Origin of the sequence: uncultured Stenotrophomonas sp. (assembly GCF_963519125.1) — a bacterium.
GTDB lineage: Bacteria > Pseudomonadota > Gammaproteobacteria > Xanthomonadales > Xanthomonadaceae > Stenotrophomonas.
Window position 1 is genome coordinate 1 of sequence record NZ_CAUQLJ010000021.1, and the last position, 56,188, is coordinate 56,188.

Sequence of the window (56,188 nt, forward strand, 5' to 3'; positions counted from 1 at the left end):
GCGCAGCCGTGCCTGGAACTGCCAGCGCGCACCGGCCTGCACGGCCAGGCGCGGTGCGGGCGCGCGCGAGGGCGTGGCGTCGTACCACGCCAGCGCCAGCTCGCGGCCGCGCAGCTGTGCCGGCTGGGCCGGGTCGTCATCCACGCGGAACCGGAACCGGGTGCTCCGTGGCCCCTGTCGCGGCAGATCCACCACCCTGCCCTGCACCGTGTACTCGCGGGATGTTGCATGGGCCGGCAGCTGCATTTCCAGTCCTGCATGCCCCTGCACCGTGGTCCAGCCGATGCCCACCAGCAGCGCGCCGCACCAGCGTGCACGCGGCCAAGCGCACCACAACAGCACACCGGCACACACTGCGCACCACGCCAGAACCGCTGGCATCAGGACCGGTGCGAACACCACCCCGCAGGCGCCGCACAGCAGCGCCGCTGCGGCCGCTTTGCCGAACATCGGCAAAGGTGCTGCGAAGATTCGTGAGGACCGCTGCGACACGCGCGTCATCCAGCTCACCCGCTGCGATGGAACGCACAGCGTGGGCATGCGGCGTTGCCCATGCCATCGGCCGGGTGCGAAAGAAGATGTCGGGAAGTTCCGCTGGCGCAGAATGCAGAAAGCAAAAAAGCCGACCTGATGGCCGGCTTTTCTGTTGTTCCACCGCAGTCGCTGGGACTGGAGTGGTGGGCGGTACAGGGTTCGAACCTGTGACCCCTACCATGTCAAGGTAGTGCTCTACCGCTGAGCTAACCGCCCGTTTTTGCTTCTGAACGTCCGCGATTGCGTCGGTGCAGGCCGCGTATATTACGGATGCCGGCCGTGAAGCGCAACACTTTTGTGAAGAAGATGCTGCACTGCCGCGTTCAGCCCAGACTCGCTTCCTTCAGCTGCCGGATCTGGTCACGCACGCGGGCGGCATCCTCGAATTCCAGGTCCTTGGCGTGCTGGTACATCTGCTGTTCCAGTGCCTTGAGACGGGACGCCAGCTGGGCCGGGCTGAGCGATCGATAGTCACTCCCCTCCTCGGCAACGCCGGGCCTGCCTTTGCCCTTGCCCTTCTTTGCTTCCTTCTCGGCGGCGTCCGAACGCGCCCCTTCCAGCACGTCGACGATCGGGCGCGCCACCGAGCGCGGCACGATGCCGTGCTCCTCGTTGTACTCGACCTGTTTGGCGCGACGACGGTCGGTCTCATCGATCGCGGCCTGCATCGAACGGGTGATCTTGTCCGCATACAGGATCGCCTTGCCGCGCACGTTGCGCGCGGCACGGCCGATGGTCTGGATCAGCGAACCGGTCGAGCGCAGGAAGCCCTCCTTGTCGGCATCCAGGATCGCCACCAGCGACACTTCCGGCATGTCCAGGCCTTCGCGCAGCAGATTGATGCCCACCAGCACGTCGAACTTGCCCAGGCGCAGGTCGCGGATGATCTCCACGCGCTCGACCGTATCCACATCCGAGTGCAGGTAGCGCACGCGGATGCCGTGCTCGGTCAGGTACTCGGTGAGGTTCTCGGCCATGCGCTTGGTCAGCGTCGTGACCAGCACCCGGTCACCGGCCTTGATGCGCGCGTTGGCCTCGCTCATCAGGTCATCGACCTGGGTACCGACCGGACGGATCTCCACCACCGGATCGATCAGGCCGGTCGGGCGCACCACCAGTTCGGTGATCTCGTCACCCGCCTCGCGGTACTCGTACGGGCCTGGCGTAGCGGACACGTAGATGCTGCGCGGGCAGCGCTCTTCCCACTCCTCGAAGCGCAGCGGCCGGTTGTCCAGCGCCGAGGGCAGCCGGAACCCGAATTCGACCAGCGTCTCCTTGCGCGAACGGTCGCCCTTGAACATGGCACCGATCTGCGGAATGGTCACGTGCGATTCGTCGATCACCAGCAGCGCGTCGGCCGGCAGGTAGTCGAACAGGGTCGGCGGCGGCTCGCCGGCGTTCTTGCCGGTCAGGTGCCGGGAATAGTTCTCGATGCCGTTGCAGAAGCCGACCTCGGCCATCATTTCCAGGTCGAACTGGGTGCGCTGCGCCAGGCGCTGCGCTTCGACCAGCTTGTTCTGCGCGTACAGCTGCTCCAGCCGCTCCTTCAACTCGACCTTGATCGTCTCGATCGCTGCCAGCACACGCTCGCGCGTGGTGGCGTAGTGGGTCTTCGGGTAGACCGTGAAGCGCTGCATGTTGCGCAGCGTCTCGCCGGTGAGCGGGTCGAACAGGGTGATCTTCTCGACCTCGCCATCAAACAGTTCCAGGCGCAGGGCTTCGCTGTCCGACTCCGCCGGGAACACGTCGATCACTTCACCTCGCACGCGGAACGTACCGCGCTGCAGCTCATACTCATTGCGCGTGTACTGCAGCTGGGTGAGGTGGTTGATCAGGTCGCGCTGGTCGATGCGCTCGCCCTTGGACAGGATCAGGCGCAACGACAGGTAGTCTTCCGGCGCGCCCAGGCCGTAGATCGCCGATACCGTCGCCACCACGATCGCGTCCGGGCGCGACAGCAGGGTCTTGGTCGCCGCCAGTCGCATCTGCTCGATGTGCTCGTTGATCGAACTGTCCTTCTCGATGAACGTGTCCGACGACGGCACGTAGGCTTCCGGCTGGTAGTAGTCGTAATAGCTGACGAAATACTCCACCGCGTTGTGCGGGAAGAACGCCTTGAACTCGCCATACAGCTGCGCCGCCAGCGTCTTGTTCGGCGCCATGATCAGCGTCGGCTTCTGCACGTTCTGGATGACGTTGGCGATGGTGTAGGTCTTGCCCGAGCCGGTGACGCCCAGCAGGGTCTGCTTGGCGATGCCCGCTTCGAAGTTGCTGGTCAGCTTTGCGATGGCATCAGGCTGGTCGCCCGCCGGCGAATACGGCGAGACGAGTTCAAAACGGTCGCTCATGGTGTTGCCAGTTCCCGGGAAGGGTGAGTATACGGGGCAAGCGGTGACGGCCGGCTGAGGGGTTTCCGGGCAGGCAGCCGCGGCGTTGGCCGATGGTGAATGCGCGAGCACGGAACGAGGCTGGAGGCATGTCCCTTCATCTTCGCCCTGCCCGGCTCCACCGCGGCCTCCATCTGATCGAGCTGCTGATCGCCGTCATGGTGCTGTCGGTCCTGCTGGCGTTGGCGTGGGGCCCCTGGCAACGCACGCTGCGGCACTTCCAGGCGGAAACGCTGCGCGCCGAACTGGTCGCCAGCCTGTCGATGGCACGCAACGCCGCCATCACCGAACGCCGCCGCGTGACGGTCTGCGGTTCGTCGGATGGCCTGAGGTGTGACCAGGCATGGAGCCAGGGCTGGCGGGTGCAGGTCGAACCGGCCAACAGCGCGACCGGCGCCGCAAGGGAACTCCGCGTGCACAGGGCACGGCAGCGTCATGTCGACCTGCGCACCAGCGATCATCGGCCCGACATACGGTTCCGGCCCGACGGCCGCAATGCCGGCACCAACCAGTCCATCGTGCTGTGCGTGAATGGACAGGAGCACAGTCGCGTGATCATCAGCGTCCCCGGGCGGGTCAGGAGCCAGCGCCCGCGCAGGCCCATCCCCTGCTGAAAACTGAAATGTCATCGCGGAAACGAAAAAAGCCGCGATTTCTCGCGGCTTTTTCGAATCTGGCGCCCGAAGTTGGACTCGAACCAACGACCCCCTGATTAACAGTCAAGTGCTCTAACCGGCTGAGCTATTCGGGCGGGGACGCGAATTCTAGACGTTCATCGAGTGCGTTGCAAGGTCCTCATGCGCTTACCAGCATTCCTGCGCGCTGGTGTTGGCAGGGGACTTCACCCCCGCCTGGTTCACCGACATCGTCGCGCAGGGATCCTTGGCCTGGTCGCCCTGTGGAGCCGCGGTGATCGTGAAGGTATTGGCAGTGGGTGCGTTGAAGGTCACCTGGTAGATCGCCTTGCTGCCATCACGCGGCGAGGCGATCGTGGTTGCGCCGCTCTCGGCGAACGTGAAGCTGGAGTAGCTGTTGTTGAGCGTGTGATGGCGCTCGGCACGCTGCGCGTACTCAACCAGTTCGGCCTTGGCCGCGGCGCGCTTGGACTTGCGCACCTGGCTGGTATAGGAGGGGTACGCGATGGCGGCCAAGATCGCGACCACGGCGACGGTGACCATCAGTTCGATCAGGGTAAAGCCGACGACCTTGTACGGACGGCGTCCCTGCGGGAAGGAAGTCTTGCTCACTGGATCTGCCTCCACGATTGGCGACCGCACGGATAAGGGACGTAGACAATGTCAGGACCATTGGGGTAGCCCATGTAGCAGCCGGGGCCGCCCGGCGGGGAGGGAGCCGGCCCAGCGCCACCACCACTACCACCACCGCCACCGCCACTCAGCGACGCCACCGGCACGCGCGGAAGCGCGAACGGGGTGTTGTTGAGCACGGGCGCACTGCCCGTACTCCGGTTCTTGAGGCCGGCGGTGCCGACTGCGAAGCCCGTACCGCCCGGCGAGTTCAGGGTGGCACGACCCAGCGCGCCCTCACCGGTCAACGGGGTCAGCGCAAAGAACCAGTTGATGCCCGTTGCGGCACAGCCACCCGACGTGGACGGTTGCGGCGCGTAGGTGGAGAGGCTGACGATACCGTTGGCCAGCGTCGGATTGCTGACTACGCGTTCGCTGAGCCCGTCCTTGAGCGAACTGACCGGCAGGTCGATGTACCACCCGCGCGCGTTTGCGGGGGCGCCCGCAATGGCGGTGAGCGTCCGCGAGTCGCCGGAGGTATTGACGGTCCGCCCCATCAGATTGGCGCGGGTCACGGTGCTGCTGGTCGGGCCAGCGTCGGTATCGTTCACGCCGTAGATAGTCTGCTTCGAGTTGTCGCGCACGTCTTCATTGAACGAGAAGCTGCCGGTACCGAAGTAGAGCATCAGGCCGCCATTGGGGCCGGTGCCGGTGGTGATGCCGCCGGTGATCGGCTGGCGCACGGTCAGGCCCTTGTCGGTGGACGGCAGGCTGGTGAACAGCGGCCGGTCGGGCTTCGCCATGTCGCGCAGGTCGAACTTCCACACCGCGCCCTTCTGGTCGGTGCCGTACACGGTGTCGGAAATGCCGTCGCGTGAGCGCACCTTCTGGTCAGTGCCGCCCCAACGGTCGATCACCACGATGCTGCCCAGGCCGTTGGTGCCGGACGGGACGCCCGTGCCGGTCTCGACCGCGTCGATCATGGTTGCGCTGCCGTCGGCGACATCCACCACGAACAGCACCGCCTTGCCATTGGCGCTGTTGAAGCCGTTGCCGAAGATGGCCTTCCACTTGATATCGGTCCCTACCTTGACCGGCACGATTACCGGCTTGGCCAGGACGAAGCCGATGTTGTTCCGCACATCGACCGGCAGGTTGGTGTCGAGGTCGCTGATCTCCCACTTCTTCGACGTCGCTGCGAACGTGGTGCCCGGGGTCACGTCCAGGCCGAACACGCCGCGACCACCGGCACCGGAGGCGCCAACCAGGGTGGTCCGCCAGGCATTGCCATAGTAGGTGTCACCGACGGCAATCTGGCCGTCCACGAAGTAGCGGTGCTGGAACTTCTGCGAGGTCTTCTTTTCCGGCTCCGCGCGGAACAGCAGATTGGCCATGTTGCCGAGCGCGGTGTTGGGAATATAGGCAAACGCTTCGGTACCGCCACCGGCAACCGTGTCGCCCTTGGCATCCATGCCGCCGTTGAACGCGTGCAGCATGCCGTCGTTGGCGCCCACGTAGATCATGTAGTTGGCGGTGTCTGCCTTCTTCTTCAGGTACTCCGCGTAAGCCTTGCTCATCGTCGTGTCCGCCAGGCGGCGATACCCGTAGTCGTCCTTGGGCGAGCTGATGAACGGCGTGGACGTGACGATGTCGCCGATCCGGGTGGTGCGGTCGCGCAGGATGCCGCCATTGCGCACTTCGCGGGTTGTGTCGCCCCGCAGGTAGCTCACGGCCATGGCGATGTCGATCTTGCGATCGATCAACTCCTGGGTGGTGTTGCAGATCGACATGTCGGGATACTGCGTGGGCTTGTTGCAGATGTCGCCCAGGCTCACGTTGCCGGAAGTGAACTCCTGGGTCGCGCCATTCTTGGTGAAGAAGATCTTGCGGGACGCGGCGCTCTGCAGCTTCTCACTGGCTTCCCAGAACGGCGTCTGCACGATCGAACGCGTGGTCGGATCCACCGACAGCTTGGTGGCCGTCAACTTGCCGAACCAGTCGGTGCCCTCGTTGGTGTACTCGTAGTACGGCGCGACCGTCAGCGAACCCGCGCCGATGCGCGCACCGCTGAAGCCGGTGCCGCCCGACGGCGAGGAGCCGGCCGTCACCGCCGACAGCACGCGGCGCATGGCGTCGGTGATTTCCGCCGGCGTGCGGGCATTGATGTACTCGCCGCGGGTATTGACCGCAGCGTGCCAGATGTCATCGACCGTACTGCGCGCGTCATTCTCCCACTGCGGCCAGTTGTTGTAGATCGCGGGGGTGGTGTAGGCGTTCTGCGGGTTGTCCGGATTGAACAGATTGCCACGCGCACCCAGGGTAACGCCGTAGAAGTTCAGGTGGAGATTGGTCTGGCAATCCTGGTGCTTGTCGGGATTTCCGCTCTTGCACGCCGCCGGCACCGGCACCTGGCCCGCGGTCAGGTCGGGACGCAGCGGCGGCAGGCCGTTGATGTTGTTGTAGTACTTGCTGACGATGTCGGCCATGGTGTCGAAGTAGCTGTCCGAAAACGGCGCCCCCATGGTCTGGTCGTTATTGCCCACGGTCTTGGTGCCGCCATTGCTGAAGCCGTCGGTAAACAGCATCACCGCATTCTTCTGGCAGACCTCCAGCACCGGCGCTGCATCATCGGTGCGGGTGAACTGCTGGGTGGCCGAATACACCGCCTGGCGGTTGGGCGTACCGCCGCTGGCCGGCAGCGCAAGCATCTCGTCGAACAGCGCCTTGCGATCGGTGTCCACGCTCATCTTGCGCATCGGCAGGCGCTTGGCGGCCGTGTCGTAGCTGCCGTTCTGGTTGATCCGGAAGTAGCCGACGCGCAGGTTGGCGACGTTCGACAGCGAACGCGTCATGCCGGCGATCATCGCGCGGTTGCGGTTGCCATAGTACGTAAACCAGTTGGCGAAGTTCTTTGAACCAGCGTCGCTGTCGCTGGCCGGGAGCGTGTACTTCCACATCGCACACCCGGTGCCGCACGCATCGCTCACCTGCACACGGGTCGCGCCGGCATAGGCGTTGGCCTCGCCTGGCAGCTGCGGGTACGGGTCACTGGTGCCGTTTATCACTTTGACGAAGAAGGTCGCCGGCCAGTACTCGACCCGCGTGTCTGAAATGTTGTTGTTCCAGGTGCCAGCGTTGCGGTACGAGGTTCCGTTGATGTACGCACCCGCCTGGTACGTCATGCCACGCTGGATACGGAAGGTTTCGGTACCGTAATAATTGCTGGTCAGGTTGACGGTAGTGGTGGCCGCAGTCGGCTTGGGATCGATCCGCGCCTTCGACGGGATGGAGGGGGCGAAGGACACGTCCTTGTCATCCTTCCACGGTTCATACCTCACCGTCGGATTGAAATACGTAGGGTTGTACTGGGACGAGCGCGCGAAACCAAGCGAGTCGAACGGCGGCAGGCCGTAGTAGCTGCCGCTGATGCGGGGCCCCGGCATCAGATAGAAGTAATCGCAGTTGCCCGATGTGTTCACCACGCCATTGGCGTCAAAGAAGCTCAGCCGACTGGTACTCCAGCAGCCCTCGCCGTCCTGGCCGGGGAACTGGGTCTGGAAGGTCATCGAGCCGGAGTCATCCACCGCCATGATGAAGGCCGGCGTGGTGTCGGCCGGAATGTTCAGCGGCTTCTGGGCAAGAATGCCCTGCCCCTGCGCGGCAATAAGGTTGTAGCCGACGAATGCCAGGCCGATCACTGCCACCGCCGAGCCGGCGGCCGTCCACTTGAATCTGCGCGAAGCCATGGCCGCGGTCCTCAGAGCTTGAAAATGGTGTCGATGACGGAGCGCGACGTCGGATTTGCCGGGTCGTCGGCCGCATACGCGGTAATCTGGAAGGTGGCCGTAGCCTGGTCGATCGGCAGGCCCTGGTCCTGCGAATTGCTGCCCGGGCCACCGCACTGGTCGATCTGGCGCACCCGTACCTTGGGCGCGGCTTCATTGTTCTTCGCCAGATCCCTGCCCCACTGGACCGGGTCGAACCCGTCTTCGCAGTTCTGGGTGATGCTGGTGATGTCGACAAGGCTGCCGTCGACAGGCGCATTCCGGTTGGTGATCGCTTCCACGGCGTCCTCCGCGTTGCGCACCGCGCCTTCAGTGTTCTGGAAGGAACGGCTGGCGGCGCGGTAATTGGACGCCATCTTTTCCTGCATGCCGGCGACCTGGATGCCCGCGATCCCGATCAGGGCGAGCAGCAGCAGCATGATCAGCGCGACGTACAGCACGGCGCCCCGCTGGTGGCGGACGGACGGGAAGGCACGGGGATGCGGCGAGCGGATCATGGTCAGTTCCCGAACAGGCGATTGCGCAGGGCGATGCTCACTTCATAGGCGGTGCGGTAACGCCCATCGGTAACGGCATCCTGGTTGTAGGTCATGCCCAACACGCCGAGCCGGGCGGCGGCATCCGTCGGTTTGGCATTGCCGGTACGGTCCGAGCTGCGCGCGACCAGGCCAACCTGGACCAGGCCCACCCGCCGCCATGCGCCAGCACCGGTGGCATTGGTGTCGACCGACACCCCGGAGGCCACCTTCTGCGAGGTGATGTTGCCGACCGGGGGGGTCGCGCCGGTAATGTCGAGCGTGTTATCCAGCCCGTACATCAGCTGCAGGTTCTCGATGCCTTCGACCAGCTCTTCGTTGATCGTATACAGGCCGGCCGAATTGGCGCGCGCACGGCGCAGGCCGGGGCCGTTGGTACCGTCACCGATGTAGTAGACCATCGACTCCGCGCGGTAGACCACGGTCGGCTCGGGCTGCGGTGCATAGCGCGTGAGGTCCACGGTGCCGGCGGTGAGCTTGTTGGCGGCCAGCGTCCCTGCGAACACATCCACGTATTCGCAGTTGGCGATGCCGAACATGGTCGGCGTCGCGATTCCGTTTTCCGTGAGGCGCTTCCAGCGATCGTTGTCCGCAGCGAGCGTCAGCTCCTGGGCATTGATGGCCGTCACCGGGACGCCTTCCGGTGCCAGGAAACGCAGCACCAGGACGTCGCTGCCCGCCACCGGCTTCGGGTTGAGGTTGCTGATCCACGCGGGCAGCCCCGTCGGCAGGCTGCCGCCGCCCACGTTGAGCGTATCGGTTGGCGCGGTACCGGGCGCTTCATAGCCCTGGATGGCGACGCTGAAGTCCAGCGGACTGCCAGCGCCGGTGGCAGCGACGAAGTTGTTGCGGGGCAGGCCCGTTTCCTTGATGAAGTGCGCCTGGTCATTCACGCACCCCATGTGCCCGGCCATGCGGATGTCGCGCTCGAGGAAATCCAGCGCGAAACGGCCGTTCTCCTGCGCGCGGGCCACGCCTTCGGAAAGCCGCGATGCCTGGCTGGAGGCAAGGAAGACCTGGGTGACGCCCAGCATCAGGATCAGGCCGATGACCAGGGAAACCATCAGTTCGATGAGGGACAGGCCGGCCTGGCGGCTGCGGATCATGAGCGGACCTTTCATAGCTGGGTCACGATTTCGAAGGTGGTCGCTGCATCCGGCGCGGTCCTGCTCCAGCGCTCGTCGGCCCAGCTGACCCGGACCGTCGCCACGCCTGCGGCCACGGTCACATTCGCCGAGGCGTTATTGCCCAGGGCCTTGACCACCTGGCATTGCCAGCGGGCGATGTTCTGCTCCACCGTGACGTTGTTGATCGGGCGCGCGCACACCCCGGCGGCGGTCTTGGTCCCCGCCGCGAAGGTGGCATTGCTGTACCACTCCGACGCATGCCGGTTGCTGCGCATCTGTTCGGTCAGGTCGTAGGCGAGGTTGGTGGCCTGTGTGCGGTAGTTGGCACTCTGGACATAGCGGACGTTCATGGTCTGCAGCAGCGCGAAGCCGAGCAGGCCGAACGCCAGCACCACCACGGCGACCAGCACTTCAAGCAGGCTGAAGCCGCGCTGGCGGCCCCGCGGACGATAGGGGTTACGGATCATTTGCAGGCTCCCTTCACGGTCGTGACCTGGCCGGAGGCGTTGATGGTCATCGTGCTCTGCAGCGGCTGGTTGTCGCATTTCTGCGGACGCAGGGTCACTTCCTGATCGGTTCCGTTGCGGCGACGCCCCCGGCCGTCGAAGGCGATCAGGGCGTTGGTAGGACCCGCGACGATCAGCGCACTGTTGACGGCGCTGTAGCGAAGCACGGTTTCGGCGTTGCTGAAGGCGCCGTCACCATTGCTATCACTGAAAGCGAGCATGCCCTTATCCCATTTGCCGTCACAGCTGGTGCCGGTGCTGCTGCCGCAGACCGCCCCACCCTGGTTGTTGCGGATCGCGTCGCTGCGGGCGAGGTTCACCAGGCCGATCACCTGGTTATGGGTGGTGGCGAGTCGGTTCGAACGGATCAGGCTCTGGAAGTTCGGAAAGGCGATCGCAGCGAGGATGGCCACCACCGAGACGGTGACGATCAGTTCGATGAGTGTGAAGCCCTTGGACCGGCGTAAAGACATGGGACGCTCCCCAGCGTGATGGCAGGACAATGAACGGCCCGCCGTCCGGCCGCAAGGAGCGGCAGGACGAACGGTCGCTCGCAGGCGACGGGCGTCAAACCGTTGACACCCGTACGGTGAGAAGTGGCCCCTTCAGCTCAGGCCAGCACCCGGTAACAGGGCTGGTACTCCCCGGAGATCTTCATCCGGCGCTGCTCGACGAAGGCGCGCAGCAGTTCGTCCAGGGCCTGCATCATGTCGGCGTCGCCGTGGATCTCGAACGGGCCGAATTCCTCGATGCGGCGCATGCCGTCTTCCTTCACGTTGCCGGCCACGATGCCGGAGAACGCGCGGCGCAGGTCGGCCGCCAGGGCATGCGGCGGGCGCCCATGGTGCAGGTCCAGACCGGCCATGGCTTCATGGGTCGGCACGAACGGCTGCTGGTACTCCCACGGAATCTCGATGGACCAGTTGAAGAAGAACGAGTCCTTCTGTGCCAGGCGGTGTTCGCGCACGCGCTTGATGCCGGCCGACATCTGCCGGGCCACGGCCACCGGGTCGCCGATGATGATCTGGTAGCGCTCGGCGGCGGCATCGCCCAGGGTCAGGCGGATGAAGCGGTCGATCTGCTCGAAGTACGGCGCGGCCACGGTCGGGCCGGTCAGGATCAGCGGGAACGGCAGGTCCTTGTTTTCCTCACGCAGCAGGATGCCGAGCAGGTACAGGATTTCTTCGGCGGTGCCGACACCGCCGGCGAACACGATGATGCCGTGGCCGATGCGCACGAACGCTTCGAGACGCTTCTCGATGTCCGGCATGATCACCAGGTGGTTCACGATCGGGTTCGGCGACTCGGCGGCGATGATGCCCGGCTCGGTCAGGCCGATGTAGCGCGTGGTGTGCTTGCGCTGCTTGGCATGGGCGATCGTGGCGCCCTTCATCGGGCCCTTCATCGCACCCGGGCCGCAGCCGGTGCAGATGTCCAGCCCGCGCAGGCCCAGCTCGTAGCCGACCTGCTTGGTGTACAGGTACTCGTCGCGGCCGATCGAGTGGCCGCCCCAGCAGACCACCAGGTTCGGGTCGCCGGGGTTGAGGATGCGCGCATTGCGCAGCAGCCCGAACACCGCATTGGTGATGCCCTCGGACGACTCCAGCTCGGCCGCGTAGGCCGGGCCCATTTCAATGGCCATGTAGGCCAGGTCGCGGACCACGGCGAACAGCAGCTCGGCCACGCCGCGGATGATCTCGCCGTCCACGAAGGCCATGGCCGGCGCGTTGACCAGGTCGATGCGGACGCCGCGGTCCTGCTGGGCGACCTGGATGTCGAAGTCGGGGTACAGATCGCGCGCCGCGCGCGGATCGTCCGAGGCACTGCCGCTGGTCAGCACGGCCAGCGCACAGCGCCGCAGCAGCTCGTGCATGCCGCCGCCGGAGGCGTCGCGCAGGCGCGCCACTTCGGCGCGCGAGAGCACGTCCAGCCCACCGCGCGGGTAGATCCGCGCGTCCTGCACCGGCAGCGCGCGTGCCGGCTTTTCAATGATGGTCATTTCCATACTTTTCGCTTCCTCTAAGGTTGCCAACTTTACTGCTGCCCCCTTTAAAAGCAAAACGGCCGGGTTTCCCCGGCCGTTCATTTACTGCTTCAACCGCTCAGTTCATCAGAACTGGTAGCGGAAGCCCAGCTGGACCGACCACTGCGACACACCGACGTCGAAGCCGTCTGCGTCGTTGTTGGCCACGGCCGGGGTGTCCGCGCCGGTGAAGTTGTACACGTACTTGCCGTCCTTGATGCCCTGCAGGGCAGCCACGCGCGCATCGGCAAAGAAGCCGTAGTCGTAGATGTTGCCCCAGTCCTTGTTGAGCATGTTGCCGATGTTCTGGACGTCGATCCAGATCTCCGACTTGTGGCCCTTCATGAAGCCCGGCAGTTCCTGGCTGACGCGCAGGTCGAAGGTGTTGATCCAACCGGTGCGGAACTGGTTGGCCGGGGCGTAGCTGCCCGCGTACTTGGCCAGCTGCGGGTTGTTGGCCAGCCATTCGTAGAACGACTTCTCCATGTTCGGATCGGCCACGAAGTTGCTGCCGGTCAAGGTGCCGAACAGCACGTCGCCCGGGTTCGGCACGTAGAACAGGTCGTTCGCGGAACGGCTGTCGCCGTTGGCGTCGTTGGTGTACACGTAGCTGTACGGACGGCCGCTGCGGCCTTCGTAGACCAGGCCAACGCGGGTTTCGTAGTCACCGAAGAACTTGTGCTTCCAGTTCAGCGCACCCGACAGGCGGTCACGGATCTGGTAGCGCGAAGTGTTTTCGGTCTCGTCGTTGGCATTGAAGGCGTACTGGTAGCCCCAGCCCGAGCTGGCGGTGGAGCTGGTCAGGGTGCCGACTTCGGTGGCATCGGTGTAGGTGTAGCCGATGTTCCAGGACCAGTCACTGTCCGGCGCCCACGGCTTGGCCAGCGAGACGGTGAACTGCGAAGTGCGACCCTTGTCGGTGTTGGCGATTTCGTACACGGAGTCGTAGGCAGTGTTGCGTCCGGCGCGGGCATCGTTGTTGCTCCACGCGTTACCGTTGCGCGACTGGGCGTAGTACATCTGACGGCCGTCCGGACCCAGGAACTGCACCGGACCCAGGTTCAGGTTCTTGTAGTACAGGGCGTCCTTGACCTTGGTCACCAGCAGTTCGGCCGAGGCCACCACGCCGTACCACGGCAGTTCGTGGTCGAAGGCCAGGTTGGCCTTGTACACCGACGGCATGTTGAAGTCGCTGCCGACGAAGTTCACGTTCTGGCGGTTCAGACCCGGGGTGGTCGGGACCGGCTGGCTGTCCTTGCTCGGGTTGAACGGCAGCGCCGGGTTGTAGGCGTTGAAGGTGTAGACCGAGTTGTTGAAGCCGGTCGCCGAGTAGCTGTTGCTCAGCCACACCTGCGGGGCATCACCCTGGAACAGGCCCACGCCGCCGCGCAGCTGGGTCTGGCGGTCGGTGTCGAAGGTGTAGTTGAAGCCCGCACGCGGCTGGATCAGGAACTTGTTGCTCAGCACTTCGCTGTTGTCCAGGCCGAAGAACTGCGAGGCCGGGGCGTTGTAGGCCGGCGCCGGGCTGGTGTCGGCACGGTCGGCACGCACGCCCAGGGTCAGGGTCAGGTTGTTGTTGACGTACCAGGTGTCCTGCACGAACAGGGCCAGGTTGCTGAACTTGTAGTCCGCCGGAATCGAGCCCGGGCTGCGCTCCGGGTTGTAGTTGTAGCTGCTCCAGCGGCCGGCAGCGAAGTTGTCCAGGCCATAGAAGGTGTAGGCACCCCACGAGGTGGCGCCGAAGTAGTTGTAGATGTCGTTGGTGTCGTACGAGGCACCGAACTTGACGTCGTGGTCACCCAGGGTCCAGGTGCCGGCAGCGTAGTAGTTCCACGCCTTGGTCTCCAGGATGTTGTTCTGCGAGTTGACTTCGGTACCGAGGTACAGCGAGTCGCCGGTGGGCGCAGCCTGGGTGCCGCGGAAGAAGATGCGGATGCTGGGTGCGTCGGTGGAGACGTTGCGGATCGCCGAGTACTCGCGGTACGAGGCCTTCAGCTCGGTCGAGAAGTTCGGGCTCCAGTCGCTGAACAGCTGGGCGACGTAGCTTTCGTTGGTCTTGTCGTGCTGGTACCAGTACGAGCTCAGCGAGGCCGTGCTGGTGCTCATGCCGTTGATGCGCAGCTTGCTCTGGTCGATCTTGCTGTAACGGATGTTGGCACGGTGGTCGTCGCTGATGTTCCAGTCCAGCTTCAGCGCGTACTCTTCCATCTCGGTGTCGCCGTTGCTTTCCAGGCCACCGGCGGCAATGCCGTAGCCTTCAGCGATCTGCTGCGCGCGGGTCACGTCGGCCAGGCTGAACTGCGGGTTGGCCTTGCCCAGCGCGGTGCCGCTCAGGTCGGCGCCCGGGGCGGCCTGCTTGAACTTTTCGTAGTTGGCGAAGAAGAACAGCTTGTCCTTCACGATCGGGCCGCCCACGGTCATGCCGTAGGTTTCTTCCTTGGTGAAGCCCTTGAACGGCTGGCCTTCCGGGTTGTCGCCGAACCAGTCGCCGTCACGGTAGGTGCCGTAGACCGAGCCGTGGAATTCGTTGGTACCGGACTTGGTCACCGCATTGACGGTGGCACCGGCGGCGGCAGCGATGCTGACGTCGTAGTTGGACAGGTTGATGTCCAGCGCTTCGATGGCTTCCATGGCGACCGGCTGGCGGCGGGTCGGCATGTTGTTGCCTTCCAGGCCGAAGGTGTCGCTGGCGGACACGCCGTCGATGTTGATCGAGTTGAAGCGCGGGTTCTGGCCGCCGGCCGAGATCGAGCCCGAGGCGCGGTCGATGAAGGTCACGCGCGGGTCAAGACGCATCAGGTCCTGGATGTTGCCGCCGATCGACGGGGCTGCCTCGATCTGCTGCTGGCTGATGTTGGTGCCCGAGCCCATCTTGGTGGAGCTGAACACTTCCGAGCCACCGGCCACGGCCACGACCTGCACGGCTTCCAGGTTGGTGGCAGCGACGTCGCCGGTCAGGGCGGCGTTGACGGTGCCGGTCTGGTTCACGCCCAGATACACGCCGTCTTCGGTCTTGGTGCCTTCACCGGACTTGGTGATGGTGATGGTGTACGGACCACCCACGCGCAGGCCGCGCGCGTTGTAACGACCCGCGGCATCGGTCACGGCGCGGCTGACCGTGCCCGACTCGACGTGCGTGATGGTGACTTCGGCGCCAGCGACAGGCTGGCCAGCGGCGGACATGACCTGGCCGCCGACACCGGCAGAGGTGCTCTGGGCGAAGGCGGGGGCGGCAGCAAGTACAGCCATGAGGCCAAGGGTGAGCTTGGACATCCGGAGACAGCGTGGGTCGATCATTGGGAGTAGCCTCGATGCGAGTTGGCGATGACGGAAAAAAAAGCGCGCCCAAGCAGCAGCCGTTCAGGCAGCTGCATGGACTTTTATCTGGGTTCCCTTGCCGCAGGCTGGTTTCAGCCGCAACGGTTAACACTAGATTAACACGATAAGCCCGCTGTATGACGGTTTGGCGACAAAACACACGCCATCACAACGCGATCGTGACGCCTTCTTCACATTTGGCTGAATTGGACCAAATGCGGCAGTTTCCGCCGTTCAGGTGCAGTAGGGAACCGGAGTTCCTGGGGACACCCCGGCAGGGTGCCAAGCCGGTGTTTCCGGCTGGTTACGACAAGGCCAGGATCTGGCCGCGATGCACCACCCCGGCGGCGGACAGCAGTTCCACGGCGGCGGCGGCGTGAACGGCCGGTTCGCGGGCGACACCGTCCTCGTCCAGCGAGAAGGCGCGGGCCCGCAGCGCGGTGCGCATCGGGCCGGGCTGCAGGCCACTGACCCGCACCGGGCTGCGCGCCAGTTCGTCATGCAACGCAGCGATCAGGCCGCGCAGGCCGTGCTGGGCGGCACCATAGCCGCCCCAGTAGGCCCGCCCTACCCGCTCGGGATCGTCGACGGTAAAGACCAGCGCGGCATCGTCGCGCTGGCGCAGCAGCGGCAGGCAGGCCTGGGCCAGCCAGGCCGGGGCGGTCAGGTTGACGTGCACCGCCCGCGCGAACGCGGCCGGGTCGGCGTGTTCGAACGGCGTCAGACCGGGAAAGTCGGCCGCGCAGTACAGCACGCCGTCCAGCCGGCCCAGTTCGGACTGCAGGCGTTCGGCCAGGGTCGCGTAGTCGTCCGGGGTGGCCCCTTCCAGGTCCAGCGGGTACAGCAGCGGCTCGGGCCCTGCGGCCTCGACCGCCGCATAGACGCGGTCGAGCCGGCGCGGTTTACGCCCGAGCAGGACCACGGTGGCCCCGGCTTCGGCGCAGGCCACCGCAGCGGCGCTGCCGAACCCGCCGCCGGCCCCGGCAATGAGAATGACGCGATCGGCCAAGGCCCCGGTCCCGACCCCGACGGACGGGACCGCGCTCATGGCTGCGAGGCCTCTTCGACGATGCGCTTGAGCTCGCCGGATTCGAACAGTTCCAGCACGATGTCGCAGCCGCCGATCAACTCGCCATTGATGAACAGCTGCGGGAAGGTGGGCAGGTTGGAGAAGCGCGGCAGGTTGGCGCGGATCTCGGGTTCCTCAAGCACGTTGACGGTGCGCAGCGCGACCGCGCCGGCCGCCATCAGGGCCTGCACGGCACGGCTGGAAAAACCGCACATGGGATACTGCGGGGTGCCCTTCATGAACAACACGAGGGGATACTTCTCCACTTCGGCCTGGATCTGCTGCATCACCGCCACCACGACTCTCCCTGCGCAACGGGGCACCCCACCTCGGCGGTCGGATAGACTCCCTGTAACGATCATTGTAATCCTACTGGCCCTGCCGCGACCCATGCCCTTCGACCTGCCCCGCCTGCCCTACGACCGTACCGCCCTGCAGCCGCACCTGTCGGCCACCAGCCTGGACCTGCACCACGGACAGCACCACCGGGCGTATGTGGAGGCATTGAACGCACGCATCGAAGGCACCGAACTGGCGGAACTGTCGCTGGAGGAAATCGTGCGGCAGAGCCAGGGCAGCCTGTTCGACGCGGCTTCGCAGGCGTGGAACCACGCGTTCTACTGGCAATGCCTGGGGCCGCGCGCCGGTGGCGATCCACAGGGGCGACTGGGCGAACTGGTGAGCCGCCATTTCGGCGATGCCCGGCGCCTGCGCGAGGAGTTCGACCGGGTCGCGCTGGGCGTGTTCGGCGCCGGGTGGGTGTGGCTGGTGCAGCACCCGTCCGGTGCGCTGGCCATCCAGGCGACGCGCAATGCCGGTACGCCGTTGACCGGGCAAAGCACGCCGCTGCTGGCCTGTGATGTGTGGGAACACGCGTACTACACCGACTACCAGAACGACCGCGCCCGTTACCTTGAGGCGTTCTGGAAGCTGGTCAACTGGAATTTCGTGGGGTCGAACCTGCGCGATTGATCGCCTGTCATCCGCGCAGCGTTTCGACGGCCGGGGCAACCTGGTCGGCGCGGTCGAGCGCCGCCCCCACCGCCTCAAGCGCTTCGGCCAATAGCGCTGCACTGTCATCGCGCAGCGTCGCATGGCCCACCTTGCGCCCGTCGCGCGGCTGCTTCCCGTAGTCGTGCCAGTGGCCACTCGGCTGGGCAAGCACCGCGTCGGCATCGGGCATCTCGCCGATCCAGTTCAGCATGCAGGCATGGCCGAGCATGCGGGTGTCGCCCAGCGGCATGCCCAGCACAGCGCGCAGGTGGTTTTCGAACTGCGAGGTTTCACTGCCTTCGATGGTCCAGTGCCCGGAATTGTGCACGCGCGGCGCCATTTCGTTGGCCAGCAGCTCCTCGCCGCGGCAGAACAGCTCGAGGGCGAACACACCCACGTAGTCCAGCTGTTCGGCCAGGGTGCGGGCGTACCCGATGGCGACGTCATGCTGCGCCGGCGCCAGCTGGGCGGGCGCCACGCTGGCCGAGAGCACGCCGTTGACATGCCAGTTGCCGGTGACCGGCCAGGCCCGGAACTCGCCGTCCAGTCCACGCACCGCGACTACGCTGACTTCGCGCTCGAAGGCGACGAACCCTTCGAGGATCAGACCGGTGCGCTCCACCTGCCCGCCCAGTTCCGCCCAGGCGGCGTCGATGTCGGCCGCACTGCGCAGGCGGAACTGGCCCTTGCCGTCGTAGCCGAAGCGACGCGTCTTGAGGATGCACGGCAGTCCAAACTCACCGACCCTGGCGGCCAGTTCATCGCGGCTGCGGATGTCGGCGAACGGCGGCAGCGGAATGCCCAGTTCGCGGAACAGGGTCTTTTCGCTCAGGCGATCCTGGGCGACAGCCAGCGCGTCCGGATTGGGATACACCGGGACCCGGTCGGCCAGGAACTGCGCGCTGCGCGCCGGCACGTTCTCGAAGTCGAAGGTGACCACGTCGACACGCTCGGCGAACGCGGCCAGCGCGGCCTCGTCTTCGAACGCGGCCACCTGCAGCGGCGCGAGCTGCCCGCCGCACGCGTCGGCGGCCGGGTCGAACAGTTCAAAGCGCAGGCCCATCGGAGCGCCGGCCAGGACCATCATGCGGGCGAGCTGGCCGCCGCCGAGGATGCCAACAGTCTTCACGGTCATTGGCGCGGGTCGTCGTGGGCCATGACGTCCTCGGTCTGGCGGGCGCGGAAGGCATCCAGCGCCTGGCCGATGGCGGCCTGTTCCGGCGCCAGCATGGCCGCGGCAAACAGTGCGGCGTTGGAGGCACCGGCGTTGCCGATCGCGAAGGTGGCGACCGGAATGCCGGCCGGCATCTGCACGATCGACAGCAGCGAGTCCATGCCGTTCAGGGCCTTGGACTGCACCGGCACGCCCAGCACCGGCACGGCGGTTTTCGCTGCGATCATGCCCGGCAGATGCGCGGCGCCACCGGCACCGGCGATGATCGCGCGCAGGCCGCGCGGGCCGGCCTGTTCGGCGTAGGTGAACAGCACGTCCGGGGTCCGGTGCGCGGACACCACTTTGACTTCGTAGGGAACACCGAGCGCGTCGAGCTTCTGCGCCGCATGCTGCATGGTCTCCCAATCGGAGCGGGAACCCATGACGATGCCGACGAGCGGCGCGGATTGGTTGGGGGTCATTGGCCGTCACCTGCCTTAAAGACGTATTCTAGCCGCCTTCCACGCATTACGAAGACCCCCATGGACCGCAAAGTCATCGATCGGCTGTGCTCGCCGACCACCCGCCAGCCCCTGTCCCTGCTTGACGCCACCGCCCTGAAGGCGGTGAACCAGGCCATCGCGGCCAATACGGTGAGCAAGGCCGACGGCGCACCGCGGACCCAGCCGCTGGGCGCAGCGCTGGTGACCCGTGATCGCAAGGAGCTGTTCCCGGTGGACGACGGCATCCCGGTGCTGCTGGCCGAGGAGGCCATCGACACCGCGCAGATCGCCGACTTCCCGGAAAAATGAGCCCGGCCCCGCTGACGCCTCCGGCCCCGGCACAGGTCCAGGCCGACGTGGCCCGTGCCCTGGCCGAGGATATCGGCAGCGGCGATGTCACCGCCGCCCTGCTCCCGGACTGCGCAGACAGCGCCTACCTGCTGTGCAAGCAGGATGCGGTGATCGCCGGCCGGCCCTGGTTCGACGCCACCCACCAGGCACTGGACCCGCAGGTGCGGATCGAATGGCACGTCGCCGAAGGCGATGCGGTCGCCGCCGGGACGGTGCTGGCCATTCTGCACGGGCGCAACCGCAGCCTGGTCAGCGCCGAACGCACCTCGCTGAATTTCCTGCAGACGCTGTCGGGAACCGCCACCACCACGGCCCATTACGTGGCCGCCGTGGCCGGCACCGGCACGCGTATCCTGGACACGCGCAAGACCCTGCCAGGCCTGCGCGTGGCGCAGAAGTACGCGGTGCGCTGCGGTGGCGGCGACAACCACCGCCAGGGCCTGTTCGACACGGTGATGCTCAAGGAAAACCACATCCGCGCCGCCGGTTCGCTGACCGCTGCGGTGCAGGCCGCGCGCGCGCAGTGGCCGCTGCTGCCCCTGGTGGTGGAAGTGGAGGACCTGGACCAGCTGCGTGAGGCGCTGGCCATAGGCTGCGATCGGATCCTGATCGACGACTTCGACGCCGCCACCCGCCGCGAAGCGGTGCGCGTTGCCGCCGGGCGGATTCCGCTGGAGGTGTCGGGCAGCGTGGACCTGGTCGGGCTGCGCGCGATTGCGGAAGACGGGGTGGACTGCATCTCGATTGGTGGGTTGACCAAGCATGTGCAGGCGATCGATCTGTCGTTGAAACTGGGTGAGCCGCCGCGGTAATCGCGCGGAGGGGCGTTGCGTGGAGCCGGGCAGAGCCCGGCTCTACTTCACGGCGTGCCCAGACCTTGTCTGCGACGCTGTGGCTGCCCCCACCTGGAGAGCGCGTATGCGCCCCCTGCTCCTGCTTGCCTGCCTCTCGCCTGCGGCGCTGCTGCTGCCGGGCACCGCTGCCGCCGCCGAGGTCTGCGATATCCCACCGCGCTATGGATTGAGCCCGCTGGCCGTCAGCATCGTGCGCACCGCCTGCAATGAGCACCGCCTGTGGTACCGGCCCTTCATCGACGCTGAAGGTCGCGCCGCCAACCTCGGCGTCAGCGAGGCCGAGCGCCTGTACCTCTCCGACGACGGCATGCCTGCGTGGCAGCGCGTGGTCGCCTACTGGCGCGACAGCGGCACCCTGGGCCCGATGGGCAGCCAGCCCGGTGCGACCAGCTGCATGCAACCGTTCGGCACGCGCTACACCGACAGCGACTGCCGGGCCTTCCTGATCGACAACCCGTGGTCGGCGGCCTTCATTTCCTGGGTGATGAGCCGGGCTGGCGTGCCGGGCTTTACCCGCTCTCCGCGCCACATCGACTACATCCGCGCGGCGTACCAGAACAGCGGCCCATACCGGATGACCGACCCGGCGCAGGAAAAGCCTGCCCCTGGCGACCTGCTGTGCTACCTGCGCGACCGCGACGAGACGCTGAGCTACGCCGGGCTGGTGCAACAGCTCAGCGGGGGCAAGGTGGCGAACTGGAAATCGCACTGCGAGGTCGTGATCGCGGCCAACATGGGCGGCGACCACACCCTCTACCTGATCGGCGGCAACGTGATGAACACGGTGGCGATGCGCAAGCTGCCACTGGATCGGAATGGCCGCATCCAGCTGCCGCCGGCCCGCTCTTACGATCCGTATGGCGTCGGCTGCACGCCGGGCCGCGAAGACGAGTGCAACTTCAACCGCCAGGACTGGGCGGCCCTGCTGAAGCTGGTGGCGACTTCGCCGATGGGGTACACGCCCAGCTACCCGCCAGCGCCCATGCCCGCGACTGCGACTGCGCCCACGTCCGCGCCCACGCCCACGCCCACGCCGACAACCAGCCCGGCACCGGCACAATCTGGCGTGCCGGCGACGGCACCGGCGCAGAAGCTGACGTTCCCGCGCGTGGTCCCGCCACGGCCGGTGCCGACGCGGCCCGTGCCGCCGCAGTCGCCTCCTCCGCAACAGCAACCCAGCAACGTGGATGAACCGCAGCCGGGTTGATCCGGGGCGGGTTCGTCGCCATCTTGGAGGTTCCTGACCCCGATGACGCGCCGAGCCGCCGATGCCCAGCTTGATCCTGTTGATGATTGGCGGTGCCTTCGCCTATGCGTTCTGGAATTCGTCGCGGGCCGCTGCCGAGCGCGCGATCGAACTGGGCCGCAACGCCTGCCGCGCCGCCGACGTGCAGTGGCTTGACCAGGCCGTGCATGCCAGCAGCATCCGCGTGTGCCGCAAGCCGAACGGCTGGCTGGGCTGGGAGCGCACCTACCGCTTCGAGTACTCGCACGATGGCATCGACCGCCACACCGGCCGCATGGTGCTGCGTGGCGACGAGCTGGTGGCATTCGTAGGCCCGTCGGCGGCGCGTATCAGCGAGATCCGCCGCAGCGTGGATACCAGCGGCGCGGAAGACGCATGACGAAATCGCCGCCCCAAGGGCGGCGATGCGTTACTTCACTACCCGCAGGTGCGGGCGACCGCTGGGCTTGGGCGGGGTGTCGTCCGGGGTCGGCGTGTCGTCCGGCGGCAGCGTATCGTCCGGGCTCGGCTCATGGCCGGGAATGTCGTCCGGCAGTGCCATGCCCTGCCCGGTCTCGCGGGCGTAGACCGCCAGCACGGCCGAGATCGGCACCTGCACCGGATAGCTGGTGCCGGAAAAGCGCGCCGAGAAGCTCACGCTGTCGTTGTCGATGTGCAGTTTCACCACCGCGCGTTCGGCGATGTTGAGCACCACCCGACCATCCTTCACCGCGCTCGGCGGCACCTGCACGCCGGGCATGCCGGCGTCGACCAGGATGTGCGGGGTCAGGTCGTTGTCGTTGATCCATTCCACCAGTGCCCGCAACAGGTACGGGCGGTGGCTGGTCATGCGGAAAGTGTCTTCAGTCATGCCGCAAGTGTACGCGTCCACGCAGCGAAACGGTTCTCAGGCCGGCAGGTCGCGCAGCTTCTTTTCCTGGTCGGTGAGGCTGCGGATGAAGCCGGGATGGCGGAAAATGCGGTTGCCGTAGTCCTCGATCGACTTGCCGTCCTTGGGCAACGGCACGTCCAGCGACTGCAGGCGCCAGATGATCGGCGCCATGGCGCAATCGGCCAGGCTCATTTCCGGATTGAGGAAGAACTTGCTGGCCTTGAACAGCGGCACCGCGCTGGTCAGCAGTTCCTTCAGGCGCTTGCGACCGGCTTCGGCCTGGGTCTTGTTGCCCAGCTGGATCGCCTGCACCTGTGGCACCCAGTCGTGCTCGATGCGCAGCATCGCCAGGCGGATGCGCGCGCGCGACAGCGGGTCGACCGGCATCAGCGGCGGGTGCGGGTAGCGTTCGTCGAGGTATTCGCTGACCACCGAGGCCGCGTACAGCACCAGCTCGCGCTCGACCAGGGTCGGCACCGAGTGGTACGGGTTGAGGTCGATCAGGTCCTCGGGCGGGTTCTGCGGGTCGACCGGGACGAAATCATAGGTAACGCCTTTGGCGGCCAGCACCAGGCGCACGCGATGGCACAGCACGTCGTCGTTCGAGGAAAACAGCGTCAGGGTATTCCGCATGCGTACGCTCGCCGCCATCAAAGGCTCTCCAGCAGCCGATATCCGTCGACTGCATCGGCGCCGCCGGCCCATTGCCGACAGTCGTCACAGGTCCCGAGTGTGCAACTGCCCATCACAAAAGCCAATAGGCCGATCGATGTAGATAGACGCCGCCAATCGCAAACCTCAGTGCACGTCCTTCCAGTACTCCTTCTTCAACAGGTAGATCAGGAAGGTCAGCAATGCCAGGAACAGCACGACCCACACGCCCAGCTGCTGCCGCTTCAGCGCGGCCGGCTCGCCGGCGTACTCCAGGAAGTTGGTGATGTCACGCACCGCCTGGTCGTACTGCCCCGGGTCGAGGCTGCCAGGCTGGGCCAGGGTCAGCCCGGTCACCGGGGCATCGGCGCCCGGTGCTTCCGGCTTGCCTTTCACCGCATGCTGCAGGCCCTGCATTTCCCACAGCGGGTTGGGCATGGAGGCATTGGGGAACAGCGCGTTGTTCCAGCCCAGCGGCCGGCTGGGGTCGAGGTAGAACGACTTGAGGTAGGTGTAGACCCAGTCGCTGCCGCGCACCCGCGAGATCAGGCTGAGATCCGGCGGCATCTTGCCGAACCACTTTTCGGCCTGGGCGTGCGGCATCGTCACCGGCACCGGCTCGCCGATTGGCACGCCGGTGAAGTTGAGGTTGTTCATGACCTCTTCTTCGCTCAGCCCCAGGTCCGCCGCCATGCGCGAATAGCGCAGGTACTTGAGCGCGTGGCAGCCGGAGCAGTAGTTCATGTAGAGCTGCGCGCCGCGCTGCAGCGACGCGCGGTCGCCCAGGTCGTTACCGGCCTGCAGGGTCTTGCCGCCTTCGGCGGCACCGGCCACGGTGCTGGCCAGCATCAGGGCGGCCGCGCAGGCCAGCCGGACAATCCAGTGGTCAGTCATGCGTGGTCACCCGGTCCGGTACCGGCTTGGTCCTGTCCAGCTTGGTCCATATCGGCATGGTGATGAAGAAGGCGAAGTAGAGGAAGGTCAGCACGCGCCCGACATAGGTTTCATGCGCGTCGGTACCAGGACCCGAACCAATCACACCCAGCCAGACGAAGCACACCGCGAACACACCCAGCAGCGCCTTCGACAGCACTCCGCGGTAGCGGTAGGACTTCACCCGTGCGCGGTCCAGCCAGGGCACCAGGAACAGGATGGCGATCGCCGAGAACATCACGATCACGCCGCCCAGCTTGTTGGGCACCACGCGCAACATCGCGTAGTACGGCGTGTAGTACCACACCGGCTTGATGTGCTCGGGCGTGACCAGGCGATTGGCCTCGGTGAAGTTGTCGTGCTCCAGGAACAGCCCGCCGAAGCCCGGCGCGAAGAAGATGATGAAGGCCGCCAGTACCAGCAGGAATCCGGCGCCGACGCCGTCCTTGAGGGTGTAGTACGGGTGGAACGGGATGCCGTCGGTGGGTGCCGTCGGCGACCAGCGGTTGCCCTTCGGGCCCTTCTTGATCTCCACGCCGTCCGGGTTGTTGGAACCCACTTCGTGCAGCGCGCCCAGGTGCAGCACGACCAGCAGCAGCAGCACCAGCGGCAGTGCGATCACATGCAGTGCGAAGAAGCGGTTGAGGGTGGCATCGCTGGGCAGGTAGTCGCCCATGATCCATTCGGTGAGCCCGTTGCCGATCACCGGGATGGCGCCGAACAGCGAGATGATCACCTTGGCGCCCCAGAACGACATCTGCCCCCACGGCAGCACGTAGCCCATGAAGGCTTCGGCCATCAGCACCAGGTAGATCAGCATGCCCAGGATCCAGACCAGCTCGCGCGGCTTCTGGTAGCTGCCGTACATCAGGCCGCGGAACATGTGCAGGTAGACCACGATGAAGAACAGCGAGGCCCCGGTGGAGTGCATGTAGCGGATCAGCCAGCCCCACTCCACGTCGCGCATGATGTATTCGACCGACGCGAACGCTTCCGCCGCGCTGGTCTTGTAATGCATGGTGAGGAAGATGCCGGTCACGATCTGGTTGACCAGGATCAGCAGCGCCAGCGAACCGAAGTAGTACCAGAGGTTGAAGTTCTTCGGCGCGTAGTACTCGCTGACATGCTTGCGGTACACCGGCATCAGCCCGGGCGCGCGGGCGTTGACCCAGTCGAAGACGCCGGTGGCGGTACGGGAAAGGATGTTGGCCATGCTTACGCTGCCCCCTGCGGATCAACGCCGATGATGATGGTGCTGTCGTCCTGGTAATGGTGCGGCGGCACCAGCAGGTTGATCGGCGCCGGAACGCCCTGGAAGACGCGACCGGACATGTCGAAGCGCGACTTGTGGCAGGGGCAGAAGTAACCGCCCTTCCATTCGGGGTCGAACGGCTCCGGACGGATCTCGGCGATCATTTCCGGTGAGCAGCCCAGGTGGGTGCACAGCCCGACCAGGACCGAGACCTCGGCCTTGATCGAACGAAATTCGGGATTCTGCTTGAGCACGTAGGCCGGCTGCTGGTCAGCCACCTTGGACTCGGGGTCTCTCAGGCGACCGTCCAGCCCGGGCAACGACTCAAGGATGGCCTTGGAGCGTTTGACGATCCAGATCGGCTGGCCTCGCCACTCCATGACCAGTCGCTGGCCTTCCTGCAGGGCGCTGATGTCCGCCGTCACGGGCGCACCGGCCAGCTTGGCGCGGGCACTGGGATTCCAGGACTTGATGAACGGAACTGCTGCAAAACCGACGCCGACCGCTCCCACCACTGCAGTGGTTGCTGAAAGAAATCGTCGACGTCCAGTGTTTACTGGATCGTTTACCCCATCGTTGGCCATCCGGCACTCCGATATTGATTTAGGTAGCTTGAGGCTGCCAGCAGACCGGTGGGGGCCAGTCCACAAAGAATCAGGAACGACTATAGCGGAAGCAAAGTGATGCGCACAACGCATTCAGTCCGATGATCAACAGGATCGGCAGATCATTGCGCCGTGCTGGTCGCACCGCGATAGCGCTCGGCCAACTGGGCCACGCGCTTCACGTAGTACTGGGTCTCGCTGTACGGCGGTACGCCACCATGGCGGTCGACCGCGCCTTCGCCGGCGTTGTAACCGGCGGCGGCCAGGGTCAGGTTGCCGTTGAAGCGCTTGAGCAGCCACGACAGGTACTGCACGCCGCCGCGGATGTTCTGCGCTGCATCGTACGAATCGGTAACGCCGAAGCGACGCGCGGTGGGCGGCATCAGCTGCATCAGGCCCTGCGCGCCGGCGCGGCTGAGCGCGGTCGGGTTGTAGGCCGATTCGGCGTGGATGATGGCGCGCACGATCGCTTCTTCGACCCCGAACTCGCGCGCGGCGGCGGAGATCTCGGACTGGAAGGCGGTGGTGTTGAGGCGGACCGAGCCGAAATTGACGCCCGGGTTGGCGCCGCACGCATAGCAGCGCTCGATGTAGCTGTAGCGGATGGTGCGGACCTGGCCGAGACTGGCCAGCTGTGCCGGGCGCTGGCTGGTGTAGTGGCGCACGCCATCCTGCATGTAGGAATAGACCTGCCCGTTGACCACGCGGGGCGCCTTGCCGCCGGCCGGCGCCGCAACCGGAGCCGACGCGGCGGTGAGCACGGTAGCAGGCTGGGACGGGGCCGAGGCGGGGATGATGGCACCAGTGGCGCGGACGCCATCGGCCGGGGTCGAGCTGGCCGTGGTGGCTGCAACTGCTACGGCGGCGGCTGGAACCGGCGCCGCCGCCGGCGGCGGGATGTAACGGCGCGGGGCGCTGCGGTCCGGCCGGTAGCTGCTGACCACACTGCAGCTGGCGCCGGAGACCCGCTTGCTCACATAGTTGGGGATGCCGTCGGCGCCCACGCACTTGTACAGCGTGCCCGCACTGGCCGGCATAGCGGTCAGCGCAGCCAAGGCCAGCGCAGCGATCCCCAGAATCCCCTTCATGGCGCGGAGTGTCTCCGTTTCGCGGGTCCTTGCCAAGGGTTTGACGCGACATTTACATACCACGTCACGGTCCGAGCCGGGGATACGCCCCGGAACCGGTACAATGCCCGCCCATTCCGCAGCCCTTCCCAGGGCCGCGCGCCCGCCCACCCGACTGGAATAAGCGCCATGACCGGGACGCCAGCTTCGACCCTGCCGACCTCGGCCGGCACCGCCGTGCCTGCCACCGATTCCCCCCGCCCCGACCTGCTGCCCCTGCCCGGCGTCCGCCCGCAGGTGACCGGCCCGGTGCGCGGAAAGCTGTACATCAAGACCCACGGTTGCCAGATGAACGAGTACGACTCGACCAAGATGGCCGACGTGCTCGCCGCCGAGGAAGGCCTGGAGCTGACCGACGACCCGGCCGAGGCCGACGTTCTGCTGATGAACACCTGCTCGATCCGCGAAAAGGCGCAGGAGAAGGTGTTCAGCCAGCTGGGCTACTGGAAGGCGCTGAAGAACAACGGCCGTGGCGTGATCATCGGGGTCGGCGGCTGCGTGGCCTCGCAGGAAGGCGAAGCGATCATCAAGCGCGCCCCGCACGTGGACCTGGTGTTCGGCCCGCAGACCCTGCACCGCCTGCCGGAACTGATCCGCCAGCGCCGCGAATCCGGAAAGTCGCAGGTCGACATCAGCTTCCCGGAAATCGAGAAGTTCGACCGCCTGCCCGAACCGCGCGCCGAGGGTGGCTCGGCCTTCGTCTCGATCATGGAAGGCTGCTCCAAGTACTGCTCGTTCTGCGTGGTGCCCTACACCCGCGGCACCGAAGTGAGCCGCCCGTTCGAGGACGTGGTGGTGGAAGTGGCGCAGCTGGCGGCGCAGGGCGTGCGCGAGATCAACCTGCTGGGCCAGAACGTCAATGCGTATCGTGGCCCGTACGGCGACGGCGAGCTTGCCGACCTCGGCCTGCTGATCCGCACCATCGCCGAGATCGACGGGGTCGACCGGATCCGCTTCACCACCTCGCATCCGCTGGAGTTCAGCGACTCGCTCGTGGACGCCTACCGCGACGTGCCGCAACTGGCCAACTTCCTGCACCTGCCGGTGCAGGCCGGCAGCGACCGCGTGCTGTCGGCGATGAAGCGCGGCTACACCGCGTTGGAGTTCAAGGCCAAGATCCGCAAGCTGCGTACGGTGCGCCCGGACATCTCGATCAGTTCCGACTTCATCGTCGGCTTCCCCGGTGAAACCGAGGCGGATTTCGAGAAGACCATGAAGCTGATCGAAGACGTGGGCTTCGACCAGAGCTTCTCCTTCATCTATTCGCGTCGCCCTGGCACGCCGGCGGCCGACCTGGAAGACACCATTACGGACGCCGAAAAGCATGCACGGCTGTCGCGCCTGCAGGCCCGCATCAACGAGCAGGCCGCGGCCATTTCGCAGGCGATGATCGGCACGGTGCAGACGGTGCTGGTGGAAGGCCCCTCGCGCCGAAATGCGGACGAGCTGACCGGCAAGACCGAGAACATGCGTTCGGTGAATTTCCCGGGCCAGGCGCGCCTGGTCGGGCAGCTGGTGGACGTTGAAATCACCGAGGCGTACAGCAATTCGTTGCGCGGGCGGTTAGTGGTCGCCTGATCAATCCAATCGCTTGCGGAACCGGGCAATCGCCAGCGTCATCATCACCACGATGAAGGCCAGCAGCGCCAGAACCTCCGGCCACAGCTCCCACCAGCGCGCGCCGCGCAGCATGATGCCGCGCACCAGGCGCAGGAAATGGGTGAGCGGCAGGATCTCCGCCACCCACTGCACGATGCGCGGCATGCCGGCGAACGGGAACATGAAGCCGGACAGAAGGATCGACGGCAGGAACACGAACATGGTCATCTGCATGGCCTGGAACTGCGACTGCGCCTTGGTCGAGATCAACAGGCCCAGCGACAGGTTCGCGGCGATCAACAGCACCGCCGCCAGGTAGACGTCCAGCACGCTGCCACGCACCGGCACCTCGAACAGCCACATGCCCAACAGCAGCACCAGCGTGGTCTGTACCAGGCCGATCGCCGCGTACGGCAGCACCTTGCCCACCATCAGCTCGCTGCTGCTCAACGGCGTGGCGATCAGCAGCTCCATGTTGCCGCGCTCGCGTTCGCGCACGATCGCCACGGCGGTGAACATCACCATGGTCATGGTCAGGATGATGCCGATCAGACCCGGTACGATGTTGATCGCCGAACGCCGTTCCGGGTTGTAGAACGCCACCACGCTGATCTGTCCCGCGGTGCCGGCCGCGCCTGTACGCAGCGGCCGGTCGTTGCGCAGCGGCTGGCTGTCCAGCGGCACCTGCGCCAGCTGCACGGCGGCGCTCTGCACCACGGTGTCGCTGCCGTCCACCAGCACCTGCACGGCTTCGCGACCGTCGAAGCGGCGGCGCTCGAAATCCGGCGGAATGACGATGCCCAGGCTGACCTGTCCGCGCCGCAGCGCTGTCATCAGCTGCTCGGGAGTCTCCACGTGCAGGGTCGGACTGATCACGCCGGTAGCGACCATGTCCATCAGCAGCGCGCGTGAGGCCGAGGTGCCGGCCTGGTCGGCAATGCCGGTCTCCAGGTTGCGCAGGTTGAGGTTGATCGCGTATCCGAACAGCACCAGCTGCATCACCGGAATGCCGACGATCATGGCCAGGGTGATGCGGTCGCGACGCATCTGCCGCAGCTCCTTGAGCACGATCGCCCACAGCCGGCGCAGGTTCATCGCGCGGCCTCGGCATCCGCCGGTGCCTCGCGGCCGCGCGTGGCCGAGACGAACACATCTTCAAGGTTCGGCTCGCTGCGCACGACCTCCGCGCCCTGCCCTTCCACGCGCAGCGCCTGCTGGAGTCGCGGCTGCGCGTCATCGCCGCTGTCGAGCAGCACCCGCAGGGTGTTGCCGATCTGGGCCACGCTGAGGACGCCCGGCAGGTCCTTCAGCACGCGCTGTGCCTGGCGCGGTTGCCCGGCATGCACTTCCAGCGTGCGGCCCTCCAGTGCCGCAGTCAGCTCGGCCGGGCTGCCGTCTGCGACCAGCACGCCACGATCGAGGATGGCCAGCCGATGGCAACGTTCGGCCTCGTCCATGTAATGCGTGGAGACCAGGAGCGTGGTGCCGGCGTCGGCCAGGTCGAAGAGTTTTTCCCAGAAATCGCGCCGCGATTCCGGGTCGACCGCGCTGGTCGGTTCGTCCAGGAACAGCAGTTCCGGCTCGTGGATGACCGCCCCGGCCAGGGCCAGCCGCTGCTTCTGGCCACCGCTCATGGTGCCGGCCAACTGCTTCTGGCGGTCCTCGAACCGGTACTGCTGCAGCAGCGTGTCGATCCGCTGCGCGGCCTTGGCGCGCGGGATGTCCTGTACCGCCGCCAGGAACTCCAGGTTCTCGCGCACGGTGAGGTCTTCGAACAGCGAAAAGCGCTGGGTCATGTAGCCGATTCGACGGCGCAGCGCTTCGGCCTGTTCGGGAATGCGCAGGCCCAGCACCTCGATCTCGCCCTCGGTGGGGGTCAGCAAGCCGCACAGCATGCGGATGGTGGTCGACTTGCCGGAGCCGTTCGGGCCGAGGAATCCATAGACGTTGGCGCGCGGCACGCTGAGGTCGACATGGTCGACCGCAGCGAGGGCGCCGAAGCGCTTGGTCAGGCCGCGCGCGCGGATCGCCAGTGGCGCGGCAGCGGCCGCGGCGTCGGCCGGCGCGCTCAAAATTCGACCCGGACCGGTGCGCCGGCCGGCAAGTCCCCCAGCGGCGCATTGCCCTCGGCCGGATCCAGTTCGATCTCGGCCAGCCAGCTCAACCGCGACACGTCCTCGCCACTGAGTGCGTAGTACGGGGTGAACGTGGGGTCGCTGCGGATGCTGCGCACGTGGCCCGGCAGTGCGCCATCGCGCCCCTGCAGGTGCACCTGGGCGGCCTGCCCGACCCGGACCTTCAGTCGCAGCGGCTCGGGCAGGTAGACCCGCGCATACGGGCGCTCGCCTACGAGCAGCACCACCAGCGGCGCGCCGACCGGCGCCTGGTCGCCCAGTTTGTACGGCAGCGCATCGACCCGACCGGCACGCGGCGCAACCAGATCGAGCTTGCGCAGGGTCACCGCCTGCGCGGCGGCTTGGGCCTGCGCGGCCTGCAGTGCGGCCTCGCCCTGCGCGACCTGCTCGACGCGGGTGCCGTGTTCGAGCGCCAGCAGCGCCTGCTCGGCCGCCCGCACCGCCCCCTGCGCACTGCCGGCGGCAGCGCGGGCGCGATCCACATCGGACGCGGCGACCAGCTGCTGGCGGCCCAGCGGCTGCAGGCGGCGGTAGTACGCCGAGGCGTCGACCGCTTCGGCGCGCGCCGAAGCGAGGGTGGCGCGGGCCTGGTCGATGTCTTCGCGCCGAGGACCTTCGCGCAGCTCCTGCAGCGCCTCTCCGGCCTGGTTGGCCTGGGCCTCCAGCGCCTGCAGCTGGGCGGCGGTACGGATCGGCTCCAGCTGCAGCAGGGCCGCGCCGGCAGCCACCTGCTGGCCTTCGCGCACGCCGATGCCGACGATGGTTTCGGCGGCCGGTGCCGGGACGGTGATGCGGTCCCATTCGAGGGTGCCGAGTGCAGCGGGGGCTGCCGGTCTGCAGCCGGAAAGCGCGACTCCGGCGACCGCCAGCAGGAGTCCACGCAGAGGCAGGTAGCGGGCTGCAGGCATCGGCGGGTCCCGGCGCGATCGGGGCGGTGATGGAAGTCATCACCTTGCGCATGCCCGCGTGAAGGAAGGGTCATGTCTGCCGATGCGCCGTGGGGGGTGGTCACTAAATGATCACGCTTTGGTAACCCTTGCGGCTGCTGGGGCGTGCGGGGTTATCCACATCTTTCTCCAGCAGCGGCCCACAAGGGGTGTGGAAAACCCGGGCGGTTATGTCCATTTTTTGACCATGGGGTTGTGAGCGTTGCAGCAGTAAGGTCGCGGTGAACTATCCACAGGTTGCTGATGGGCTGTTGCACAGTGGTTGTGGAGAAGTCGAATGGTGATGGGCCGCTTGGGACACGCGTGGCGTGTCGCTACGGTTCGGCCGCAGGGGCCGGCGTGTAGCGGCCCTCACTGGGGGCGCGCTACCCTGTCTGTCCACTTCTATTACGCGGCACGGTCGTTGCGACTGCGGCCGCCGGACGCAATGACCGCACTGGCACACCGCGAATTCACCCTCACCCCCGAAGACAACGAGCGCCTGGCCAACCTGTCCGGCCCGTTCGACGAGCACCTGCGCCAGATCGAACTGAAACTGGGCGTGGAGATCGCCAACCGCGGCCACGTGTTCCGGGTGACGGGGCCGAAGGCGCTGGCCGAGGAGGCGCAGGCCGTGATCGAGGCGCTGTACCTGGAAGCGGCCGACACGACCTTCGACAACCACGCCATCCACCTGCGGCTCAACCAGGCCAACGTGGAACACGTGGTCGAACGCAGCTACGAAGCGCAGGAGGTGGCGATCAAGGTGAAACGCGGCACGGTGCGCGGGCGTGGCGCCAACCAGGCGCGCTACCTGCACCAGATCGCCACCCACGACATCAATTTCGGGATCGGTCCGGCCGGCACCGGCAAGACGTTCCTTGCCGTGGCCAGCGCGGTCGATGCGCTCAACGAGTCGCGCGTGCAGCGGCTGATCCTGGTGCGTCCGGCGGTGGAGGCTGGCGAGAAGCTGGGCTTCCTGCCCGGCGACCTGAGCCAGAAGGTCGACCCCTACCTGCGGCCGCTGTACGACGCCCTGTACGAGATGATGGGCGTGGAGAAAGTGGTCAAGCTGCTGGAGAAGAACGTCATCGAGATCGCGCCGCTGGCGTACATGCGCGGGCGGACCCTCAACGATGCCTACGTGATCCTGGACGAAGCGCAGAACACCACGGTGGAACAGATGAAGATGTTCCTGACCCGACTGGGCTTCGGCTCGACCGCAGTGGTGACCGGTGACCTGACCCAGACCGACCTGCCCAAGCATGTGAAGTCCGGCCTGCGCGATGCGGTCGAGGTGCTGCGCGATGTGGACGGGGTGAGCTTCACCTTCTTCGAGGCGCGCGACGTGGTGCGCCATCCGCTGGTGGCGCGGATCGTGGGCGCGTACGACCGGCGAGATCTGCAGCAGGTCAAGCCGGACGCGTGAAGTGGCAGAGCGGGCCAGTCGCGCGTAATAATGGCTTTCTTCTGTACTGAAACACCGGAATTGCCATGACCAAGGGCCCCGTCCGCCTCGATGTTGCCGTCAGCTACGCCCTGCCACGGGCCGGCTTGCCGTCGGCGGTGAGCTTCCGCAAATGGGTGGCCGCGGCGCTGAAGGGCCGCATCCGCGAAGCCGACCTGGCGATCCGGGTGGTGGACGCGAAGGAAGGCCAGTCGCTGAACCGGCATTATCGGGGCAAGGACTACGCCACCAATGTACTGAGCTTCCCGGCCGAACTGCCCGAGGGCCTGCCCAAGGGCGTCAAGTTCCCGCTGCTGGGCGACCTGGTGATCTGTGCCCCGGTGGTGGCCAGCGAGGCGGTCGAACAGGGCAAGGCGCTCAATGCGCACTACGCGCACCTCACCGTACACGGCGCGCTGCACCTGCTCGGCTGGGACCATGAGGACGACAAGGAAGCCGAGGCCATGGAGCAGCTGGAGCGCGAGATCCTGGCCGATCTCGGCATCGCCGATCCCTATGCCGGCGAGCGCTGAGCCCATGACGCTGCTGCGCACCGCCTGCCTTGGCCCGATGCTCCTGGCCGTCGTCCTGGCTGTCGCTGCCGCCCCGGCGCGCTCGGCGCCGGCCGCTACCGACAGCACCCCGCGGCTGGACCTGGCGGCCCTGATCGAATGTCGCCAGCGCGTGGCCGACTACGACGCGGTGGCCGCGGTAGTGGCCGACCCGCTCAAGGCGGTGGCCAACGGCATGGCGCCGCTGCCACAGACCAACCAGTTCATGTCCGAGTTCCGCCTGGCCAGTCCGATCACCGTGTTCGGTCAGCGCGTGGAATACCTGACCGTCTCAGGCCCCAGCATCATGGCGATCCTGGACGTGGGCGACCCGCGCCCGCTGGCCAAGGGGCTGGCGCTGGAGGATGGCGTGGACAACCCGGACAAGTTCATGGCCGGCCGCGAGGTGGTCGCCCGCGACGTGACCGATCCACGCACCGGCGAGCCGATGATCGAGTCGATCATCCTCAGCGTGTCCACCGTGAAGACCCACCCCGGCAAGACCCTGGCCGGGTGTACCTACAGCCTGGACCTGCCGGCCGAGGAGGAAGAAGAGGCGCCGCCCGCCGAGACCTCGCCCGCCCCGGCCGGGTCCCTGCCCCCGTCCGTGAACACCCCGGCGGACCGGCGCTGACAGCGGCCCGCATCCTGCTAGACTGGCCCCAACGCCCGGCTCGCCGGGTGCCTTTTTTGCAGAGATGTCTGAAGACGACAGTAGTAGCTCCCTCTCGGAGCAAAATGAAAAGAAGCGCAGCTGGCTGGAACGCCTGACCTCTGCCTTCTCCGGCGAACCCCACACCCGCGACGAGCTGGTGGCGGTCCTGCACACCGCGCACGACGACGGCCTGATTGCCGCCGACACCCTGCGGATGATGGAAGGCGCGATCTCGGTGGCCGAGCTCACCGTAGGCGACGTGATGATCTCGCGCTCGCAGATGGTCTCGCTGCCGGTGGAAGCCCCCTTCCTGGAACTGATGAAGCAGGTGGTCGAATCCGGCCATTCGCGCTTCCCGGTGCACGGCGACAACAAGGACGACATCCTTGGCGTGCTGCTGGCCAAGGACCTGCTGCGCGGCGTGGTCGCCGACAACGGGCCGGCCAACGTGCGCGAGCTGTTGCGCCCGGCGGTGCTGATTCCGGAGGCCAAGAAGCTCAACGTGCTGCTCAAGGAATTCCGCCTGTCGCGCAACCACATGGCGATCGTGGTCGACGAGTACGGCGGCGTTGCCGGGCTGGTCACCATCGAGGACGTGCTGGAGCAGATCGTCGGCGAGATCGACGACGAGCACGACGAGGCCGAGGACCACACCGCGCAGATCGCGATCCAGGCCGACGGCCAGTACGTGGTCGACGCGCTGACCCCGATCGAGGACTTCAACGAGCGCTTCGGCGCCGGGTTCTCCGACGACGACTACGACACCATCGGCGGACTGGTCACCGAGGCGATCGGGCACTTGCCCGAAACCGGCGACGAGCTCACCCTGGACCGCTTCGTGTTCCGGGTGGCCCGTGCCGATGCGCGCCGCGTGCAGGCGTTCCACGTGACCGTGCTGCCGCCCGACATCTCCATCGAGGATTGACCCACGCCATGCGGCCCCTGCTGATGCGGTGGCCGTTGTGCCGCCTGTTGTTCCTGCTGGTCCTGGCCAGCCTGTCCGGGCTGTCGCCGGTCGCGCTGGCCGAGCCCGCACCCGTGGCCGCACCCGCGGCTTCGGCGGTGACCGACGCGCCGCCACCACGGATCGGCATCGTCACCATGCAGCCCGGCTCGATCTTCTTCGAGCGCTTCGGGCATGACGCCATCGTGGTGGTCGACCCGGTTACCGGTGCGGCGACCTCGTACAACTTCGGCTACTTCGATCCCAGCGAACCGGATTTCATCAGCCGCTTCATCCGCGGCGACATGATGTATTACCTGGTGGCGCTGCCGCTGGAGCAGGACCTGTCCTACTACCAGGAGAGCGGCCGCGGCGCCAACCTGCAGTGGCTGGACCTCAGCCCCGAACAGGCCCGCACCCTGGCCGCCTCGCTGGCCGAGCGCGCCAGGCCGGAAAACGCGCGCTACCGCTACGACTATTACACCGCCAACTGCGCCACCATGGTTCGCGATGCGATCGACGGTGCGCTTGGCGGCGGGCTGCATTCGCAGTTGTCCGGCCGCTCGCGCGGCAACACCTACCGCAGCGAATCGGTGCGGCTGGCCTCGCCGGCGCCGTGGATGTGGCTTGGCTTCGACATCGGCCTCGGCCCGTTCGCCGACCAGCCATTGTCGCGCTGGCAGGAAGCGTTCGTGCCGATGCGCCTGGCTGCGGCCCTGCGCGAGGTGCGCAACAGCGAAGGCCGCCCGCTGGTGCAGTCCGAACAGGAACTGCTGCCGCACCGGATCGCACCCGAACCGGCCGAATTCGCGCGGCGCTGGTGGCCGTGGCTGCTGTGCGGGCTGGTGCTGGCCGCCGGGGTGGTCGCGCTGCGCCGCCGACCGCGCCTGCTGGGCGGGCTGGCCCTGCCGCTGTGGCTGTTCTGCGGCATTGCCGGCGCGCTGCTGACCTTCCTGTGGGGCTTCAGCGCGCATCACGCGGCCTGGGCCAACCGCAACCTGCTGCAACTGTCGCCGCTATGCCTGCTGCTGCTGCCGGGCGCGATCACCCTGCTGCGCGGCCGCACCCCGCGCGCGTGGTTCCGGGTGCTGCTGTGGGCGGTGGCGGCGCTGTCAGCGCTCGGACTGGTGCTGCACTGGCTGACCCTGCAGCCGCAGATCAACCTGCAGTGGATCGTGCTGCTGTTGCCGGTGCATGTCGCGCTGGCGTGGGTGCTGGGCCGTCGTGACCTGGCTGTCACGGGCCGCTGACGCAGGATGTCGTCCATGGAAAGTACTGCCAACCCGACCTGCGTCATCAACTGCGTGCACTACGACGACCAGGGCAAGCGTCACGATATCGCGCTGGATGACATCAGCGATGTGATCGCCAGCAACAACGGGTTCGTCTGGGTGGGCCTGTACGACCCTGCGGATTCCGTGCTGCTCAAGCTGCAGGAAGAGTTCTGCCTGCACGACCTCGCCATCGACGACGCGCGCAATGCACACCAGCGCCCCAAGGTGGAAGCCTATGGGAACACGCTGTTCGTGGTGGTCACCACCGCGCAGCGGGTGCACGACCGCATCGAGTATGGCGAAACCCATGCCTTCCTTGGCCCGCGTTTCCTGGTCACGGTGCGCCATGGCGCGTCGCTGTCGTACGCACCGGTGCGGGCCCGGGTCGAGCGCGAGCCGCAGCTGCTGACCATGGGCGCCTCGTACTGCCTGTATGGGGTGCTGGATTTCGTGGTCGACAACTACCTGCCGATCACCACCGACTTCCGCGACACCCTGGATTCGCTGGAGAAGGACATCTTCGCCGACAGCTACCAGCGCAGCACCGTGGTGCGCCTGTATGAGCTCAAGCGCGAATTGAACAAGATGCGGATGGCGGTGGCGCCATTGCAGGACGTGCTGGCGCAGCTGCGCCGCTACCCGGGCGAGCTGATTCCGGACGAAGTAAAACTCTACATCCGCGACGTGCACGACCATGCGGTGCGGATCAGCGATGTGATCGATACCCTCCGCGAAATGCTGGGCACGGCGCTCAACGTCAACCTTTCGCTGGTGACACTGGCGCAGGGTGAGACGGTGAAGCGGTTGGGTGCGTGGGCGGCGTTGCTGGCCGCCCCTACGTTGATTACCAGCTGGTACGGCATGAATTTCGCGCACATGCCGGAGCTGGATAAATCGTGGGCGTATCCGGCGATGATCGTGGGCGTTGGGGCGGTGTGTGTCGGGTTGTACTGGTTGTTCAAGCGGGCGAAGTGGTTGTAGACCGCATGGGCCGGCCAGCGGCCGGCGCTACCGGGGGGATACCCCTCAGGCGACGTAAACCGTCTTGATGTTCATGAACTCATGGATGCCATGGTCTGCCAGTTCGCGCCCGAACCCTGAGCGCTTGCTGCCGCCGAACGGCAGGCGTACGTCGCTCTTCACGATCGCATTGACGAAGGCCGCGCCGCATTCCAGGCGCTTGGCGATGCCTTCCCCCCGCACCGGATCGCCACTCCAGACGCTGCCGCCCAGCCCGAACGTGGTGTCATTGGCCACCCGCAGCGCGTCGGCGTCGTCGCGCACGCGCAGGATCGCCGCCACCGGTCCGAACAACTCTTCGTCGTAGGCCGGCATGCCCGGCACCACGTTGTCGAGGATCGTGGCCGGGTAGCCGGCATGCGTGCCGGGCACCGGTTCGCCGCCCAGCAGCACCGTGGCCCCCGCGGACACACTGGCCTGTACCTGCTTGTGCAGTTCCTCGCGCAGGTCGGCGCGCGCCATCGGCGCCAGGGTCGTCTTCTCGTCCTGCGGGTCGCCGTACACCCGCGCCGCCGCCGCAGCGACGAACTTTTCCACGAACGCATCGGCCACCGCGTCGACCACGATGAAACGCTTGGCCGCGATGCAGGTCTGCCCGCTGTTGTCGAAGCGCGACTTCACCGCGGCGGCCACGGTCTTGTCCAGGTCGGCGTCGTCCAGCACCACGAAGGCGTCGCTGCCGCCCAGTTCCATCACGCACTTCTTGAGCTGGTCGCCGGCATTGGCGGCGATCGAACGCCCTGCCCGCTCGCTGCCGGTCAGGGTGACCGCCTTGACCCGCCGGTCGCGCAGCACCTCGGCGGCCTGGTCGTTGTCGATGTGCAGGACGTCGAACACACCCTCGGGCAGGCCGCCATCACGACACACCGCCAGGATCAGGTCGGCGCATTGCGGCACGTTGCTGGCGTGCTTGAGCAGGGCCACGTTGCCGGCCATGAACGCCGGGGCCAGGAAGCGGAACACCTGCCAGATCGGGAAGTTCCACGGCATCACCGCGAATACGCAGCCGATCGGCTCGTAGCGCACGTAGCTGCGCTGGGCTTCGGTATCGATCAGCTGCGGCTTGAGATAGTCGGCGGCGTGGTCCGCGTAGTACTCGCAGGCCTGCGCGCACTTCTCCACCTCGGCCAGCGCCTCGCCCTTGAGCTTGCCCATCTCGGTGGTCATCGCGTACTGGAAGTCATCCCGGCGTTCGCGCAGCTGCGCGGCGATGCCGCGCAGGATCGCGCCACGCGCCTGCAGCGAACGCTCGGCCCACTGCGGGAAGGCCGCGGCAACGGCGGCCAGGCGCTGTTCGACCTCCGCGGCGTTCAGCAACTCATGGCGGTAAGTCACCAGGCCAGTGGCGGGGTTGACGATCTCGACGGTCATCGCGGTGCTCCAAAAGACAGGGCACCAGTCTGCGCCTACCTTTGTGAGCCGGATGTTGCTGGAATTGGCGAAGACCGTCCTGCAGGTGCGACAGAGCGTCGCGAACGGCGGCCGGGCAGAGCCCGGCAGGAATCAACCGGGGTCCTGCAACGCCATCTGCATGTCGCGTTGGCGACGCTTCTCGCTTCGCGAGGTGATGAACCACCCCACCACCGCCGCCACCGACACCGCCAGCACCATCAGCGTGGCCAGGGCGTTGATCTCCGGTTTGATGCCCATGCGCACCGAGGCGAACACCTTCATCGGCAGGGTGGTCGAGTTCGGGCCGGCCACGAAGCTGGCGATCACCACGTCATCCAGCGACAGCGTGAACGCCAGCAGCCAGCCGGCCACCAGCGCCGGGGCGATGATCGGCAGGGTGATCTGGAAGAACACCTTCAGGCGGCTCGCCCCCAGGTCCATCGCGGCCTCTTCCAGCGAGCGGTCAAGCTCCTGCAGGCGCGAGGAGACAATCACCGTCACGAACGACAGGGTGAAGGTCACGTGCGCGATCCAGATGCTGCCCACGCCGCGGCTCGGGAAGCCGGGAATGCCGCCCATCGCCACCAGCAGCGTCATCAACGAGAACCCCAGGATCACCTCGGGCATCACCAGCGGTGCGGTGATCAGCGCGCCGAACACGGTCTTGCCCGGGAAGCGCTTGAAGCGGGTCATCACCATGGCAGCCATGGTACCCAGCACCGTGGCCGCGCTCGCGGTCCAGAACGCCACTTTCAGGCTGATCCAGAGCGCATCGAGGATCTGCCGGTTGTTGAACAGCTCCCCGTACCAGCGCGTGGAGAAGCCCGACCACACCGTCGCCAGCTTGGAGGCGTTGAACGAATAGATCATCAACAGCAGGATCGGCAGGTACAGGAAGGCAAAGCCCAGCCCGAGGACCGTCCAGCCCAGCCAGCGACTGCGACGCACCATGCTCATGTCAGCTTCCCTTCCAGCTCACGCTGCTGCACCCGGTTGAACAGCAGGATCGGTACCAGCAGCAGGGCCAGCATCACGATCGCCACCGCGGACGCGGTCGGCCAGTCGCGGTTGTTGAAGAACTCGCCCCACAGCACGCGGCCGATCATCAGCGTGTCAGGGCCGCCGAGCATTTCCGGAATCACGAATTCGCCGACCGCCGGAATCATCACCAGCATGCAGCCGGCGATGATGCCGGTGCGCGACAGCGGCAGGGTGATCCGCAGGAACGCCTGCCACGGCTTGGCGCCCAGGTCATACGCCGCCTCCAGCAGGCGGTTGTCCAGCTTGACCAGGTTCGCGTACAGCGGCAGCACCATGAACGGCAGGTAGCAGTACACGATGCCGATGTACGCGGCGGTGGGGGTGTACAGGATCTGCAGCGGCGCGTCGATCAGCCCGATCTTCAGCAGCAGCTGGTTGAGCAGGCCGTTGCGGTCGAGGATGCCGATCCACGCATACACCCGGATCAGGAACGAGGTCCACGACGGCAGCACCACCAGCATCATCGTCACGTTGCGCGCAGCCGGCGACATCCGCGAGATCACGTACGCCATCGGATAGCCGATCAGCAGCGTGAACAGCGTGGCGATCACCGCGATCTTGATCGAGCTGAGGTAGGCCAGCGCGTACTGGCTGTCCTTCACCAATGCCGCATAGTTGCCCAGGTGCAGCTTGAGCGAGAACGCGCCGTCCACGTACTCCAGCAGCCAGGTGTACGGCGGCGAACCGACCTGGGTGCGGGCGAAGGAGATCATCAGGATGATCACGAACGGGACCGCGAAGAACAGCAGCAGCCACAGGTAAGGCGCGGCGATCACGCCGCTGCGCGTACCGGGGAGCCAGCGCTTCCAGCCTGTGGCGTTCATGCGGTGAGCACCACGCCGTCGTTGTCGCGCCAGTGGACCCAGACGCTGTCGCCCCAGGTCAGGCCGTCGCTGGCCCAACGCTGCGAGTTGGCGAAGTTGGACAGTATCTTGGCCCCACTGGGCAGGCGCACGTGGTAGACCGAATGGCTGCCGAAGTAGGCGATCTCTTCGATCACGCCCTGCGCCTTGTTGGTGTCGCCAGCCGGTTCGTCCTTGCCGATCATCACCTTCTCCGGGCGCAGCGCGAACGCCACCTCCTGTCCTTCATAACAGGTGATGCCGTGCGCAACGTAGATCGGCGCCGGGAACAGCGGCGTGCGCACGGTCACGTACTCGGGCAGGTCTTCATCGATCACCCCTTCGAACAGGTTGACCGAGCCGATGAAGCCGGCGACGAAGCGGTTGGCAGGCTGTTCGTAGATCTCGTCGGGCTTGCCGACCTGCTGGATCCAGCCGGCGTCCATGACCGCGATGCGGGTGGCCATGGTCATCGCCTCTTCCTGGTCGTGGGTGACCATCACGCAGGTCACGCCCGAGGTCTCGATGATGTTGACCAGCTCCAGCTGCATCTGCGAGCGCAGTTTCTTGTCCAGCGCGCCCATCGGCTCGTCGAGCAGCAGCAGCTTGGGCCCCTTGGCCAGCGACCGCGCCAGCGCCACGCGCTGCTGCTGGCCGCCAGACAGCTGATGCGGTTTGCGCTTGGCCAGCTTCTGCAGCTGCACCAGCTCCAGCATCTCGCCAACCCGGCGGCGGATGGCGTCGCGGGCCAGCCCGTCCTGTTTCAGGCCGAAGGCGATGTTCTGCTCCACGCTCATGTGCGGGAACAGCGCGTAGGACTGGAACATCATGTTGATCGGCCGCTGGTACGGGGGCAGCGCGTCGATGCGCTGGCCGTCCAGCTGGATGCTGCCGGCGGTGGGCGTCTCGAAGCCGCCCAGGCAGCGCAGCAGGGTCGACTTGCCGCTGCCCGACCCGCCCAGCAGGGCGAAGATCTCGCCCTTGCGCACGTCCAGGTTCACGTCGTCGACCGCGACGAAGCCGTCGAACTCCTTGCGCAGCGCGCGGATGGACAGATAGCCCGGCTCCAGGACCGGGACGACCTCACCTTCCGGCTTGGCTTCAAATGGCATGGGCAGCGGCTCCGGGAGCGGCATCGGGTGGGGAATGGCCCATTTTAGCGACCGTTCGAGACAGCTGCGATACCTGATCAGGGGGCTGGAGCTGCGGTCCCCCCTGCAGCTCCGGTGTCCACCCTGGGGAGTGCGACGTCGAGGCCAGGTGAAATCTCTCCGCCAGCAGGCAGCGCGCGTCACGTGCCCGTCGACATCCGCACCCTGCGCGCCACTGCGTTTTTGACTCTTGACCCCGGGCCCCTGCAAGGGCAAAGCCACCCGTCCAAAAGCGCTTCCCCGGGTGACGTTTCCGATCACGGAACATGCGGGAAAACACGGGACCTTGAACTGCGACACACCTGCTCAGCTTCGATCCACAGAAGGGCTGGCGACATCACATTCCGCCTTCCCGCGCGTTGACCCGTTTCGCCGGCGGCGACGACATTCCCCCGTCATACAAGGATCGAACAGGGAGAACGACGCATGTTGCAGCACACCCGGTGGGCACCCGACGAAGCATTCAACGTGGCTGATGACGGCACGTCCCTGCCGTGGGAAGTGGTGGTGATCGGGGCAGGCCAGTCCGGACTCGCGGTCAGCGCGACGCTGGTGCGTGCCGGCGTGCGCCACCTGGTGCTGGAAGCGGAGACCGTGGGCTGCAGCTGGCGGCGCCGCTGGGACTCGTTCCAGACCAACACGCCCAATGCGACGACGGCGCTGCCGGGATATGTCTATACCGGAAGCGACCCGGAGGGATTCGCCACCGGCGGTGAGGTGGTCGCGCTGCTGGACGGCTATGCCGGCGAACAGGCGCTGCCGGTGATCGAGCAGTGCCCGGTGCGCCGGGTCACGCGCGACACGGACGGGTACCGGATCGAGACGCTGAAGGGCCCATTGCGGGCGCGGGCAGTGGTGGTGGCGACCGGCGAGTACCGGCGGCCGCAGTTGCCGCGGGTGCCGTTCGTGCCCTGCCCCACGCTCTCGGTACTGCACTCGGGCGACTACCGGCATGCCGGCCAGTTGCCCGAAGGCGGTGTGCTGGTGGTGGGCGGCGGGCAGTCCGGTGCGCAGATCGCCCAGGACCTGCGCGCGGCCGGGCGGGATGTTTACTGGTCGATCGCCTCACGGGCAATGAACCTGCGTCGGCTGCGTGGGCGGGATTCGCTGGACTGGTGGATCCAGTCGGGGCTGATCCATCGACATGTGAGCCAGCACCCGGCGGTGCTGGCCGGCGTGCCCGGTGCATTGCGCAGCGCGCGCAACGCGGAGTTTCCCCTGGTGTCGGGCAAGGGCGAACTCGGCAAAGGCAGTTCGATCAGCCTGCTCTCGATGCATCGGCAGGGGGTGGTGCTGCTGGGCCGGCTGCAGGCGCTTGAGGGCCAGCTCGCACGCTTCAACGATGTACGTCCACAGGTGCGCGATGCGATTGCGGCCACCCGGGTGGAGTATCAACGCCTGCATGCGGTTGCCGATGCGCATTTCGCCGGCGCGGCGGAAGCGCGCACCGATGATGCGCGCTACCTGCCTGAAGAGGTGTATCTGGATTGGGAACCGGAGCACCCACGCGAGGTGCTGGATCTTGACGCGGAGGGCATCCGCTCGGTCCTGCTGGCGACGGGATTCGCGCCGGACTGGTCGTGGCTGGAGCTGGACAACGTGTTCGATGCACGCGGCTACCCGCTGGGCGAGTATGGGGTTTCACCACAGGAAGGCCTGTTCTTCGTCGGCCTGTACAACCTGCAGCGGGTCAGCTCCAGCTACCTGTGCAACGGCGGCCGCGACGCCGAAGCGTTGCTGCCGCACATCCAGGCTCACCTGCTCAGCCCGATCAACGACCGGTCTTGATCTCGGTCCACAGCCGGGTGTACAGCTTGTCCACTTCCGGCGGGTTGATCGAGTAGGTGAACATCTTCGCGGCGACGTCGGCCGGCGGGTAGATGGTCGGATCGTTGCGGATCGCTTCGTCCACCAGCGGGGTGGCCGCGCTCACCGGGTTGGCGTAGTGGATGAAGTTGGTGTTGGCCGCCGCGACCTTCGGGTCGAGCAGGTAGTTGATGAACGCGTAGGCCGCTTCCGGGTGCTTGGCGTCCTTGGGAATGGCCAGCATGTCGAACCACTGCGGTGCGCCTTCCTTCGGAATCGAATAGGCCACGGTCACGCCATTGGCCGCCTCGGCCGCGCGGTCGCGGGCCTGGATGATGTCGCCCGACCAGCCCACCACCAGGCAGGTGCCGCCATTGGCCAGCGAGCCCACGTACTGCGAGGAGTGGAAGTTCTGCACGTACGGGCGAATGCTCTTGAGCAGGTCGGCCGCCTTCTGGATCACCGCCGGATCATGGCTGTGCGGATCTTCGCCCAGGTAGTGCAGCGCGATCGGAATCATGTCGGCCGGGGTATCCAGGATGGTGATCCCGCAGTCCTTCATCTTCGCGATGTTTTCCGGCTTGAAGATCAGGTCCCAGCTGTTGGCGATCTCGGTGCTGCCGCCGAAACGCTCCTTGAGCATGTCCACGTTGTAGCCGATGCCGGTGGTGCCGATCATGTACGGCACACCGTACTTGTTGTCCGGATCCTGCTGCGCGATGCGCTTCATCATCTCCGGATCGAGATTGGCCAGGTTGGGGATTTTGCTCTTGTCCAGCGGCAGGAACACGCCGGCCTGGATCTGGCGACCAAAGAAGTTCAGCGTCGGCACCACCACGTCATACCCGCTGCCACCGGCGAGCAGCTTGGTTTCCACCATTTCGTCGCTGTCGAACACGTCGTAGGTCACCGTGGTGCCGGTGGCCTTTTCGAAGTTCGGGATGGTGTCTTCGGCGATGTAGTCGCTGTAGTTGTAGACGTTCAGCACCTTGCTGTCGTCCTGTTTGGCGCCGCCGCAGGCGCTGAGCAGGGTGACGGCAATGCCGAGGGTGAGGATACGCAGCTTCATCGGACTCTCCACAGGTCAGGAGCGAGGTGGGGGAACCGGCCAGACCGGCACGACGGTGCCAGCCTAACGGGCAGCCGGGCATTTTCCCAGCACGCGGCGCTCACGGCCATGCCCGATCAGGCGGCTTGGGTCATACGTTCAGCAGCAGGAACTCACGTTCCCAGGAGCTGATCACCCGGAAAAATGTCTCGTATTCCTTGCGCTTGACCGACACATAGGCCCGGCAGAAGCGCTCGCCCAGCATCTCGCGCAATTCCGGGCAGCCCTCCAGCCCGTCCAGCGCCTCGCCCAGCGAGCGCGGCAGTTCATAGCCCAGCTCCTTGGCGCTGCCGCTGACCGGGGCGGTCGGCGAGCGCTGCTCGCGGATGCCCAGCAGACCGGCGGCCAGGGTGGCGGCAATGGCCAGGTAAGGGTTGGCGTCGGAGCCGGCAAACCGGCTCTCCACCCGCATGTTCTCCGGAGTGTCCATCGGCACCCGCAGGCCGCAGGTGCGGTTGTCGAAACCCCAGTGCACGTTGCTCGGGGAGACCTCGCCGAACACCAGCCGCCGGTAGGAATTCACGTTCGGGGCAAAGAACGCCATCGCCGCCGGCACGTACTTCTGCAGGCCGGCCAGGTAATGCCCGAACAGTGGGCTGAATTCCTCCCCGCCGGTGTCGCCGCTGAACACGTTGTGGCCATCGCTGATCCGCACCAGGCTCTGGTGGATGTGCATGGCGCTGCCCGGCTCGGTTTCCATCGGCTTGGCCAGGAAGGTGGCGTACACACCGTGCCGCATCGCCGACTCGCGCATGGTGCGCTTGAACAGGAACACCTGGTCGGCCAGGTCCATCGCATTGGCGTGGGTGAAGTTGACCTCCAGCTGTGCGGCGCCGGATTCGTGGATGAGCGTGTCCACGTCCAGCTTCATCGCGTCGCAGTAGTCGTACATCAGGTCGAGGATCGGGTCGAACTCGTTGACTGCGTCGATCGAATACGACTGCCGCGCGGTTTCCGGCCGGCCCGAGCGACCGGCGGGGGGCAGCAGCGGGAAGTCAGGGTCGGTGTTCTTCTGCACCAGGAAGAATTCCAGCTCCGGGGCAACTACCGGGCGAAGGCCGAGCTCGGCGTAGGCGTCCAGCACCCGGCGCAGCACGTTGCGCGGGGCCAGTTCATGCGGCTCGCCGTGCTTGGTGTAGCAGTCGTGGATGACCTGTGCGGTGGGGTCGGTGGCCCACGGCACCATGCGCACCGTGTCCGGGTCCGGGCGCAGGATCATGTCCGAATCCGAGGGTGAGGTCAGCTCGTAGTAATCGTCGGGGAACTCGCCGGTAACCGTGGTGGCGAAAATGCCCTCGGGCAGGCGCGTGCCGTAGTCGTGCGAGAACTTGTCGGCCGGGATGATCTTGCCACGCGCGTTGCCGGTGATGTCCGGCACCAGGCACTCCACCTCGGTGATGTGGCGTTCCTTGAGCCAGCGCAGCAGCACGCTCTCTTCGGGCACCGGCGTGGCCGCAGCCTTTCGGGACGGTGCGGCCGCCTTGCGCGACGGAGACGTGGCTTTGCGCGAGCGGGTTCGAGTGGTCATGCCGGGCACGTTACCCCTGCCCCCTGCGCGGGCGCAACCAAGCGCATCACGGCGGGCGCACCTGCCGTGAACACCGGTTGCTGGCATGCTGTGCCCCATGAGCGATGTCCCCTCCCCCGCCCCCCGGTGCCCCGGATGAGCCAGGCCGGCCTGGCCCATGCGCCCAGCTGGTACGCCGAAAGCCTGCCGGCCGAGCCGTTGCGCGCCCCACTGCGCGGCGACCAGGCCACCGATGTGTGCGTGCTCGGCGCGGGCTATACCGGCTTGTCGGCCGCCCTCTCGCTGGCCGAGCGCGGCTACCGGGTCACCGTACTGGAAGCCCACCGGGTCGGCTGGGGCGCGTCCGGCCGCAATGGCGGCCAGGCCATCGTCGGTTACGGCTGCGAGGTGGACACGCTGGAACACCTGCTCGGCCAGCCCGACGCGCGTCGCCTGTTCGATTTCTCACGTGACGGCATGGCCCTGCTGCGCCACCGCCTTCAGCACTACGCCATCGCCTGCGACTGGCGCGACGGGCACGCCAGCGTGCCGATCAATGCGCGCCAGGAGCGTGCGCTGCGCCGGGGCATGCAGGCGCTGGTGGAACGCTACGACTACCCCCTGCAGTGGTGGGACCGGCAGCAGCTGCGCGGCCAGCTCGACAGCCCGCGCTACCGGGGCGCCATGTTCGATGCGGCCAGCGGCCACCTGCAGCCATTGGCCTATGCCGTGGGACTGGCCCGCGCGGCCGAGAGCCTGGGCGTGATGATCCATGAAGCCAGCCCGGTGCAGGCACTGGTGCGCGGCAGCCGCCCGCAGTTGCACACCGCGCACGGCACGGTGACGGCGAACCAGGTGGTGATCGCCGGCAATGCCTGGCTGCAAGGCATCGCGCCGGAGCTGGAAAGCCGGATCATGCCGGTGGGCACCTACATCGGCGCCAGCGCGCCGCTGGGCGAAGCGCGCGCCCGCGCCTTGATCCGCAACGACATGGCCGTGGCCGACGTGAGCTGGGCGCTGGACTACTTCAAGCTCAGCGCCGACCACCGCCTGCTGTTCGGGGGCCGCGCCAGCTACTCGGCGCTGCCGCCCCCCAACCTGCGCGGGGTGATGACCCGGCGCATGCACCAGGTGTTTCCGCAGCTGTCCGACGTGGGCATGGATCAGGTCTGGGGCGGCTACGTGGACATCACCCGCAACCGCGCCCCGCACTGGGGCCGGCTGACCCCGAACGTTTACTTCGCACAGGGGTTCTCCGGCCATGGGGTCGCCGCCACCGGCCTGGCCGGTGCCGTCATCGCCGAGGCCATTGCCGGTCAGAACGAACGGCTGGACGTATTCGAACGCATTCCGCACAAGCGCTTCCCGGGCGGAAAGCTGCTGCGTACCCCGCTGCTGGTCGCGGCGATGTCCTGGTACAAGTTGCGGGACGTGATCGGATGAAGCGCGCCGGGCAGAGCCCGGCGCTACGCAGGCGGTTGAGGCCGGTTGGAATGTGACAGGTCGCAATTGTCCAACGACACCCACCGCACAGATCCGGACATTGCCCCTAAAGTCCGGCGTGAAGACGCCGCTATTACTTCCGACCCTCTCGGATTTCGAGCGTACGCAACATGCCGGCACTGTTTCAGGGCGCTTTGGACAGCGCCCCCGGGGAAGACCTGCCTCAGCGGATTCTGCTGGTGGAGAACTCGCGCACGTTCACCAGCATGCTCAAGGAGGCCATCGAGCAGCGGCTGGAGCTGCCGGTGTCGGTGGCGACCAGCCTGGCCGAGGCCGGGCGCCTGCTGGACGAAGAGAAGGGCTGGTTCCTGGTATTGACCGGGCTGGTCCTGGCCGACGGCGACCGCGACAAGGTGGTGGACTATTTCCTGTCGCGCGGGCTGCGTACGGTGGTGGTCAGCAGCGTGTACGACGAGGACCTGCGCAAGCGCGTGCTGCAGCAGCAGATCATCGACTACGTGCTCAAGAACACGCCGGGCAGCGTGGACTACCTGGTGTGGCTGGTGCAGCGGCTGGACCGCAACCGCCGGATCGCTGCGCTGGTGGTGGACGACTCGATGTCTGCACGCCTGTACGCCGCGTCCCTGCTGCGCATGTACGGCCATGAGGTCTACGAGGCCGCCGACGGTGCCGAAGGCCTCAAGGCCATCGAAGCGCACCCGGCCATCCGGTTGGCGGTGGTCGACCAGGAAATGCCCGGCATGGAGGGCGTGGAATTCACCCGCCGCCTGCGCACCCTGCGCTCACGCGACAAGGTGGCGGTGATCGGCATCTCCGGCAATACCGACCCTTCGCTGATCCCGCGCTTCCTGAAGAACGGGGCCAATGACTTCCTGCGCAAACCCTTCTCGCGGGAGGAATTCTTCTGCCGTGTCTCGCAGAACGTGGACCAGCTGGAGCTGATCGGCACCCTGCAGGACCTGGCCACGCGCGATTTCCTTACCGGCCTGCCTAACCGGCGCTGCTTCCTGGAGCAGAGCCAGCGGCAGTTGCCGAAGCTGGAGCTGAAGGGGGAACAGGTGGCGGTGGCGATGATCGACATCGACCACTTCAAGCACATCAACGACACCCACGGCCACGAAGCCGGAGATGACGCGCTGCGCGCGGTGGCGGCCACCGTGGCCGACCACGCGCGCGACCAGGACCTGATCGCGCGCTTCGGAGGCGAAGAGTTCTGCCTGCTGGTACCGGGGCTGGAAGAAGATGAAGCCATCGGCTACTTCGAGGTCCTGCGCCAGCGCATTGCGGCGCTGGAAGTCGACCTTGGCCACACCACCCTGCGCATGACCGTGAGCATCGGCGTGTGCTGCCTGCGCCCGGCGGGCGACGCGCTGCACGGGCTGATATCCGAGGCCGACCGCCAGCTGTACCTGGCCAAGGCGGCCGGGCGCAACCGGGTATGCAGCACCGGCGTGGCCACGGCAGCGCGCGAACCCGCGCTGGCGCTTTGATCCAGATCAACGCGGGATTGCGCCACCCTGCCTAGAGTCGTTCCCGGCACACCGCACAGGGAACGCAGCATGGCACTTCTGGTCTGGCAGGACGACCTCAACATCGGCATCGACGTGATCGATCACCAGCACATGCGGATCGTGGAGATGCTCAACCACCTGCATGTGGCGCAGACCAGCCTGCACACGCTCGCCGTGGCCGAAGTGATCGACGAGCTGGTGGACTACACCATGTCGCACTTCGCCTTCGAAGAAGAGTTGATGGAAGAAGCCGGCTATCCGTTCTGCGCCGCGCACAAGCGCGTGCACGAGATCTTCGGCAAGCGTGTCGCCGAGTACCGGTTGCGTTTCCAGGCCGGCGAAGACGTCACCGACGAACTGCGCACCATGCTCTCGCGCTGGTTGTTCAACCACATCCGCGGAGATGACAAGGCCTATGCGGAAACGGTGAAGCAGCACCTCAACCAGTTCGCCCGCGACCACCAGCAGGGCACCTGGCTGGGCCGCACGCTCAAGCGGATTTTCCGCTGAGCCGTGCCGGCCGGCCCATGGCCAGCAGCGCCAGGATGGTCACCACTGCGGTCAGGCACAGGTAGTACCCCACTGCCACCAGGCCGAAACGACCGGCCAGCCAGGTCGCCACATACGGCGCCGGCGCTGCGCCGAGGATGCCGGCCAGGTTGAACGACAGCGAGGCGCCGGTGTAGCGCACCTGCACCGGGTAGATCTCGGCCAGGAAGGTGCCGCAGGGCCCGTAGGTCAGGCCCATCAGGAACAGGCCCAACGACAGGAACGCGACCACCATCCACGGATGCCCGGCCTGGAACAGCGGGGCGAACAGCACGCCGAAACCAAGGATCAGCCCGCTGGCGACGATCATGGTGCGGCGCGTACCCCAGCGGTCGCCGTACTTCGCCGACAGCGGGATGCCGGCGGCGAAGAACAGGATGCCGACCATCTGCAGCAGCAGGAACTGCTCGCGGCTGTAGCCGAGCACCGTGGTGCCATAGCCCAAGGTGAACACCGTCATCAGGTAGAACAGCACGAAGGTGGCAAACGCGCCCAGCGTGCCCAGCAGCAGCGTGCGCGGGTGGTGGCGCAGCACCGTCCACATCGGCAGGCGCACGCGCTCGTTGCGGTCCAGCGCGGCCTGGAACTGCGGGGTCTCGTGGATGTTCAATCGCACCCACAAACCGACCGCGACCAGCAGCGAGCTGGCCAGGAACGGCACGCGCCAGCCCCATTGCAGGAAGTCGGCGTCGCTCATGGCGCGGCCGAGCAGCAGGAAGATGCCGGCCGACAGCAGGAAGCCCAGCGGCGCACCCAGCTGCGGGAACATGCCGTACCAGGCACGCTTGCCGGGCGGCGCGTTCTCGGTGGCCAGCAGCACCGCCCCACCCCACTCGCCCCCCAGCCCCAGCCCCTGGCCGAACCGGCACAGCGCCAGCAGCGCCGGCGCGACCAGCCCGATGCTGGCATGCGTGGGCAGCAGGCCGATCGCCACCGTGGACACACCCATGGTCAACAGCGCCGCGACCAGCGTGGCCTTGCGGCCGATCCGATCGCCGTAGTGGCCGAACACCGCAGAACCCACCGGCCGCGCGATGAACGCCACTGCGAACGTCGCCAGCGACTGCAGCAGGGCCGCGCCTTCGCTGCTGTCGGGGAAAAACAGGTGCGGGAACACCAGCACCGCCGCCGTGGCGTAGATGTAGAAGTCGAAGAACTCGATGGTGGTGCCGATCAGGCTGGCCAGCAGCACACGGCGAGGCGAATTGACGACAGGTGCAGCGGCGGAAGTGGACATCGTTCACGGGCGAAAGGATCAGCTGCCCGATTCTGCCACGGGCATGCCGCGCAGCGGCGGCATGGTTGCAACCGTGACGGTTGCCTCCCTCGGGCTGCGCTACATTGCGGTCATCCGGAACCACGGGGTTGCCCATGCCACGCACCGACATGCCACGCACCAGCCGGCCGCACTCGCTGGACGCCTGGTGGATGCCGTTCACCGCCAACCGCCAGTTCAAGGCCGCACCGCGCCTGCTGGTGCGCGCCGAGGGCATGTACTACCACGACGCAGACGACCGGCCGATCCTGGACGGTGCCGCCGGGTTGTGGTGCTGCAACGCCGGGCATGCGCGGCCGCGCATCGTGCAGGCGATCCAGCAGCAGGCCGCCACGCTGGACTTTGCCCCACCGTTCCAGATGGGCTCCCCGCTGCCGTTCGCATTGGCCGAACGCCTGGCCGCGCTGGCGCCCGGGCCGTTGAACCATGCGTTCTTCACCAATTCCGGGTCCGAAGCGGTGGATACGGCGATGAAGATCGTGCTCGGCTACCACCGCCTGCGCGGTGAAGGCCAGCGTACCCGCTTCATCGGCCGCGAGAAGGCGTACCACGGGGTCGGTTTCGGCGGCCTGTCGATTGGCGGGCTGCCCAACAACCGCAAGGGCTTCGGCCCATTGTTGGCCGGCAGCGACTTCCTGCGCCATACCCTGGATCTGTCGCGGAATGCGTTCAGCCCCGGCCTGCCGCGCCACGGCGCCGAACTGGCCGAGGACCTGGAGCGGCTGATCGCGCTGCACGATGCCTCCACCATTGCCGCCGTGTTCGTCGAACCCATCGCCGGCTCGGCCGGGGTGATCCTGCCGGCGCCGGGCTATCTGCAGCGCCTGCGCGAGATCTGCGACCAGCACGGCATCCTGCTGGTATTCGACGAGGTCATCACCGGTTTCGGCCGGGTCGGAAACGCCTTTGGCGCCCAGCGTTTCGGCGTCACCCCGGACCTGCTGACGATGGCCAAGGGACTGACCAACGGCGCGGTGCCGATGGGCGCGGTGCTGGTCGCCGATGCCATCCACGATGCCTACATGCAGGGCCCGCCGGGCGCGATCGAGCTGTTCCATGGCTATACGTATTCGGGACACCCGCTCGCCTGCGCGGCGGCGTTGGCGGCGCTGGACACCTATGCGGCCGAAGGTCTGTTCGACCGCGCCATCGAGCTCGGCGAGTACTGGCAGACCCGGCTGCACAGCCTGCGCGGGCTGCCGAACGTGGTGGACATCCGCAACTTCGGGCTGATCGGCGCGGTCGAGCTGGCCCCACGCAAGGGCGCGCCGGGCAGCCGCGGCTACGAGGTGTTCGAGCGCTGCTTCCGCGACGGGCAGCTGCTGGTGCGCTGCACCGGTGATGTGATCGCCCTGTCGCCGCCATTGATCATCGAGCGCGACCAGATCGACCGGATCGTCGACGTGCTCGGCGAGATGATCCGCGCCACCGGTTGATAGAATGGCGGGTCATTACCCGCCGCCCCGGATTGCATGGACATCGTCGTCAAAGAAGAACTCAAGGCCTACATCGATCCGCTCACTGCCGACGAACACGAGGCCCTGGAGCGCAGCATCCTGGCGGAGGGCTGCCGCGACGCGCTGGTGCTGTGGAACGACGTGCTGGTGGACGGGCACAACCGCTTCGGCATCTGCCAGAAGCACGGCCTGCCATTCCAGACGGTGCAGAACACCCGCTTCCAGTCGATGGACGACGTGCACCTGTGGATGATCGAACAGCACCTGGGCCGGCGCAGCGTTTCCGACTTCCAGCGCGGCGTGCTGGCGCTGCGCAAACGCGACATCCTGGCCGAGCGCCACCGCGCCGACCAGGCCCAGCTGCAGCGCGAAAGCGACGGCGAGATCGCCGATGCCACCCCCGAGGGCGATGAAGACAGCCCGCCGTGGGCGCCGGCTCCCAAGGTCAGCCGTGCCGACATGGCGCGCGAGGCGCGGCTGAGCAGCAGCCAGGTCACGATGATCGAACGCATCCACAAGCAGGCGGCGCCGGAACTGGTGGAGGCGGTCAAGAGCGGCGTCATTTCGATCAGCGCGGCGGCGGCGGTGGCCGACCTGCCGGAAGAAGAACAGCGCGCGGCGGCGGTGGCCGGCAAGGACGAATTGAAGCAGGCCGCCAAGCGCGTGCGCGAGGCCAAGCGCAAGCCGCGCAAGCCGGTGCAGGAGGTGCTGCACAGCGCCGACGGCGAGCTGGAGGTGGATGCGAGCCGGGAGGCGGAGATCGCCGACGCGCTGGCTTCGCTGGGTGAAGGCCCGGCCGAGCTCCGCCAGCGGATCATCGCGCTGACGCTCGAAAACGACGCACTGAAGCGCCAATTGGCGGCGCTTCGCGCGGCGTAACCCCGACTGCGCTGGAGCCCGTAGAGCCGGGCAGAGCCCGGCTCTCCCCCCTGCTGCGTCAAGCGTTGATCATGTGCCTGTCGATAGACTGGGCACATGAATTCGTCCGCTACCACCGTAGACCCCCGCCGCGCCCAGCTGCGGCGCCTGAAGGGCATCGCCCTGCTGATGCTGGCCGCGATGCTGGCCGGCTTCATCGTCAGCCACCTCAATGGCGAGCGCGGGATCTGGGCCTGGGTGTCGGCGTTCTGCGAGGCGGCCGCCGTGGGCGCGCTGGCCGACTGGTTCGCGGTCGTGGCCCTGTTCCGCCGCCCGCTGGGGCTGCCGATTCCGCACACGGCGATCATTCCGCGCAGCAAGGCACGCATTGCCGACAGCCTGGCGGTGTTCGTGCGCGACCAGTTCCTGGAACCGCAGGCGCTGCTGGCCCGGTTGCAGGTGTTCGACCCGGCGAGTCGGCTGGGCAGCTGGCTGGCCGATCCGGCACGCTCGCGGCTGCTGGCCGACATGGCGCGAGGCTGGGCACTGCAGGCGCTGGATTTTTTGGACGAGGCGGCGGTCCGGCGCAGCATCCAGGGCTTCGTGGTGGAGCAGCTGCGGCAGTGGAATGCCGCCGCCACCGCCGGCGAACTGCTGGGCCTGCTTACCGCCGACAACCGCCACCAGCGGGTGTTGGACGAAGGCCTGAACCGGATCAGCCAGTGGATGGACAACGAGGCGGTGAAGCAACGCGCCTCCGAGCTGATCGTCCGCTACATCCAGCGCGAGTGGCCGAAGCTGGCCAGCACGGTGAACTGGGTCAAGCCGATCGACGAAATCGGCGACAGCCTGGCCGAGCGCATGGCGCATGCGGTGCTGGCCGAACTGCAGCAGATCCTGGCCGAGCCGGAGCACCCGCTGCGCAGGGACTATGAGGTGTGGCTGGGCGACTACATCCAGCGCCTGCGCCACGACCCCGCACTGGCCGAAAAAGTTGAACAGCTCAAGCAGCAGGTGATCGACCACCCGGCCGTGCAGGACTACGTGCAGGGCCTGTGGGCGCGCATCCACGCCAGCCTGCGGGCGGACCTGTCCAGCGAGGACTCGGCCCTGGCCGGGCACCTGCGGCGCAGCCTGGCCAAGGTTGGGCAGGCGCTGCAGGACGACCCTTCGCTGCGCGAGGCCTTGAACCAACACCTGATGGACGGCGCCGAGCGCCTCACCAGCCGGCTGCGCGAGGGCGTGACCACGCATATCGCGCAGACCGTGAAGGGGTGGGACGAGCGGCACCTGGTGGAACAGCTGGAGCTGAGCGTGGGCCGGGATCTGCAGTTCATCCGCTTCAACGGCACCCTGGTGGGTGGGTTGATCGGACTGCTGCTGCATGCGTTGACGGTGTGGATGCAGTGGTAGGCGCCGAGGTGCGCAGCCACGCAGGGCGTGGCTCTATCGTGGTGGGGTCGAAGCGACCCTAAGGTTGACAGTTTGACCGGGTGTTTTTGCGACGGGGTTCGCGTATTCTGCCGCGCATTCAGGGCTGGAGTGGCCCGTCCGGGGGGAATGATGCGAAGGATGATCGTGACGCTGGCGCTGTGTGCGTTGGCCGGGAATGCCCACGCCGGGCGGGTGTACAAATGCGCGGTCGGCGGCCAGACCGTATACCAGACCGTGCCCTGCGCGCCTGAACATGACACCGGCGTGACCCGGCCGATCACCCGGGATCCGAAGCTGAGCTGGGAAGAGCGGAACCGCGCCCAGCGCGAGCTCTACGACGCGCGCCGCCGCATGCAGGCCGACGCCGGCCGCAACCAACCGCCGGTACGCGGCACCGTGATCGACGGCGCGGCAGACCCCGAGCACTGCCAGGAGCTGCGCTCCCGTCGCGAGTTCGGCGAAGCCTTCGGCCGCCCCATCCCCGAAAGCATGAACGGCGAGATCGCCAAGGCCTGCGCTTCGCGCTGAACCGCCCTACTTCGTCACGGCCCGGATGGCCTCCACCAGCGCCTGCATCTGTGCGGGCGTGCTGAAAATGCCGGGGGTGACGCGGATGCAGGCGCCGGAGGCCAGGCCTTCGCGGGCTACGACGAACACGCCGGACTGCTGCAGCATGCGTTCCGCAGTGGCGGTGTTCGCGTCCATGTCGTACTGCCCGCGCAGCCGGAAGGCGGCGATGGCGCTGGACAGGCGCGGGTCGGGGGAGGTCAACAGCTGGATGCGCGGGTCGTCGCGCAGCGCGTCGAGCCACTGGTTGCGCAGGCGCAGCAGGCGCGCACGCTTGTTGGCCACCCCAATGCGTTCATGCAACGCCAGCGCGACAGGCAATGCCAGGAAGGTCGCGAAATTGACCGTGCCGGTGTGCACGCGAGAGTCGATATGGCCGGTTTCCGCCTCGCCCATGTACGGGTCGATGTCGTCCAGGCGACCGCGCCGGATGTAAACCGCTCCCGCTCCGACCGGCGCACCTATCCATTTGTGCAGGTTGATGCCGATGAAATCGACATCGAGATCGCGCAGCGGCGTGTCGACCTGGCCGATGCCGTGCGCGGCATCCAGCACCACGTCCGCGCCCGCGCCGCGTGCAAGCGCGCTGATTTCGGCGACGGGC

The 56,188-nt window shown here is 66.7% G+C and carries 52 protein-coding genes and 2 tRNA genes (1 of these 54 cut by a window edge); 21 read left to right on the forward strand and 33 right to left on the reverse strand.

The genetic code is table 11. The features are described from left to right. The 3 genes from RYM47_RS15875 to uvrB all read right to left on the reverse strand — a co-directional run. A partial coding sequence (locus RYM47_RS15875; protein ID WP_315389073.1) for a DUF4131 domain-containing protein occupies positions 1 to 492 on the reverse strand: 492 nt, incomplete at its 3' end. A gap of 183 nt (positions 493 to 675) precedes the next feature. Then, positions 676 to 750: transfer RNA gene (locus tag RYM47_RS15880), tRNA-Val, on the reverse strand. 107 nt (positions 751 to 857) lie between these two features. After that, positions 858 to 2,882, reverse strand: a complete 2,025-nt coding sequence (gene uvrB, locus RYM47_RS15885) for an excinuclease ABC subunit UvrB (protein ID WP_019337166.1) — start codon at positions 2,880 to 2,882, stop codon at positions 858 to 860. Between the two features lie 128 nt (positions 2,883 to 3,010). Here uvrB and RYM47_RS15890 point away from each other — a divergent pair, with 128 nt between their 5' ends. Beyond that, positions 3,011 to 3,535: a GspH/FimT family pseudopilin gene (locus RYM47_RS15890; RefSeq protein ID WP_241885577.1), complete on the forward strand. Its 525-nt coding sequence runs from the start codon at positions 3,011 to 3,013 to the stop codon at positions 3,533 to 3,535. Positions 3,536 to 3,595: 60 nt separating this feature from the next. Here the strand turns inward: RYM47_RS15890 and RYM47_RS15895 are convergent. The 11 genes from RYM47_RS15895 to grxD all read right to left on the reverse strand — a co-directional run bounded on the left by RYM47_RS15895 (position 3,596) and on the right by grxD (position 16,828). Next, positions 3,596 to 3,672, reverse strand: a tRNA-Asn gene (locus RYM47_RS15895). Between the two features lie 52 nt (positions 3,673 to 3,724). Next, positions 3,725 to 4,168 carry a type IV pilin protein gene (locus RYM47_RS15900; RefSeq protein WP_315389087.1) on the reverse strand — a complete coding sequence of 148 codons (444 nt, stop codon included), beginning with the start codon at positions 4,166 to 4,168 and terminating at the stop codon, positions 3,725 to 3,727. After that, positions 4,165 to 7,914, reverse strand: coding sequence for a PilC/PilY family type IV pilus protein (locus RYM47_RS15905; RefSeq protein WP_315389089.1), 3,750 nt, complete (start codon positions 7,912 to 7,914; stop codon positions 4,165 to 4,167). The genes RYM47_RS15900 and RYM47_RS15905 overlap by 4 nt, the downstream gene beginning before the upstream one ends. Before the next feature lie 11 nt (positions 7,915 to 7,925). Then, on the reverse strand, positions 7,926 to 8,450 hold the full coding sequence (locus RYM47_RS15910) for a PilX N-terminal domain-containing pilus assembly protein (RefSeq protein ID WP_315389091.1): 525 nt from the start codon (positions 8,448 to 8,450) through the stop codon (positions 7,926 to 7,928). A gap of 2 nt (positions 8,451 to 8,452) precedes the next feature. After that, complete coding sequence (locus RYM47_RS15915) at positions 8,453 to 9,610, reverse strand: PilW family protein (protein WP_315389093.1); 1,158 nt, start codon at positions 9,608 to 9,610, stop codon at positions 8,453 to 8,455. Next, positions 9,607 to 10,083 carry a type IV pilus modification protein PilV gene (gene pilV, locus RYM47_RS15920; protein ID WP_315389095.1) on the reverse strand — a complete coding sequence of 159 codons (477 nt, stop codon included), beginning with the start codon at positions 10,081 to 10,083 and terminating at the stop codon, positions 9,607 to 9,609. Before pilV ends, RYM47_RS15915 begins: the two co-directional genes overlap by 4 nt. Continuing rightward, positions 10,080 to 10,595 carry a GspH/FimT family pseudopilin gene (locus RYM47_RS15925; RefSeq protein WP_315389097.1) on the reverse strand — a complete coding sequence of 172 codons (516 nt, stop codon included), beginning with the start codon at positions 10,593 to 10,595 and terminating at the stop codon, positions 10,080 to 10,082. The genes pilV and RYM47_RS15925 overlap by 4 nt, the downstream gene beginning before the upstream one ends. A gap of 137 nt (positions 10,596 to 10,732) precedes the next feature. After that, complete coding sequence (gene ppnN, locus RYM47_RS15930; RefSeq protein WP_315389099.1) at positions 10,733 to 12,121, reverse strand: nucleotide 5'-monophosphate nucleosidase PpnN; 1,389 nt, start codon at positions 12,119 to 12,121, stop codon at positions 10,733 to 10,735. A 111-nt stretch (positions 12,122 to 12,232) separates the two neighbouring features. Next, complete coding sequence (locus RYM47_RS15935) at positions 12,233 to 15,418, reverse strand: carboxypeptidase regulatory-like domain-containing protein (protein WP_315389100.1); 3,186 nt, start codon at positions 15,416 to 15,418, stop codon at positions 12,233 to 12,235. A gap of 349 nt (positions 15,419 to 15,767) precedes the next feature. Then, complete coding sequence (locus tag RYM47_RS15940; RefSeq protein ID WP_315389102.1) at positions 15,768 to 16,511, reverse strand: SDR family NAD(P)-dependent oxidoreductase; 744 nt, start codon at positions 16,509 to 16,511, stop codon at positions 15,768 to 15,770. Further along, complete coding sequence (grxD, locus tag RYM47_RS15945) at positions 16,508 to 16,828, reverse strand: Grx4 family monothiol glutaredoxin (protein ID WP_102945909.1); 321 nt, start codon at positions 16,826 to 16,828, stop codon at positions 16,508 to 16,510. Before grxD ends, RYM47_RS15940 begins: the two co-directional genes overlap by 4 nt. A gap of 94 nt (positions 16,829 to 16,922) precedes the next feature. Between grxD and RYM47_RS15950 the strand changes: the two genes are divergently transcribed. Beyond that, the gene (locus RYM47_RS15950; RefSeq protein ID WP_315389105.1) at positions 16,923 to 17,504 is read left to right on the forward strand and encodes a Fe-Mn family superoxide dismutase; all 582 of its coding nucleotides are present in this window, start codon (positions 16,923 to 16,925) and stop codon (positions 17,502 to 17,504) included. 7 nt (positions 17,505 to 17,511) lie between these two features. Here RYM47_RS15950 and RYM47_RS15955 read toward each other — a convergent pair whose 3' ends face one another. After that, positions 17,512 to 18,660, reverse strand: a complete 1,149-nt coding sequence (locus RYM47_RS15955; RefSeq protein ID WP_315389107.1) for a 5-(carboxyamino)imidazole ribonucleotide synthase — start codon at positions 18,658 to 18,660, stop codon at positions 17,512 to 17,514. Then, positions 18,657 to 19,160 carry a 5-(carboxyamino)imidazole ribonucleotide mutase gene (gene purE / locus RYM47_RS15960; RefSeq protein ID WP_070206940.1) on the reverse strand — a complete coding sequence of 168 codons (504 nt, stop codon included), beginning with the start codon at positions 19,158 to 19,160 and terminating at the stop codon, positions 18,657 to 18,659. The genes RYM47_RS15955 and purE overlap by 4 nt, the downstream gene beginning before the upstream one ends. A 60-nt stretch (positions 19,161 to 19,220) precedes the next feature. Here purE and RYM47_RS15965 point away from each other — a divergent pair, with 60 nt between their 5' ends. The 4 genes from RYM47_RS15965 (at position 19,221) to RYM47_RS15980 (ending at position 22,011) form a co-directional block, all read left to right on the forward strand. Continuing rightward, positions 19,221 to 19,490 carry a Trm112 family protein gene (locus RYM47_RS15965; protein ID WP_315389110.1) on the forward strand — a complete coding sequence of 90 codons (270 nt, stop codon included), beginning with the start codon at positions 19,221 to 19,223 and terminating at the stop codon, positions 19,488 to 19,490. Further along, a complete protein-coding gene (gene nadC, locus RYM47_RS15970) occupies positions 19,487 to 20,344 on the forward strand; it encodes a carboxylating nicotinate-nucleotide diphosphorylase (RefSeq protein WP_315389112.1) in 858 nt (285 codons plus the stop codon). The genes RYM47_RS15965 and nadC overlap by 4 nt, the downstream gene beginning before the upstream one ends. Positions 20,345 to 20,450: 106 nt before the next feature. Next, positions 20,451 to 21,593: a DUF2272 domain-containing protein gene (locus tag RYM47_RS15975; RefSeq protein ID WP_315389114.1), complete on the forward strand. Its 1,143-nt coding sequence runs from the start codon at positions 20,451 to 20,453 to the stop codon at positions 21,591 to 21,593. A gap of 61 nt (positions 21,594 to 21,654) precedes the next feature. Further along, the gene (locus RYM47_RS15980; RefSeq protein WP_315389115.1) at positions 21,655 to 22,011 is read left to right on the forward strand and encodes a DUF3301 domain-containing protein; all 357 of its coding nucleotides are present in this window, start codon (positions 21,655 to 21,657) and stop codon (positions 22,009 to 22,011) included. A gap of 30 nt (positions 22,012 to 22,041) precedes the next feature. On the opposite strand, the gene RYM47_RS15985 is transcribed toward RYM47_RS15980, so the two are convergent. The 6 genes from RYM47_RS15985 to RYM47_RS16010 form a co-directional block, all read right to left on the reverse strand. Beyond that, on the reverse strand, positions 22,042 to 22,482 hold the full coding sequence (locus tag RYM47_RS15985) for a ClpXP protease specificity-enhancing factor (protein ID WP_315389116.1): 441 nt from the start codon (positions 22,480 to 22,482) through the stop codon (positions 22,042 to 22,044). A 36-nt stretch (positions 22,483 to 22,518) separates the two neighbouring features. Then, entirely contained in the window at positions 22,519 to 23,154 is a 636-nt protein-coding gene (locus RYM47_RS15990) for a glutathione S-transferase N-terminal domain-containing protein (RefSeq protein ID WP_145478065.1), read from the reverse strand. A 147-nt stretch (positions 23,155 to 23,301) separates the two neighbouring features. Then, entirely contained in the window at positions 23,302 to 24,003 is a 702-nt protein-coding gene (locus RYM47_RS15995; protein WP_315389175.1) for a cytochrome c1, read from the reverse strand. A 37-nt stretch (positions 24,004 to 24,040) separates the two neighbouring features. Beyond that, positions 24,041 to 25,300, reverse strand: coding sequence for a cytochrome bc complex cytochrome b subunit (locus RYM47_RS16000; protein WP_315389117.1), 1,260 nt, complete (start codon positions 25,298 to 25,300; stop codon positions 24,041 to 24,043). Between the two features lie 2 nt (positions 25,301 to 25,302). Further along, the gene (petA, locus tag RYM47_RS16005) at positions 25,303 to 25,923 is read right to left on the reverse strand and encodes a ubiquinol-cytochrome c reductase iron-sulfur subunit (protein ID WP_315389119.1); all 621 of its coding nucleotides are present in this window, start codon (positions 25,921 to 25,923) and stop codon (positions 25,303 to 25,305) included. A gap of 143 nt (positions 25,924 to 26,066) precedes the next feature. Beyond that, positions 26,067 to 27,032 carry a lytic transglycosylase domain-containing protein gene (locus tag RYM47_RS16010; RefSeq protein WP_315389120.1) on the reverse strand — a complete coding sequence of 322 codons (966 nt, stop codon included), beginning with the start codon at positions 27,030 to 27,032 and terminating at the stop codon, positions 26,067 to 26,069. Positions 27,033 to 27,200: 168 nt separating this feature from the next. On the opposite strand from RYM47_RS16010, the gene miaB reads away from it, so the two are divergent. Next, positions 27,201 to 28,649 (forward strand): tRNA (N6-isopentenyl adenosine(37)-C2)-methylthiotransferase MiaB, encoded by a 1,449-nt coding sequence (gene miaB / locus RYM47_RS16015; protein WP_315389121.1) that lies wholly within the window; start codon positions 27,201 to 27,203, stop codon positions 28,647 to 28,649. On the opposite strand, the gene RYM47_RS16020 is transcribed toward miaB, so the two are convergent. From RYM47_RS16020 to RYM47_RS16030, 3 genes are read right to left on the reverse strand one after another with little or no spacing between them, the layout of a single operon-like run. Further along, a complete protein-coding gene (locus RYM47_RS16020; RefSeq protein ID WP_315389123.1) occupies positions 28,650 to 29,765 on the reverse strand; it encodes an ABC transporter permease in 1,116 nt (371 codons plus the stop codon). Beyond that, positions 29,762 to 30,697 carry an ABC transporter ATP-binding protein gene (locus tag RYM47_RS16025; RefSeq protein WP_315389177.1) on the reverse strand — a complete coding sequence of 312 codons (936 nt, stop codon included), beginning with the start codon at positions 30,695 to 30,697 and terminating at the stop codon, positions 29,762 to 29,764. Before RYM47_RS16025 ends, RYM47_RS16020 begins: the two co-directional genes overlap by 4 nt. 41 nt (positions 30,698 to 30,738) lie before the next feature. After that, positions 30,739 to 31,713, reverse strand: coding sequence for an HlyD family efflux transporter periplasmic adaptor subunit (locus RYM47_RS16030; protein ID WP_315389124.1), 975 nt, complete (start codon positions 31,711 to 31,713; stop codon positions 30,739 to 30,741). Positions 31,714 to 32,179: 466 nt separating this feature from the next. Between RYM47_RS16030 and RYM47_RS16035 the strand changes: the two genes are divergently transcribed. From RYM47_RS16035 to RYM47_RS16060, 6 genes are all read left to right on the forward strand, one after another. Then, positions 32,180 to 33,160 carry a PhoH family protein gene (locus tag RYM47_RS16035; RefSeq protein ID WP_315389125.1) on the forward strand — a complete coding sequence of 327 codons (981 nt, stop codon included), beginning with the start codon at positions 32,180 to 32,182 and terminating at the stop codon, positions 33,158 to 33,160. Positions 33,161 to 33,225: 65 nt separating this feature from the next. Next, positions 33,226 to 33,711, forward strand: a complete 486-nt coding sequence (gene ybeY, locus RYM47_RS16040; protein ID WP_102945841.1) for an rRNA maturation RNase YbeY — start codon at positions 33,226 to 33,228, stop codon at positions 33,709 to 33,711. Between the two features lie 4 nt (positions 33,712 to 33,715). Continuing rightward, entirely contained in the window at positions 33,716 to 34,363 is a 648-nt protein-coding gene (locus RYM47_RS16045; protein ID WP_315389126.1) for a hypothetical protein, read from the forward strand. 64 nt (positions 34,364 to 34,427) lie between these two features. Beyond that, the gene (locus tag RYM47_RS16050) at positions 34,428 to 35,309 is read left to right on the forward strand and encodes a transporter associated domain-containing protein (RefSeq protein ID WP_070206924.1); all 882 of its coding nucleotides are present in this window, start codon (positions 34,428 to 34,430) and stop codon (positions 35,307 to 35,309) included. Between the two features lie 23 nt (positions 35,310 to 35,332). Further along, the gene (locus RYM47_RS16055) at positions 35,333 to 36,577 is read left to right on the forward strand and encodes a DUF4105 domain-containing protein (RefSeq protein ID WP_315389178.1); all 1,245 of its coding nucleotides are present in this window, start codon (positions 35,333 to 35,335) and stop codon (positions 36,575 to 36,577) included. A gap of 6 nt (positions 36,578 to 36,583) precedes the next feature. Beyond that, entirely contained in the window at positions 36,584 to 37,582 is a 999-nt protein-coding gene (locus tag RYM47_RS16060; protein WP_102945844.1) for a magnesium and cobalt transport protein CorA, read from the forward strand. A 45-nt stretch (positions 37,583 to 37,627) separates the two neighbouring features. Here the strand turns inward: RYM47_RS16060 and RYM47_RS16065 are convergent, their stop codons facing one another. From RYM47_RS16065 to potA, 4 genes are all read right to left on the reverse strand, one after another. After that, positions 37,628 to 38,992, reverse strand: a complete 1,365-nt coding sequence (locus RYM47_RS16065) for an NAD-dependent succinate-semialdehyde dehydrogenase (protein ID WP_315389130.1) — start codon at positions 38,990 to 38,992, stop codon at positions 37,628 to 37,630. 132 nt (positions 38,993 to 39,124) lie between these two features. After that, positions 39,125 to 39,970: an ABC transporter permease subunit gene (locus RYM47_RS16070; RefSeq protein WP_315389132.1), complete on the reverse strand. Its 846-nt coding sequence runs from the start codon at positions 39,968 to 39,970 to the stop codon at positions 39,125 to 39,127. Further along, a complete protein-coding gene (locus tag RYM47_RS16075; RefSeq protein WP_315389134.1) occupies positions 39,967 to 40,878 on the reverse strand; it encodes an ABC transporter permease subunit in 912 nt (303 codons plus the stop codon). The genes RYM47_RS16070 and RYM47_RS16075 overlap by 4 nt, the downstream gene beginning before the upstream one ends. Beyond that, positions 40,875 to 42,008: a polyamine ABC transporter ATP-binding protein gene (potA, locus tag RYM47_RS16080; RefSeq protein WP_315389136.1), complete on the reverse strand. Its 1,134-nt coding sequence runs from the start codon at positions 42,006 to 42,008 to the stop codon at positions 40,875 to 40,877. The genes RYM47_RS16075 and potA overlap by 4 nt, the downstream gene beginning before the upstream one ends. Before the next feature lie 465 nt (positions 42,009 to 42,473). Between potA and RYM47_RS16085 the strand changes: the two genes are divergently transcribed. Continuing rightward, on the forward strand, positions 42,474 to 43,835 hold the full coding sequence (locus tag RYM47_RS16085) for an NAD(P)-binding domain-containing protein (RefSeq protein WP_315389138.1): 1,362 nt from the start codon (positions 42,474 to 42,476) through the stop codon (positions 43,833 to 43,835). Here the strand turns inward: RYM47_RS16085 and RYM47_RS16090 are convergent. Beyond that, positions 43,819 to 44,922, reverse strand: coding sequence for a polyamine ABC transporter substrate-binding protein (locus tag RYM47_RS16090; protein ID WP_315389139.1), 1,104 nt, complete (start codon positions 44,920 to 44,922; stop codon positions 43,819 to 43,821). The two genes, RYM47_RS16085 and RYM47_RS16090, sit on opposite strands and share 17 nt — an antisense overlap. 130 nt (positions 44,923 to 45,052) lie before the next feature. Next, complete coding sequence (locus RYM47_RS16095; RefSeq protein ID WP_315389140.1) at positions 45,053 to 46,489, reverse strand: glutamine synthetase family protein; 1,437 nt, start codon at positions 46,487 to 46,489, stop codon at positions 45,053 to 45,055. 135 nt (positions 46,490 to 46,624) lie between these two features. Here RYM47_RS16095 and RYM47_RS16100 point away from each other — a divergent pair, with 135 nt between their 5' ends. The 3 genes from RYM47_RS16100 to RYM47_RS16110 all read left to right on the forward strand — a co-directional run bounded on the left by RYM47_RS16100 (position 46,625) and on the right by RYM47_RS16110 (position 49,953). After that, complete coding sequence (locus tag RYM47_RS16100) at positions 46,625 to 47,911, forward strand: FAD-binding oxidoreductase (RefSeq protein WP_315389142.1); 1,287 nt, start codon at positions 46,625 to 46,627, stop codon at positions 47,909 to 47,911. A 170-nt stretch (positions 47,912 to 48,081) separates the two neighbouring features. Next, complete coding sequence (locus RYM47_RS16105; protein WP_315389144.1) at positions 48,082 to 49,422, forward strand: diguanylate cyclase; 1,341 nt, start codon at positions 48,082 to 48,084, stop codon at positions 49,420 to 49,422. Between the two features lie 69 nt (positions 49,423 to 49,491). Next, the gene (locus RYM47_RS16110; RefSeq protein ID WP_315389145.1) at positions 49,492 to 49,953 is read left to right on the forward strand and encodes a bacteriohemerythrin; all 462 of its coding nucleotides are present in this window, start codon (positions 49,492 to 49,494) and stop codon (positions 49,951 to 49,953) included. Here RYM47_RS16110 and RYM47_RS16115 read toward each other — a convergent pair. Further along, on the reverse strand, positions 49,934 to 51,229 hold the full coding sequence (locus RYM47_RS16115) for an MFS transporter (RefSeq protein WP_315389147.1): 1,296 nt from the start codon (positions 51,227 to 51,229) through the stop codon (positions 49,934 to 49,936). The two genes, RYM47_RS16110 and RYM47_RS16115, sit on opposite strands and share 20 nt — an antisense overlap. 134 nt (positions 51,230 to 51,363) lie before the next feature. Between RYM47_RS16115 and RYM47_RS16120 the strand changes: the two genes are divergently transcribed. From RYM47_RS16120 to RYM47_RS16135, 4 genes are all read left to right on the forward strand, one after another. Continuing rightward, on the forward strand, positions 51,364 to 52,704 hold the full coding sequence (locus tag RYM47_RS16120; RefSeq protein ID WP_315389149.1) for an aspartate aminotransferase family protein: 1,341 nt from the start codon (positions 51,364 to 51,366) through the stop codon (positions 52,702 to 52,704). A gap of 36 nt (positions 52,705 to 52,740) precedes the next feature. Beyond that, positions 52,741 to 53,604, forward strand: a complete 864-nt coding sequence (locus RYM47_RS16125) for a plasmid replication/partition related protein (protein ID WP_315389151.1) — start codon at positions 52,741 to 52,743, stop codon at positions 53,602 to 53,604. Between the two features lie 96 nt (positions 53,605 to 53,700). Beyond that, a complete protein-coding gene (locus tag RYM47_RS16130; RefSeq protein ID WP_315389152.1) occupies positions 53,701 to 54,996 on the forward strand; it encodes a DUF445 family protein in 1,296 nt (431 codons plus the stop codon). Between the two features lie 159 nt (positions 54,997 to 55,155). Next, entirely contained in the window at positions 55,156 to 55,545 is a 390-nt protein-coding gene (locus tag RYM47_RS16135; protein WP_315389154.1) for a hypothetical protein, read from the forward strand. 6 nt (positions 55,546 to 55,551) lie between these two features. Here the strand turns inward: RYM47_RS16135 and RYM47_RS16140 are convergent, their stop codons facing one another. Continuing rightward, positions 55,552 to 56,188, reverse strand: partial view of an aminotransferase class V-fold PLP-dependent enzyme gene (locus RYM47_RS16140; RefSeq protein ID WP_315389156.1) — the 3' portion only. It continues 599 nt past the right edge of the window; 637 of the gene's 1,236 nt are visible here — the last part of the coding sequence; its start codon lies off the right edge, out of view; it ends in the stop codon at positions 55,552 to 55,554.

Coding starts and splice junctions, on each gene's coding strand:
- RYM47_RS16010 (WP_315389120.1), bottom strand. CDS start 27,032: ATGAAGGGGATTCTGGGGATCGCTGCGCTGGCCTTGGCTGCGCTGACC.
- RYM47_RS16095 (WP_315389140.1), bottom strand. CDS start 46,489: ATGACCACTCGAACCCGCTCGCGCAAAGCCACGTCTCCGTCGCGCAAG.
- RYM47_RS15955 (WP_315389107.1), bottom strand. CDS start 18,660: ATGACCGTGAAGACTGTTGGCATCCTCGGCGGCGGCCAGCTCGCCCGC.
- ybeY (WP_102945841.1), top strand. CDS start 33,226: ATGACCAAGGGCCCCGTCCGCCTCGATGTTGCCGTCAGCTACGCCCTG.
- RYM47_RS16045 (WP_315389126.1), top strand. CDS start 33,716: ATGACGCTGCTGCGCACCGCCTGCCTTGGCCCGATGCTCCTGGCCGTC.
- RYM47_RS15935 (WP_315389100.1), bottom strand. CDS start 15,418: ATGTCCAAGCTCACCCTTGGCCTCATGGCTGTACTTGCTGCCGCCCCC.
- ppnN (WP_315389099.1), bottom strand. CDS start 12,121: ATGACCATCATTGAAAAGCCGGCACGCGCGCTGCCGGTGCAGGACGCG.
- RYM47_RS15915 (WP_315389093.1), bottom strand. CDS start 9,610: ATGAAAGGTCCGCTCATGATCCGCAGCCGCCAGGCCGGCCTGTCCCTC.
- RYM47_RS15950 (WP_315389105.1), top strand. CDS start 16,923: ATGCCCTTCGACCTGCCCCGCCTGCCCTACGACCGTACCGCCCTGCAG.
- RYM47_RS16110 (WP_315389145.1), top strand. CDS start 49,492: ATGGCACTTCTGGTCTGGCAGGACGACCTCAACATCGGCATCGACGTG.
- petA (WP_315389119.1), bottom strand. CDS start 25,923: ATGGCCAACGATGGGGTAAACGATCCAGTAAACACTGGACGTCGACGA.
- RYM47_RS15990 (WP_145478065.1), bottom strand. CDS start 23,154: ATGGCGGCGAGCGTACGCATGCGGAATACCCTGACGCTGTTTTCCTCG.
- RYM47_RS16060 (WP_102945844.1), top strand. CDS start 36,584: ATGTCGTCCATGGAAAGTACTGCCAACCCGACCTGCGTCATCAACTGC.
- purE (WP_070206940.1), bottom strand. CDS start 19,160: ATGACCCCCAACCAATCCGCGCCGCTCGTCGGCATCGTCATGGGTTCC.
- RYM47_RS15905 (WP_315389089.1), bottom strand. CDS start 7,914: ATGGCTTCGCGCAGATTCAAGTGGACGGCCGCCGGCTCGGCGGTGGCA.
- RYM47_RS16000 (WP_315389117.1), bottom strand. CDS start 25,300: ATGGCCAACATCCTTTCCCGTACCGCCACCGGCGTCTTCGACTGGGTC.
- RYM47_RS15890 (WP_241885577.1), top strand. CDS start 3,011: ATGTCCCTTCATCTTCGCCCTGCCCGGCTCCACCGCGGCCTCCATCTG.
- RYM47_RS16020 (WP_315389123.1), bottom strand. CDS start 29,765: ATGAACCTGCGCCGGCTGTGGGCGATCGTGCTCAAGGAGCTGCGGCAG.
- RYM47_RS16085 (WP_315389138.1), top strand. CDS start 42,474: ATGTTGCAGCACACCCGGTGGGCACCCGACGAAGCATTCAACGTGGCT.
- RYM47_RS16105 (WP_315389144.1), top strand. CDS start 48,082: ATGCCGGCACTGTTTCAGGGCGCTTTGGACAGCGCCCCCGGGGAAGAC.
- RYM47_RS16070 (WP_315389132.1), bottom strand. CDS start 39,970: ATGAGCATGGTGCGTCGCAGTCGCTGGCTGGGCTGGACGGTCCTCGGG.
- RYM47_RS15965 (WP_315389110.1), top strand. CDS start 19,221: ATGGACCGCAAAGTCATCGATCGGCTGTGCTCGCCGACCACCCGCCAG.
- RYM47_RS15985 (WP_315389116.1), bottom strand. CDS start 22,482: ATGACTGAAGACACTTTCCGCATGACCAGCCACCGCCCGTACCTGTTG.
- RYM47_RS16125 (WP_315389151.1), top strand. CDS start 52,741: ATGGACATCGTCGTCAAAGAAGAACTCAAGGCCTACATCGATCCGCTC.
- miaB (WP_315389121.1), top strand. CDS start 27,201: ATGACCGGGACGCCAGCTTCGACCCTGCCGACCTCGGCCGGCACCGCC.
- RYM47_RS16130 (WP_315389152.1), top strand. CDS start 53,701: ATGAATTCGTCCGCTACCACCGTAGACCCCCGCCGCGCCCAGCTGCGG.
- RYM47_RS15975 (WP_315389114.1), top strand. CDS start 20,451: ATGCGCCCCCTGCTCCTGCTTGCCTGCCTCTCGCCTGCGGCGCTGCTG.
- RYM47_RS15925 (WP_315389097.1), bottom strand. CDS start 10,595: ATGTCTTTACGCCGGTCCAAGGGCTTCACACTCATCGAACTGATCGTC.
- nadC (WP_315389112.1), top strand. CDS start 19,487: ATGAGCCCGGCCCCGCTGACGCCTCCGGCCCCGGCACAGGTCCAGGCC.
- uvrB (WP_019337166.1), bottom strand. CDS start 2,882: ATGAGCGACCGTTTTGAACTCGTCTCGCCGTATTCGCCGGCGGGCGAC.
- RYM47_RS16050 (WP_070206924.1), top strand. CDS start 34,428: ATGTCTGAAGACGACAGTAGTAGCTCCCTCTCGGAGCAAAATGAAAAG.
- RYM47_RS15980 (WP_315389115.1), top strand. CDS start 21,655: ATGCCCAGCTTGATCCTGTTGATGATTGGCGGTGCCTTCGCCTATGCG.
- RYM47_RS16135 (WP_315389154.1), top strand. CDS start 55,156: ATGATCGTGACGCTGGCGCTGTGTGCGTTGGCCGGGAATGCCCACGCC.
- potA (WP_315389136.1), bottom strand. CDS start 42,008: ATGCCATTTGAAGCCAAGCCGGAAGGTGAGGTCGTCCCGGTCCTGGAG.
- RYM47_RS16100 (WP_315389142.1), top strand. CDS start 46,625: ATGAGCCAGGCCGGCCTGGCCCATGCGCCCAGCTGGTACGCCGAAAGC.
- RYM47_RS16065 (WP_315389130.1), bottom strand. CDS start 38,992: ATGACCGTCGAGATCGTCAACCCCGCCACTGGCCTGGTGACTTACCGC.
- RYM47_RS16075 (WP_315389134.1), bottom strand. CDS start 40,878: ATGAACGCCACAGGCTGGAAGCGCTGGCTCCCCGGTACGCGCAGCGGC.
- RYM47_RS15910 (WP_315389091.1), bottom strand. CDS start 8,450: ATGATCCGCTCGCCGCATCCCCGTGCCTTCCCGTCCGTCCGCCACCAG.
- RYM47_RS16030 (WP_315389124.1), bottom strand. CDS start 31,713: ATGCCTGCAGCCCGCTACCTGCCTCTGCGTGGACTCCTGCTGGCGGTC.
- RYM47_RS15995 (WP_315389175.1), bottom strand. CDS start 24,003: ATGCTGGCCAGCACCGTGGCCGGTGCCGCCGAAGGCGGCAAGACCCTG.
- RYM47_RS16055 (WP_315389178.1), top strand. CDS start 35,333: ATGCGGTGGCCGTTGTGCCGCCTGTTGTTCCTGCTGGTCCTGGCCAGC.
- RYM47_RS16115 (WP_315389147.1), bottom strand. CDS start 51,229: ATGTCCACTTCCGCCGCTGCACCTGTCGTCAATTCGCCTCGCCGTGTG.
- pilV (WP_315389095.1), bottom strand. CDS start 10,083: ATGATCCGTAACCCCTATCGTCCGCGGGGCCGCCAGCGCGGCTTCAGC.
- RYM47_RS16090 (WP_315389139.1), bottom strand. CDS start 44,922: ATGAAGCTGCGTATCCTCACCCTCGGCATTGCCGTCACCCTGCTCAGC.
- RYM47_RS15940 (WP_315389102.1), bottom strand. CDS start 16,511: ATGAGCGCGGTCCCGTCCGTCGGGGTCGGGACCGGGGCCTTGGCCGAT.
- RYM47_RS16120 (WP_315389149.1), top strand. CDS start 51,364: ATGCCACGCACCGACATGCCACGCACCAGCCGGCCGCACTCGCTGGAC.
- RYM47_RS16035 (WP_315389125.1), top strand. CDS start 32,180: ATGACCGCACTGGCACACCGCGAATTCACCCTCACCCCCGAAGACAAC.